Source organism: Pseudoxanthomonas sp. LjRoot206, assembly GCF_056175725.1.
The window spans coordinates 230687-287759 of record NZ_JBGFFI010000005.1; the positions used below are offsets into that span (position 1 = coordinate 230687).

The 57073-nt window shown below is 67.9% G+C and carries 51 protein-coding genes, 1 tRNA gene and 1 pseudogene (2 of these 53 cut by a window edge); 23 read left to right on the top strand and 30 right to left on the bottom strand.

From position 1 onward, the window contains the following. The 8 genes from AC04MD_RS16515 to AC04MD_RS16550 all read left to right on the top strand — a co-directional run. Positions 1-194 carry the 3' portion of an aspartate/glutamate racemase family protein gene (locus tag AC04MD_RS16515; protein WP_475498360.1) on the top strand. The gene continues 502 nt to the left of window position 1, outside the view, so only the last 194 of its 696 coding nucleotides appear in the window; the start codon falls outside the window, past its left edge; its stop codon occupies positions 192-194. 505 nt (positions 195-699) lie between these two features. Next, a complete protein-coding gene (locus AC04MD_RS16520; RefSeq protein ID WP_475498361.1) occupies positions 700-1734 on the top strand; it encodes an NAD(P)H-dependent flavin oxidoreductase in 1035 nt (344 codons plus the stop codon). 254 nt (positions 1735-1988) lie between these two features. After that, complete coding sequence (locus AC04MD_RS16525; protein ID WP_475498550.1) at positions 1989-2615, top strand: methylamine utilization protein; 627 nt, start codon at positions 1989-1991, stop codon at positions 2613-2615. After that, positions 2612-4960, top strand: coding sequence for a putative bifunctional diguanylate cyclase/phosphodiesterase (locus AC04MD_RS16530; RefSeq protein ID WP_475498362.1), 2349 nt, complete (start codon positions 2612-2614; stop codon positions 4958-4960). The genes AC04MD_RS16525 and AC04MD_RS16530 overlap by 4 nt, the downstream gene beginning before the upstream one ends. Beyond that, on the top strand, positions 4957-5829 hold the full coding sequence (locus AC04MD_RS16535; protein WP_475498363.1) for a DUF3034 family protein: 873 nt from the start codon (positions 4957-4959) through the stop codon (positions 5827-5829). Before AC04MD_RS16530 ends, AC04MD_RS16535 begins: the two co-directional genes overlap by 4 nt. Before the next feature lie 10 nt (positions 5830-5839). After that, on the top strand, positions 5840-6307 hold the full coding sequence (locus AC04MD_RS16540) for a group I truncated hemoglobin (RefSeq protein ID WP_475498364.1): 468 nt from the start codon (positions 5840-5842) through the stop codon (positions 6305-6307). 132 nt (positions 6308-6439) lie between these two features. Beyond that, positions 6440-6664, top strand: a complete 225-nt coding sequence (locus tag AC04MD_RS16545) for a hypothetical protein (RefSeq protein WP_475498365.1) — start codon at positions 6440-6442, stop codon at positions 6662-6664. Continuing rightward, positions 6661-7173 (top strand): nuclear transport factor 2 family protein, encoded by a 513-nt coding sequence (locus AC04MD_RS16550; protein ID WP_475498366.1) that lies wholly within the window; start codon positions 6661-6663, stop codon positions 7171-7173. The genes AC04MD_RS16545 and AC04MD_RS16550 overlap by 4 nt, the downstream gene beginning before the upstream one ends. 12 nt (positions 7174-7185) lie before the next feature. Here the strand turns inward: AC04MD_RS16550 and AC04MD_RS16555 are convergent, their stop codons facing one another. Next, a complete protein-coding gene (locus tag AC04MD_RS16555; protein ID WP_475498367.1) occupies positions 7186-7623 on the bottom strand; it encodes a hypothetical protein in 438 nt (145 codons plus the stop codon). A gap of 165 nt (positions 7624-7788) precedes the next feature. Between AC04MD_RS16555 and AC04MD_RS16560 the strand changes: the two genes are divergently transcribed. Beyond that, positions 7789-8355, top strand: coding sequence for a hypothetical protein (locus AC04MD_RS16560; protein WP_475498368.1), 567 nt, complete (start codon positions 7789-7791; stop codon positions 8353-8355). On the opposite strand, the gene AC04MD_RS16565 is transcribed toward AC04MD_RS16560, so the two are convergent. The 4 genes from AC04MD_RS16565 to AC04MD_RS16580 form a co-directional block, all read right to left on the bottom strand. Beyond that, positions 8356-8787 carry a nuclear transport factor 2 family protein gene (locus tag AC04MD_RS16565; protein WP_475498369.1) on the bottom strand — a complete coding sequence of 144 codons (432 nt, stop codon included), beginning with the start codon at positions 8785-8787 and terminating at the stop codon, positions 8356-8358. A 128-nt stretch (positions 8788-8915) separates the two neighbouring features. Next, on the bottom strand, positions 8916-9341 hold the full coding sequence (locus tag AC04MD_RS16570; protein WP_475498370.1) for a GFA family protein: 426 nt from the start codon (positions 9339-9341) through the stop codon (positions 8916-8918). A gap of 15 nt (positions 9342-9356) precedes the next feature. After that, a complete protein-coding gene (locus tag AC04MD_RS16575; RefSeq protein ID WP_475498371.1) occupies positions 9357-9728 on the bottom strand; it encodes a YciI family protein in 372 nt (123 codons plus the stop codon). Positions 9729-9797: 69 nt separating this feature from the next. After that, on the bottom strand, positions 9798-11039 hold the full coding sequence (locus tag AC04MD_RS16580; RefSeq protein WP_475498372.1) for an HD-GYP domain-containing protein: 1242 nt from the start codon (positions 11037-11039) through the stop codon (positions 9798-9800). Positions 11040-11140: 101 nt separating this feature from the next. On the opposite strand from AC04MD_RS16580, the gene AC04MD_RS16585 reads away from it, so the two are divergent. The 4 genes and pseudogenes from AC04MD_RS16585 to AC04MD_RS16600 form a co-directional block, all read left to right on the top strand. After that, on the top strand, positions 11141-11545 hold the full coding sequence (locus AC04MD_RS16585) for a GFA family protein (RefSeq protein WP_475498373.1): 405 nt from the start codon (positions 11141-11143) through the stop codon (positions 11543-11545). Between the two features lie 99 nt (positions 11546-11644). Beyond that, positions 11645-12337 (top strand): TetR/AcrR family transcriptional regulator, encoded by a 693-nt coding sequence (locus tag AC04MD_RS16590; RefSeq protein WP_475498374.1) that lies wholly within the window; start codon positions 11645-11647, stop codon positions 12335-12337. Positions 12338-12407: 70 nt separating this feature from the next. Beyond that, complete coding sequence (locus AC04MD_RS16595) at positions 12408-13622, top strand: NAD(P)/FAD-dependent oxidoreductase (protein WP_475498375.1); 1215 nt, start codon at positions 12408-12410, stop codon at positions 13620-13622. 70 nt (positions 13623-13692) lie between these two features. Then, positions 13693-13896, top strand: a pseudogene (locus tag AC04MD_RS16600) (hypothetical protein); the annotation flags it as partial. A 175-nt stretch (positions 13897-14071) separates the two neighbouring features. Here the strand turns inward: AC04MD_RS16600 and AC04MD_RS16605 are convergent. The 7 genes from AC04MD_RS16605 to AC04MD_RS16635 all read right to left on the bottom strand — a co-directional run bounded on the left by AC04MD_RS16605 (position 14072) and on the right by AC04MD_RS16635 (position 20534). Further along, entirely contained in the window at positions 14072-14512 is a 441-nt protein-coding gene (locus AC04MD_RS16605; protein WP_475498376.1) for a hypothetical protein, read from the bottom strand. A gap of 2 nt (positions 14513-14514) precedes the next feature. Continuing rightward, positions 14515-14721, bottom strand: a complete 207-nt coding sequence (locus AC04MD_RS16610) for a PspC domain-containing protein (protein WP_475498377.1) — start codon at positions 14719-14721, stop codon at positions 14515-14517. A gap of 43 nt (positions 14722-14764) precedes the next feature. Then, on the bottom strand, positions 14765-15142 hold the full coding sequence (locus AC04MD_RS16615; protein WP_475498378.1) for a YfeK family protein: 378 nt from the start codon (positions 15140-15142) through the stop codon (positions 14765-14767). A gap of 198 nt (positions 15143-15340) precedes the next feature. Continuing rightward, complete coding sequence (locus tag AC04MD_RS16620; RefSeq protein ID WP_475498379.1) at positions 15341-16411, bottom strand: class III poly(R)-hydroxyalkanoic acid synthase subunit PhaC; 1071 nt, start codon at positions 16409-16411, stop codon at positions 15341-15343. Next, complete coding sequence (phaE, locus tag AC04MD_RS16625) at positions 16408-17814, bottom strand: class III poly(R)-hydroxyalkanoic acid synthase subunit PhaE (RefSeq protein WP_475498380.1); 1407 nt, start codon at positions 17812-17814, stop codon at positions 16408-16410. Before phaE ends, AC04MD_RS16620 begins: the two co-directional genes overlap by 4 nt. A gap of 70 nt (positions 17815-17884) precedes the next feature. After that, positions 17885-18499, bottom strand: a complete 615-nt coding sequence (gene pssA / locus AC04MD_RS16630) for a CDP-diacylglycerol--serine O-phosphatidyltransferase (protein ID WP_475498381.1) — start codon at positions 18497-18499, stop codon at positions 17885-17887. A gap of 199 nt (positions 18500-18698) precedes the next feature. Then, complete coding sequence (locus AC04MD_RS16635) at positions 18699-20534, bottom strand: 3-hydroxybutyrate oligomer hydrolase family protein (RefSeq protein WP_475498382.1); 1836 nt, start codon at positions 20532-20534, stop codon at positions 18699-18701. Positions 20535-20667: 133 nt separating this feature from the next. Between AC04MD_RS16635 and AC04MD_RS16640 the strand changes: the two genes are divergently transcribed. Further along, positions 20668-21435, top strand: coding sequence for a 3-hydroxybutyrate dehydrogenase (locus tag AC04MD_RS16640; protein ID WP_475498383.1), 768 nt, complete (start codon positions 20668-20670; stop codon positions 21433-21435). Between the two features lie 93 nt (positions 21436-21528). Beyond that, positions 21529-22191 (top strand): response regulator, encoded by a 663-nt coding sequence (locus AC04MD_RS16645; protein WP_475498384.1) that lies wholly within the window; start codon positions 21529-21531, stop codon positions 22189-22191. A 1338-nt stretch (positions 22192-23529) separates the two neighbouring features. Here AC04MD_RS16645 and AC04MD_RS16650 read toward each other — a convergent pair. From AC04MD_RS16650 to AC04MD_RS16660, 3 genes are all read right to left on the bottom strand, one after another. Next, positions 23530-24018, bottom strand: a complete 489-nt coding sequence (locus AC04MD_RS16650; protein WP_475498385.1) for an NUDIX hydrolase — start codon at positions 24016-24018, stop codon at positions 23530-23532. Positions 24019-24186: 168 nt separating this feature from the next. Further along, positions 24187-27513, bottom strand: a complete 3327-nt coding sequence (locus AC04MD_RS16655; protein WP_475498386.1) for a hybrid sensor histidine kinase/response regulator — start codon at positions 27511-27513, stop codon at positions 24187-24189. 403 nt (positions 27514-27916) lie between these two features. Next, entirely contained in the window at positions 27917-30136 is a 2220-nt protein-coding gene (locus tag AC04MD_RS16660; protein ID WP_475498387.1) for a TonB-dependent receptor, read from the bottom strand. 171 nt (positions 30137-30307) lie between these two features. On the opposite strand from AC04MD_RS16660, the gene AC04MD_RS16665 reads away from it, so the two are divergent. The 4 genes from AC04MD_RS16665 (at position 30308) to AC04MD_RS16680 (ending at position 36288) form a co-directional block, all read left to right on the top strand. Then, complete coding sequence (locus AC04MD_RS16665; RefSeq protein ID WP_475498388.1) at positions 30308-31711, top strand: GntP family permease; 1404 nt, start codon at positions 30308-30310, stop codon at positions 31709-31711. Between the two features lie 109 nt (positions 31712-31820). Continuing rightward, the gene (locus AC04MD_RS16670) at positions 31821-33695 is read left to right on the top strand and encodes a DUF1800 domain-containing protein (RefSeq protein WP_475498389.1); all 1875 of its coding nucleotides are present in this window, start codon (positions 31821-31823) and stop codon (positions 33693-33695) included. Positions 33696-33702: 7 nt separating this feature from the next. After that, positions 33703-35190 (top strand): DUF1501 domain-containing protein, encoded by a 1488-nt coding sequence (locus AC04MD_RS16675; RefSeq protein WP_475498390.1) that lies wholly within the window; start codon positions 33703-33705, stop codon positions 35188-35190. 150 nt (positions 35191-35340) lie between these two features. Continuing rightward, positions 35341-36288 carry a hypothetical protein gene (locus AC04MD_RS16680; RefSeq protein WP_475498391.1) on the top strand — a complete coding sequence of 316 codons (948 nt, stop codon included), beginning with the start codon at positions 35341-35343 and terminating at the stop codon, positions 36286-36288. A 24-nt stretch (positions 36289-36312) separates the two neighbouring features. Here AC04MD_RS16680 and AC04MD_RS16685 read toward each other — a convergent pair whose 3' ends face one another. Continuing rightward, the gene (locus AC04MD_RS16685; protein WP_475498392.1) at positions 36313-37455 is read right to left on the bottom strand and encodes an NAD-dependent epimerase/dehydratase family protein; all 1143 of its coding nucleotides are present in this window, start codon (positions 37453-37455) and stop codon (positions 36313-36315) included. Between the two features lie 193 nt (positions 37456-37648). Here AC04MD_RS16685 and AC04MD_RS16690 point away from each other — a divergent pair, with 193 nt between their 5' ends. Continuing rightward, a complete protein-coding gene (locus AC04MD_RS16690; protein WP_475498393.1) occupies positions 37649-38074 on the top strand; it encodes a hypothetical protein in 426 nt (141 codons plus the stop codon). Between the two features lie 13 nt (positions 38075-38087). Further along, positions 38088-38981 (top strand): hypothetical protein, encoded by an 894-nt coding sequence (locus AC04MD_RS16695; protein ID WP_475498394.1) that lies wholly within the window; start codon positions 38088-38090, stop codon positions 38979-38981. Positions 38982-39020: 39 nt separating this feature from the next. On the opposite strand, the gene AC04MD_RS16700 is transcribed toward AC04MD_RS16695, so the two are convergent. Then, a complete protein-coding gene (locus tag AC04MD_RS16700) occupies positions 39021-39455 on the bottom strand; it encodes a hypothetical protein (protein WP_475498395.1) in 435 nt (144 codons plus the stop codon). Between the two features lie 221 nt (positions 39456-39676). Here AC04MD_RS16700 and AC04MD_RS16705 point away from each other — a divergent pair, with 221 nt between their 5' ends. Continuing rightward, positions 39677-40708, top strand: coding sequence for a Gfo/Idh/MocA family protein (locus AC04MD_RS16705; protein ID WP_475498396.1), 1032 nt, complete (start codon positions 39677-39679; stop codon positions 40706-40708). Then, positions 40705-41862: an NAD-dependent epimerase/dehydratase family protein gene (locus AC04MD_RS16710; protein ID WP_475498397.1), complete on the top strand. Its 1158-nt coding sequence runs from the start codon at positions 40705-40707 to the stop codon at positions 41860-41862. The genes AC04MD_RS16705 and AC04MD_RS16710 overlap by 4 nt, the downstream gene beginning before the upstream one ends. A 3-nt stretch (positions 41863-41865) precedes the next feature. On the opposite strand, the gene AC04MD_RS16715 is transcribed toward AC04MD_RS16710, so the two are convergent. The 13 genes from AC04MD_RS16715 to nuoL form a co-directional block, all read right to left on the bottom strand. After that, a complete protein-coding gene (locus AC04MD_RS16715; protein ID WP_475498398.1) occupies positions 41866-42450 on the bottom strand; it encodes a hypothetical protein in 585 nt (194 codons plus the stop codon). Positions 42451-42551: 101 nt separating this feature from the next. Next, positions 42552-43814: a CynX/NimT family MFS transporter gene (locus tag AC04MD_RS16720; protein ID WP_475498399.1), complete on the bottom strand. Its 1263-nt coding sequence runs from the start codon at positions 43812-43814 to the stop codon at positions 42552-42554. Positions 43815-43961: 147 nt separating this feature from the next. After that, positions 43962-46070: a polyribonucleotide nucleotidyltransferase gene (gene pnp / locus AC04MD_RS16725; protein WP_475498400.1), complete on the bottom strand. Its 2109-nt coding sequence runs from the start codon at positions 46068-46070 to the stop codon at positions 43962-43964. A gap of 184 nt (positions 46071-46254) precedes the next feature. Next, positions 46255-46515 (bottom strand): 30S ribosomal protein S15, encoded by a 261-nt coding sequence (rpsO, locus tag AC04MD_RS16730; protein WP_475498401.1) that lies wholly within the window; start codon positions 46513-46515, stop codon positions 46255-46257. Between the two features lie 150 nt (positions 46516-46665). After that, on the bottom strand, positions 46666-47619 hold the full coding sequence (gene truB, locus AC04MD_RS16735) for a tRNA pseudouridine(55) synthase TruB (protein WP_475498402.1): 954 nt from the start codon (positions 47617-47619) through the stop codon (positions 46666-46668). 210 nt (positions 47620-47829) lie between these two features. Further along, the gene (gene rbfA, locus AC04MD_RS16740) at positions 47830-48198 is read right to left on the bottom strand and encodes a 30S ribosome-binding factor RbfA (protein WP_475498403.1); all 369 of its coding nucleotides are present in this window, start codon (positions 48196-48198) and stop codon (positions 47830-47832) included. Positions 48199-48200: 2 nt separating this feature from the next. After that, positions 48201-50849 carry a translation initiation factor IF-2 gene (gene infB / locus AC04MD_RS16745; protein ID WP_475498404.1) on the bottom strand — a complete coding sequence of 883 codons (2649 nt, stop codon included), beginning with the start codon at positions 50847-50849 and terminating at the stop codon, positions 48201-48203. Between the two features lie 107 nt (positions 50850-50956). Then, positions 50957-52468: a transcription termination factor NusA gene (gene nusA / locus AC04MD_RS16750; protein WP_475498405.1), complete on the bottom strand. Its 1512-nt coding sequence runs from the start codon at positions 52466-52468 to the stop codon at positions 50957-50959. A gap of 3 nt (positions 52469-52471) precedes the next feature. Continuing rightward, on the bottom strand, positions 52472-53086 hold the full coding sequence (gene rimP / locus AC04MD_RS16755; RefSeq protein WP_475498406.1) for a ribosome maturation factor RimP: 615 nt from the start codon (positions 53084-53086) through the stop codon (positions 52472-52474). Positions 53087-53251: 165 nt separating this feature from the next. After that, positions 53252-53328, bottom strand: a tRNA-Met gene (locus AC04MD_RS16760). A gap of 128 nt (positions 53329-53456) precedes the next feature. Continuing rightward, positions 53457-54920: an NADH-quinone oxidoreductase subunit NuoN gene (nuoN, locus tag AC04MD_RS16765; protein WP_475498407.1), complete on the bottom strand. Its 1464-nt coding sequence runs from the start codon at positions 54918-54920 to the stop codon at positions 53457-53459. A 9-nt stretch (positions 54921-54929) separates the two neighbouring features. Then, positions 54930-56441 (bottom strand): NADH-quinone oxidoreductase subunit M, encoded by a 1512-nt coding sequence (locus AC04MD_RS16770; protein WP_475498408.1) that lies wholly within the window; start codon positions 56439-56441, stop codon positions 54930-54932. 55 nt (positions 56442-56496) lie between these two features. Continuing rightward, positions 56497-57073, bottom strand: the end of a protein-coding gene (gene nuoL / locus AC04MD_RS16775; protein WP_475498409.1) for an NADH-quinone oxidoreductase subunit L. The gene runs 1649 nt beyond the window's last position; the window shows 577 of its 2226 coding nt (coding positions 1650-2226); its start codon lies beyond the right edge, outside the window — the gene reads right to left on this strand; it ends in the stop codon at positions 56497-56499.

The following is a 57073-nucleotide window of genomic DNA, read 5'->3' on the forward strand; positions in this document are numbered from 1 at the left end:
GCGTGGTACGCGACGACTCGCGCGAGGCCTATCGCCGCATCATGGACGACCTGGTCGCGCGCGGCGCGGAGGCCATCATCCTGGGCTGCACCGAGATCGGCCTGCTGGTGGGTGCGCAGGATGCACGCGTGCCGCTGTTCGACACCACGGCGCTGCATGCCGCCGCCGCCGTGGAGGCGGCGCTGGCGGACTGAGGCAGGACTGCGCCGCACGGCTCCGCGTCCGGATCGTGTCGGTCGTGCGGATGCATGACGTCGCACTCCCGCGCCAGCACCAGGGAAGCCGTTGGCCTTTCGACAGCAGCGTGAACGCAACGGGGCCGCCATGCGCCGTCTCGTGAGCCTCAGCGCCGGGATCTCGATCCTTCTCGAAGACATCGCAGGCGCGGCATGTCGAGCCCTTCCTGCCCATCTCATCGGCGTTCCGCCCTGAACGCACGTCCTGCAGGACGGGGCGAACGGCGGGCGACACTCATCGAGCGCCGCGTGTCGACATCGTGACGATGGGTATCGCTCCGCTCAACGCATCGTGCTCGCTGCGCTGTAGGCCGAGGCGCCATGCAGATTCGGATGGAGCGAGCCAGCACGGGCACACCGGCCTCGCCGTTGGATCCGCTCCACTCGCTCCATGCTACCCCCTGCGTGACGCCGGCAACGACGCCGTGGGCATGCCCTCCTGCGAGCGGCGTAAGCTGGCACGATGTCCGATATCGCCTCCCTGCTGGGTACCGACCTTCCGCTGATTCAGGCCCCGATGGCCGGGGTGCAGGACCACACCCTCGCTCTCGCGGCCGCCGCTGCCGGCGCACTGGGCTCCCTGCCGTGCGCGATGCTGGACGCCGCCCGACTCGAAGCGGCGATGCGCACGTTTGCACCGTCAGGACAGGCGATCAACCTCAACTTCTTCTGCCATGCCATGGCCGAACTCGATACGGTCCAAGACCGGCGCTGGCGCGACGCCCTGGCGCCCTACTACCGCGAATACGACATCGCCACGGACACGCCTTCTCCGGCGGGCACACGGCGGCCGCTCGACGCTGCGACGGTCGATCTGATGGAGCCCTTCCGCCCGCGCATCGTGAGCTTCCACTTCGGGCTGCCCGATGCCGTGCTGATGTCGCGGATCAAGGGTTGGGGCGCCACCGTGCTGTCCTCTGCGACGACCGTGGCAGAAGGCATGTGGCTGCAACGCCGTGGCGTGGATGCGGTGATCGCGCAGGGAACCGAGGCCGGTGGCCATCGCGGGCACTTTCTCTCCGACGACCTGGCCATCCAGCCCGGCACGCGCGACCTGGTGGCGGCCCTGTCGAAGGCGCTGACCGTGCCGGTGATCGCGGCCGGCGGCATCGGCGGTCGCGACGACGTGCGGGCCCTGCTGGCGGCGGGCGCCAGCGCGGTACAGGCCGGCACGGCGTACCTGCTATGCCCGGAGGCCACCACATCGGCCGTCCATCGCGCCGCCCTGCAACAGCCTGCGCGCGCAGGCGCGTTGACCAATCTGTTCAGCGGCCGGCCGGCCCGCGGTCTGGTCAACCGGCTGATGCGCGATCTCGGCCCCATGTCCGACCTGCCACCCGCCTTCCCCTGGGCTTCGCAGGCGCTCGCGCCCCTGCGCGGCGCGGCCGAGGCGGAAGGTCGCGACGACTTTTCGCCGCTGTGGTCGGGGACCCGCCCCGGCACGCTGGCGGGACGGAACGCCGCTGAGGTCACGCGCCATCTGATGGGCTTGGGCTGATCGGCCTGGCGGTCCGCACGAGCCAGGCAGGTGGCGGCCGTGCATCCATCCCCCCGTCATGACGCGTAACGTCAGTTTCAGCCACGTCCGGTAGGACGGCCGCAGCGCGGCGTATCCGCGTTACGCCCTCGATCGTCGCTTCGGGTGATCGCGGTCATGGCACGGGTCTTGCTGGGATTGCGTGGATCGGACAGGGGATGGCGATGCAGGTACGGGGGCGCGTGGGGCGGATATGGTCCGGAGTGCTGTTGGCGATGGCGCTTGCGACGGGTGCACATGCAGCGGAGGTACGCCTGGCCGTAGGGAGCAGCAGCGGCCCGGTCACCGATGCGGTGATCAGCCTGCACGGCGCCACACCTTCGGTGACGCGCACCGCCACCGCGCGCATGGACCAGCAGCATTCGGCCTTCGTGCCGGGAGTGTTGCCGGTACAGGCCGGCACGGTGGTGGCCTTTCCCAACCGAGACAACATCCAGCACCACGTCTATTCGTTCTCGCAGCCCCGCCAGTTCGAGATTCCGCTGTACTCGGGCAACAAGGCCGCGCCCATCCGCTTCGACAAGCCGGGCGTGGTGGTGGTGGGATGCAACATCCACGACTGGATGATCGGTCACATCGTGGTGCTGGACACGCCCTACTTCGGCAAGACCGCCGCCGATGGCCATCTGACCCTGGATGTGCCGCCCGGCCGCTACACGCTGCGGGTCTGGCACGTGCGCGGCGAGGGTGCGCCGCTGGAGCGCCCGCTGGTGGTGCCGGCAGCCGGCACCTCGGCGACGTTGCAGATCGCGCTGGCTCCGGCAAAGACCGACGTGCGCGGCAATGATCGCCTTCGCGCCCTGCAGGAGAAGTTCCGCCAGAGCAAGGGCGGTACGCCTTGAGGCCACGCAGTTTCCAGACGCGCGTCATCGCGGTGATGATCGCCGTGGTGGCGGCCGCGCAGCTGGCCACGTTCGCCGTGGTGACGGTCGCCACGCAGCGCGCGGTGTCGTCGCGGTTGGAACAGGAGCTGCACGTAGGCCAGCGCGTATGGGAACAGTTCCAGCAAAGCCGCTCGGAACAGTTGCTCGCGTCCGCGTCGGTGCTGTCGGACGATTTCGGTTTCCGCGCGGCGGTGGCCAGCGGCGATGTGCCGACGCTGCGTTCGGCGCTCGGCAACCAGGGCACGCGTGTCGGTGCCGACCTGGCCTGGCTGCTGGATCGCGATGGCCGCTGGCAAGCCGGCGCAGATGGCACTGCGGCGCCATCTGCGGAGGTGCTGGCCGGCCTCACGCACCAGGCCGCCCGCGACGGGCTGGCCGTGCAGACGGTCGTCGTGAAGGACGCCCTTTACCTTGTGGTGATGTTGCCGGTCATGGCACCGGAGCGGGTGGGCTGGCTGGCCATAGGCCGTCGCTACGACGATGCGGTGGCACGCGAGTACCAGCGTCTGACCGGGCTGGAAGCCGCCTTCGTCACCAGCGCCGGCACCCGGACGCGCGTGCATGCGTCCACGTTGCCCGCCGCGCAGCGCGCGTCGTTCGCCAGCGCCTGGACACCGCAGGGCGATCACATGCGCCAGATTGCCGTCGGGAGCGACCATTACCTGTCCGACTCGCATCCGCTCACCGAAGGCGACGACGCGCGGCTGGTGCTGCTGGATTCGTACGACCGCGCGCTCGCGCCGTACCGCACGCTGCGCTCGCGCATCCTGTTGCTGTCAGGACTGGCGGCCTTGCTGGCGGTGGGCGTGGCAGTGGCGCTGGGCCGCGGCATCAGTCGGCCGGTATCGCGGCTGGCGCAGGCCGCGCAGCGCATCCAGGCCGGCGACTACACGCAGACGGCGGTGTCGGGCGGCAGCCGCGAGATGGAGGAACTGGCGGGCGCGTTCGACCGCATGCAGTCGGACATCGCCGCGCGCGAAGAACGCATCCTCCATCAGGCGCATCACGACGGCCTGACCGGCCTGCCCAACCGCAGCCATGCCTACGACCGGCTGCGGGCCACGATCCAGGCGGGCGGCGACGCGGCGGTGCTGGTGATGGACATCAACCGCTTCAAGGAAATCAACGACACGCTGGGCCACGACTTCGGCGACCAGGTGCTGCGCGAAGTCGCGCGCCGCCTGCGCGCGATGCTGGACCCCGCACATCTGGTCGCGCGGCTGGGCGGCGATGAATTCATGGTGCTGCTGGACGGACTGTCCGGCGACGCCGCCCTGCGCCAGGCGCAGGCGCTGTGGGAAGGCCTCAAGCAGCCGCTGGACCTGCCGAGCACCCGCGTCAGCGTGGAGGGCAGCGTCGGCATGGCCTGCCATCCCCGCCATGGCCACGACCCGGACACGCTGCTGCGCCGTGCGGACATCGCGCTGTACGACGCCAAGGCCGCGCACGGCGGCGTGGCGGTCTACCAGCCGGGCCGCGACGAATCGCATCTGCGCCAGCTGCAACTGATGACCGACCTGCGCCTGGCGATCCGCGGCGGGCAGCTCGAACTGAAATTCCAGCCCAAACTGGATGCGGCGAGCGCGCGCGTGCAGCACGTGGAGGCGCTCTTGCGCTGGCGTCACCCCACGCTGGGCGCGGTGGCGCCGGACGAGTTCATCCCGCTGGCTGAACGCTCGGGGTTCATCCACGAACTGACGCGCTTCGTGCTGGACCGGGCGCTCGCCTGCCATGCCACCTGGCGCGCGAGCGGGTTGGAGCTGGGGCTGGCGGTGAACCTGTCGGCGATGGACCTGCTGGATGCGGATCTGCCGGACTACATCGAACAGCGGCTCGCCGCCCATGGCGTGCCCGCGGAGCGCCTGATCCTGGAGGTCACCGAAAGCGCGCTGATGCATGACATCGAATATGCGCTGCGCATGCTGCATCGGTTGAAGGCCTGCGGCGTGCGATTGGCGATCGACGACTTCGGCACCGGCTATTCCTCGCTGGCGCAACTCAAGCGCATGCCGGTGGACGAGTTGAAGATCGACAAGAGCTTCGTGATGCAGCTGGAAGAAGGCAGCGACGATGCGGTGATCGTGCGCTCCACCATCGAACTGGGCCACAACATGGGCCTGTCGGTGATCGCCGAGGGCGTGGAGAACGACCGCGCGCTGGCCCTGCTGCGCCACTACCGCTGCGACATGGTGCAGGGCTATCTGTTCAGTGCGCCGCTGGGCAGCACCGACCTCATCGACTGGTGCCGTCGCCGTGATCCGGTCACCGCCCCCGACGCACTTTCGCTGGAATCCGACGCATGAACCTGCTTCGCCATTGCCTGCTCCTCTTCACCGGCGTCGCGTCGTGGCTGTCCGCTGCACCGGCATCCGCCGGACAGGGCCGCCTGCTGGCGACCGGTGGCGCCACGCAGATCGAAGGTGCGGCCGGTGGCGGCATCGTGCCGTGGGCCGTGCTGTCCGGGTACGGCACCGGCGAGCAGCATGGCGGCGCCGCCTTCTACACGCGTGTCGATACCGGCGACTACGCCCTCGACGCCTATGGCGCGTCCTACACCTTCGGCAACCGGCTGGAGCTGTCGTTCGCCCGCCAGTCCTTCGACCTGGGCGAACTGCAGCGGCGCCTGTCGCTGCCGTGGGACACGCTGGACCAGGATGTGTACGGCGCCAAGCTGCGCGTGAGCGGCGACCTGGTCTATGGGCGGGCCCCGCAGATCAGCGTGGGCGTGCAGCACAAGCGCCTGCGCGACGGCACGCTGCCGCTGGCGATCGGCGCGCGTGACGACAACGGCACCGATGCCTACGTCAGCGCGAGCAAGCTGTTCCTCGACGCCGCCGGCGGTTACCAGTTGCTGCTCAACGCGACCCTGCGTTCGAGCAACGCCAACCAGACCGGACTGCTGGGCTTCGGCGGCGACGGGCGCGCGGACCGCACGTGGCTGTGGGAAGGTTCGGCGGCCGTGCTGCTGGATCCCCGCCTCGCGGTGGGCGTGGAGTATCGGCAGAAGCCCGACAACCTCGGCTTCGCCCGCGAAGACGACTGGCGCGACGTCTTCATCGCCTGGTTCCCGAACAAGCACGTCGCCGTCGTGGGCGCGTGGGCGGACCTGGGTAGCATCGCCACGCTGGACGACCAGCGCGGCGCCTATGTTTCCGTGCAGTTGAGTTTCTGAGGTGACGAGCATGCGCATCGCGACCACCCTGCTGCTGGCCTGCCTGATGTCGATCGCCGGCTGCGCGTCCACGCCACCGGCGAAGGACGCGCTGTACGACGAACTGGGCGGGCGCAGCGGCATCGAGGCGCTGGTGGAGACCTTGCTGTTCCGCGTGTCGGACGATCCCCGCATCGCGCACCACTTCAAAGACGTCAACATCATCAACCTCAACGATCGGTTGGTGGAGTTCCTGTGCGTGACGTCCGGCGGCCCGTGCTCGTACGCCGGCAAGGACATGGCGGAGGCCCACAAGCACGTCAAGGTCGCCGAGGCCGATTTCAACGCGCTGGTCGAAGACCTGATGTGGGCCATGGACGAACGCGGGTTGCCGCGCACTACGCAGAACCAGCTGCTGCGTCGCCTGGCGGCCTTCCAGCGCGAGGTGGTGCGTCGTGGCCCCCCACCCGTGGAAGCCCCGCTGCAACCGCCGCGCTGAAAGCCCGCCCGCGTTTCATCCCCGTCGGGCCCGCTTTGGTCATGGCGACCGGGCTTTCGTCGCACCCCGCTGGTGGACGGCGCACGGGGTCGTCACCCTGTCCCTGACCTCCGCCGTCCATGGGACCTGCCGATGAAAACCCTGTTCGTCCTGCTCGCCTGGTGCCTGCTGTTCGTCCTGTGCTGGCCGCTTGCCATTCTGGCGCTGGTGGCCTGGCCGTTCGTCTGGCTGCTTTCGCTGCCGTTCCGGCTGGTGGGCATCACCTTCTCGGCCCTGTTCGCCTTCCTGCATGCGCTGCTGATGCTGCCGGCCCGCCTGCTGGGCGGCGGTCGGCGCGCACCGCTGGTGTCGGCATGACTACCACGCGTTCGCGCCTGGCGAAGGCGGCGCTGTGGGGCCTGCTGGGCGCCGTGCTGCTGGGTGGCGCCGTCGAGACCGCCGCGGCGGCGGAGCGGACGCCGGAACAACTCACGCAGGCGATCGGCGCCCTGGACACGGCGGTGTTCGACGCCTTCAACAGCTGCAGCGATCCCGCACAGCTCGCGAAGCACGCCGCGTACTTCGACGAGGCGGTGGAGTTCTACCACGACAACGGCGGCGTCACCTGGACCCGCGACGAGATGATCGGACGCACGCGCGCCAACGTCTGCGGCCACTACCGGCGCGTGCTGGTGCCCGGCACGCTGCAGGTGTTCCCGATCAAGGGCTTCGGCGCCATCGCGCAGGGCACGCATCGTTTCTGCGCGCTGTCGGCAACGGAGTGCCCGGGCGAAGCCGACTTCGTGATGGTGTGGCGCGAACGCGACGGCCAGTGGCAGATCACGCGCGTGCTGAGCTACGCGCACCGGCCTGCGGCCGCGCGCTGACGCGGATACCACTCAGGGACGACTTTCGCCGACCTCTTCGAGGATGCCCCAGGCACGGCCATCGCACGCGCCGACCTTCAACGACAGCGGACTGGTGTAGTCCTTCAGCTCCGAATAACGCGATGCGGTGATGCGTACCCCGTCGCCCTCGGGCGTGAACACGACGGACGAGAACGTGCTGCGGTCCCCGCGCTGCCGCGCGACCGGCAAGGCCGCACGCAGCAGGTCCCGGTATCGCGGGCCAGGCAGCTCCAGCGTGCGCTCGCTGCCGTCGGAGAAACGACGCGTAGTGCGCACCACGGCAGCGTCGCAGTAAAGGTCGGCGAATGCGGGATCGTAGGCGGCCGCCAGCTGCTGGTAGCGCTGGAACAGCGCGCGGGCGCCTGCAGTTTCGGTATGGGCGGGAACGACGGCGAACAGCAGCAGGCACGACAGAGCGATACGGCGCATGGATACGGTTCCCCGGAGCAGGCGCCGAGTCTAGCCGAGGTGCGGCCTGCGCCCCCGATGTGTCGTCGTCGACTTCGCACCCGCTTCACACACGCCCCGTCGTCGCCGCACGACGGCCGCTCATCCTGTGTCCGGCGCTTCTGCCGCAGACCCGGGACCAGGCCGATGACCAGCGACACCTACCCCAATGTCGTCGCGTGGATCCGGGTGCTGCGGCCGCTGGCATGGGGCGGCGCCGGGCTGTTGCTGCTCACGCCCTGGGTGGCGATGCAGTTCACCCACGAAGTGGCCTGGACCGGCAGCGACTTCATGGTCTTCGGCGCGATGCTGCTGACCGCCTGCGTGGCCTTCGAGACGGTCACGCGCGTCGCGCGGGTGCCCAGCTACCTGCTCGCCAGCATGATCGCGATCGGCGCGGCGTTCCTTCTGCTGTGGGCGAACCTGGCAGTCGGCATCGTCGACGAACCCGAGCATCCCGCCAACCTGCTGTTCCTCGGCGTGCTGGCGATCGGTGCCATCGGCAGCGGGTTGGTCCGCCTGCGCGCACGCGGCATGGCACGCGTGCTGGCGGCGATGGCCGTCGTCCAGATGGCGGCCGGAGGCATCGCGATACGGATGGACACACAGGAATCACCGGCGTTCGTACTGGGCTTCAGCAGCCTGTATGTGGTGGCGTGGCTGACGTCCGCCCTGCTCTTCCGCAAGGCGGCGAATGCGCGCGTCCGCGGCTGATCACCGCGGCTTCATGTGCCACAGTGCGTTGACGATGATCCAGCGCTCGCCATAGCGGCCCATGTGGAAATGGTCGACGAACCACGGCGTCTCCAGGCGCACGGCGGCGGTCTCGGCGGTGACGTCGAGGATCCGGCAGCTGCGGTTCCACTGGTCCTTCGGCGTCTTCAGCGCGCCCTGTCGGGTCAGCGACACCAGTTCCTCCTTCGACATGCGGCGCAGGCCGAGGCGCTCGTCGGGCGTGTCGCCGATCACGGATCGCTTGGCCAGGTCCGGATGCAGCGCGCGCGCCACGCGGGCAGGGTCGCCTTCCAACTGGCCGTCGACGTAGTCGAGGCAGGTCGCCTCGATGGCGGCCAGGGTGGCGGCATCGGCCATGGGCGCCGGCGCAGTGGCGGCGGTCGCCGCCATGACCAGGGACAGCAGGGACATCGGGAACTCCTTCGTAAGCGGTGGCCGCGGGCACATCGCCCGTCCCCTCACACGGGAACGGGTGCGCCGACGGGCCATCGTTCCCGACGGTCGATGGCCTGGCACGTGCCGGAAGTCCGGCAATCGCCTCACAGATAGGCGGCGTGCGCCGGCGCGTGGTCCCAGTCGTCGTGGCGGCCATCCTCGTACTGCACGGGAAGGGCGGCGAAGCCGGCGTCGTCCAGACCGTCGAGGGTGGCGACGTTGACGGCATGGAACCAGCCGTTGAACGGTGCCATCTCCAGGTACCCCTTGCTGAAACCGCGTACGCCACAGTGGCGGCAGAAATAGTGGTGCACGTGGCCTTCCGGCCACTCGGAATCGCGCGCACGGTAGTCGGACAGCGCATCGTCCCCCTGAAGCAGCCGGAAACTGCCCTCGCCCAGCACGAACACCTTCCACATGCGGGTCTTCAGGCAGAAGCGGCAGTTGCAGCGCCGCGTGCCCGCGGAGAGGTCGACATCGCATTCGTAGCGCACGGCGCCGCAGTGGCAGCTGCCGGTATGGGTCTGCATGGCGTGGTCCTCCGGTCAGCAGGCGTGCGAGCCGTCGGCCGTCGGCTCGACCAGCGGGCGTACTTCGCACTCGATGTCCCAGTCTTCGCCATGCACCACCAGAAAGCGCCGGGTGTGGGCGATGGCTTCTTCCAATGAGCCGGCCTGCAGCATGGCATAGCCGCCGATGACCTCCTTCGCTTCGGTGAACGGGCCATCGGTGACGGTGATGCGTCCATGACGCGAGCGCACGCGTGCGCCCTGTGCGGTGGGCAGCAGGCCGGCGGTATCCAGCAGCACGCCCTCGGCCGTCATGTCACGGATCAACGCCATCATGTCGGTGATCAGCTGCTCGGTGGGCCGCTGGCCGGTGGTCTCGTCGACCCGGATCATCGAAAGGAACCGCATGTCTGCCTCCTGGGCATGGGATATGCCCAGGCGACGAACCGACAGGTCAGGAATCGACAACGGCTGCGCTCAGGGCAGCCAGACCTTCTCCAGGTCGCGGAAGCCCCATTTCTCCGGCGACTCGACGCCGACGATGCGCTCGCTTTCGCCGGCCGTGGCGAGGTCGAGGTCGGTCATCAGCACGTGCTTGCGCTGCTTGACCGAATAGAACACGCGCACCCGCGGCGACAGCAGCGTGGCCGGGTTCTGTTCCACCACCACCGCCAGGCGGTCGCTGGACAGTCGCACGAGGGCGCCGATCGGATAGATGCCAAGGCTGCGTACGAACGACTTCATCAGCGTCTCGTCGAAATGACCCTGCCAGCTGGCCATACGGCGCAGGGATTCGCCGGGATCCCAGCCGTTCTTGTACGGCCGGTTGGAGGTGATGGCGTCGTAGACGTCGCAGATGGCGCTCATGCGCGTGAGCAATGGCAGTTCGGCACCGCACAGGCGCTGCGGATACCCAGCGCCGTTGACCTTCTCGTGATGATGGCGGGCGATATGCAGCACCGCTTCCTGGGTGACGCCACCGTCCCGCAGCAGGCGTTCCCCATGCACGGGATGCTGGCGGACGATGGCGAACTCCTCGTCGGTCAGCTTGCCGGGCTTGTTGAGCACCTCCAGCGGCAGCATGGCCTTGCCCATGTCGTGCAGCAGGCCGCCCAGCGCGGCCTCGCGAATCTCGTCGTCGGACAACTGCAGCTGCCGCGCCAGCATCGTCATCAGTGCGCTGACGGCCACGCAGTGCAGGTAGGTGTAGCTGTCGGCATCCTTCAGCCGCGCCACGCTGACCAGCGCCGTCGGATGGCGATCCACCGAGCGGGTGATTTCATCCAGCAGCGGCATGACGTGACCGGCATCCACGCTGCGGCCCAGGCGGACCTCGCGGAACATCGCTTCCACCGCGTCGCGTCCTTCTTCGCAGATCCGGCGGGCGCGCGACAGTTCGGAGGCCAGGCTGACCGCCCCGTCGGCCACGACGACGCGGCGACGCTCGGGCTCCGTGGCCGGCTCGGGCTCGACCGCCGGGTCTGGCGCGGGCTCGGCAGGTATCTCCATGGCCGTCGCGTCATCCCCTTCGACGGCGCCGTGCTCGCTGCGGGACAGGTCCACCACCACCTGTTCGACCCCACTGTCCTGCAGCTCGGCGATACGCTCCGGATCCAGCAGGAAGGAGGTGCGCCAGAACGGATGCTGCATCCACGGGCCCAGCAGCTTCTGCACGTACATGCCGGGCCTGAGGTCGGCGACATCCACGGTCTGCAGCATGCATGGCTCCGGCGGGTGGAGGGGTCCGTTATGCTCCCGCCCATCGACCGGCACGGTGGGGCGACCCCAGTCCCCCGAACGGTATCGGCAAGGGAGCCCATATGCTGAAGACCTATACCGGCAGCTGCCATTGCGGCGCTGTCCGCTTCGAGGCGGACATCGACCTGACCCAGCCCACCTACCGGTGCAACTGCTCCGTCTGTCGGCGCAACCGGTTCTGGCCGGCGATCGTCACGCCGGACCGGTTCAGGCTGCTCGCCGGCGAGGACGCGCTGTCCGAGTACCGCTTCAACACTCTGCGCAACTCGCATCACTTCTGCCGCACCTGCGGCGTGCGCCCATTCGGCATCGGCAACGACGTGCCGGGTGAGGAGCGCGTGTACGGCGTGAACCTGGGCTGCCTGGAGAACGCCACGCCCGAAGAACTGGATGCCGCCCCGATCACCCACGTCGACGGTGCGCACGACCGCTGGCAGGAAACACCGGCCTTCACGCGTTACCTCTAGCACGGGCATACGGATCCACGGTCACGCGATTGCCACAGTGCGGCGGCGTTTTGCTAGGCTGGGCCAACATCGCCACCCGGCCCTGCGCAGGGACTTCCCGTGAGCATTTCATCCGATTTTCTGGAAAACGTTTTCAGCGATGCCACCCACAGCAGCGTGCCGCTGCGGCCGCGCCCCCAGGTGGAACTGTGCCGCCGCGGCGAGATCCGCGCGGAGAAATTCCTCGATGCCGCCACCGAGGTGTTCGCCGAGAAGGGTTACCAGCATGCGCGCCTGAGCGAGATCGTGGCGCGCGCCGGCGGCTCGCTGGCGACGCTCTACCGCATCTTCGGCGACAAGGAAGGCCTGGCCTGCGCCATCCTGGAGCGCCGCATGGATCTGCATATCCATGTGCTGAGCGACCTCAACCTGACCGAGCTGTCCCCGGAACAGGCGCTGCGGCGCGTCGCGATCCGCCTGGCCCAGCTGATGGCGGGTACCGACTCGCAGGTGGTCTACCGGATCGTGATCGGCGAGGGCCAATCCTTCCCCGCGCTGCGCGACTGGTTCTTCGACCACGTGGTGGCTTCGATCCGTCGCACGCTCGAGGACTATTTCGAGCAGCAGGTCGCCGCCGGCCGCCTGCAGCTGCCCTCGCCGAAGGCGGCTGCGGCACAGTTCTACATGAGCCTGTTCGGCGACCAGGTACTCCGCCTGTCGGCGGGTGGTCCCCACCTACCCGATGTCGACACGCTGGAAGCGCAGGCGCTGGCCGCCGTCGACCTGTTCCTGCAGGGCGCGTTGCCGCGCTGACCGTTGCCCTTCACCCACCGCTGGCGGGCGGCCTGCAACCATGGCCGCCTCGTCATACGGCCGGGTACACATGGATCTGAAGAGCGGTTATCCCTTCTGGGCGGTCAGCAACGGCCTGATGCAGGCGTTCCCGCGCCTGGAAGCCGACCACCGCTGCGATGTCGCCATACTCGGCGGCGGCATCACCGGCGCGCTGATCGCCGACGAACTGGCCCGGCACGGATTCGACGTCGCCGTGCTGGAACAGCGCGACATCGGCTGGGGCAGCACGGCGGCGAGCACCGCGTTGCTGCAGTACGAGATCGACACGCACCTGGTCGACCTTGCCAAGCGCCACGGCGAAGCCGATGCCGCCCTCGCCTACCGCGCCTGCGCCGACGCCATCGACCGGCTGCAGGAGGTGGCGTCCGCATGGCGCGATGTCGGCTTCGCACGCAACCGCAGCCTGTATTACGCCAGCCGTCGCCGCGATGTCGGCAGCCTGGAAGAAGAGTGCGTTGCCAGGCAGAAACACGGCCTTGAGGTGGAGCTGTTGTCGTCCGGACGCGTGCGCGACGATTACGGGTTCGACGCGCCTGCCGCCCTGCTCAGCCGGCAGGCGGCGCGTGTGGATCCGTATCGCCTGACCTATCGCCTGCTGCAGCGGCTGCAGAAACAGGGCGCATCGGTCTTCGACCGTACCCGCGTGGAAGACATCGCCACCACCACGCGCGGCGTGACGCTGCGCACCGACACCGGGCTGACCGTGCGTGCCGGGCATCTGGTGGTCGCGGCAGGCTATGCGAGCCAGCACTGGTTGAAGAAGCCGGTGGCGCGCAACCGCAGCAGCTATGCGGTGATCAGCGATCCCCTGCCGGAGTCGGCGCTGGGCTTTCTCGCCGATACGCTGCTGTGGGAAACCGCACGCCCCTATCTGTATGCACGCACCACTTCCGACCGTCGTCTGCTGCTGGGGGGAGAGGACGATGCCGTCGATATCCCCGCCAAGCGCGACGCACGCGTGGAGAAGAAGGCACGCACGCTGCTGAAGCGGCTGAAGGACCTGTTTCCGGAACTCGCACTCACCCCGGCGTTCTCATGGGCCGGTACGTTCGCGGAAACCGAGGATGGCCTGCCCTTCTTCGGTCCACACGCGCAATGGGGACCGCGCGTGCACTTCGCCATGGCGTACGGCGGCAATGGGATCACCTACAGCATGCTCGGCGCCGGTCTGCTGCGCGCATTGATCGAGCGGCGCAAACACGCACTATGGCCATTGTTCTCCTTCCAGCGCATGGAGCGCTGAACCTGCATTGACGGCGCCGTCATGCCGCTCGCGCGACGCTGCGCTTCCCCAGGCCCCGGGAGGGAGCGTCATGCCACGCGGAGACAAGTCGGCGTACACCGACAAGCAGAAGCGACAGGCCGAACACATCGAAGAGAGCGAGCTTGCGCAGGGCCGCTCGCGGGAAGCCGCCGAACGCATCGCCTGGGCGACCGTCAACAAGCAGGACGGCGGCGGCAAGCAATCCGGTTCCGGACGCAAGACGGCGAAGAAGAAGCCAGCGACGAACACCGCGCACGGCGGATGACGCGCCACAACGGGAAGGCCCCGTCATGTCGGGATGTCTCCCGGGTGGCTGGGCCCTCTGGCCGGCTCGCATCGAATCGTATTCGGTGCGTTTCCCGGACTCTGATGATGTGCTACGCGCGCAGGCGTCGGCAATGGGTGAACATCGGGCGACCGTTCGTCGGTCAGCCGCCCGGCCACCATCCCCTGCCCGTCAGCGCATAGCGGTCGGCTGCGCGTTCGAACGGATTGCGCACGCTGACGCCACCGCACAGCAGGTAGACCGGCAGGAACAGCGGGCCCAGCACCATGTACTGGTACACGTGCGCGCGCTCGTGGTCGCCCAGCCGGATGCGCGGATGTTGCGTCCGCCCCGCACGGTGCTCATAGGTGACGCATTCCGACTCCAGCGTATCGCCGGTATGCAGGATGCTGTTGCCGAAGGTGATGGCGCCGCCCGGACCCCACGGCCAGTGGTGGAACACGATGGCGAAATCGCGTCGATTCCATTCCGGTCGCGCGCCGAAGGGCATGCCCGCGACACCTGCCAGCACTCCGATCAATGTATTGGGGACCGCCCAGACGACACCGAGCGCGCGCGCGGCCCACAGCCCGGCAGGCGCCATGATCAGTCCTGTTCGTTGGGCATCAGCAACCAGAGGATCAGGTAGACCAGGATGCCGGGGAACGCGGCCGACGCGATCGACACGATCACGAAGAGCACCCGCAGCAGCGTGGCGCTCCAGCCATAGCGATGCGCGATGCCGCCCATCACGCCGGCGATCATGCGGTCGTTGAGCGACCGCGCAAACGGTTTGGAAGCACTGTCGTTCATCGCTGGCAACTCCCCCATGGTGGTCCGCGGTCAGTCTAGCGCGTCACCGGGCGGGACCGCCTGAACCGCGCAGCGCGTCGAGCTTCGCCTTGAACCACGTGGCCGCCGGCTGCGCCGGTTGGCCGGGACAACGCACCTGGTAAGCGCGCCCGCTGAGGCTGCTCCTGCTGGCGGCGCGCTCGATGAACAGCTCTGCCGTATCGGCGAGGTCGCGCTTGAGCAGATAGTCGTACTTGCGCTGCAGGTGCTTGCGCGCGTCGTCGCGGCCATGCCACGTGCCGTTGCGCTGGAACTCGCAGGAAGACGTGGAGAGCGCGTCCATCAGGCCCTGGATTTCGCGCTTGGCGGCGGGTGATGGAGCGGCATACGCAGCGCCAGCGTGGGCGAGCACGCAAAGGACGAGAAGGTGGCGTCGGGGCATGGCGGCAGTCTATGACAGCGAGGGTGAAAAACCGATGCCAGCCCGCCGGTGTGGGAGCGACGTCAGTCGCGATCATGGCCCGGACGCCCCATCGCACCTTCGCTCGCCCGACGCTCGTCTTGCGACGCACCCTCCATCACCATACGGCAGGCGCGATCGCGACTGACGTCGCTCCCACAAGCACCATCACGACGCGTGCTACCGGGCGCGCTGGCCCAGCCAATGGTGGATGGCGGTCGGCACTTCGCGCTGGGCGCGGCTGGACACATAGATGCCGATATGGCCGCCCTTGAAGCTCAGCTCGGTGTAGTCGGCGGTGCCGACCACGTCCTTCAGCGCGCGCGATGCGTCCGGTGGCACCAGGTGGTCCTGTTCGGCATAGATGTTCAGTACCGGCATGTCGACGAAACCCAGATCCACCGCGTCGCCGCCGATCTCGATGCCGCCGGTGATGAAGCCGTTGCGCTGGTAGAACTGCTTGATGAACTGGCGGAAGGCCTCGCCGGCCAAGTCCGGCGAGTCGAAGATCCATTTCTCCATGCGCAGGAAATCCTCGATCGCACGCTTGTCGTCGAGGATGTCGACCAGCCCCACGTACTTCTGCAGGTTCAGCCGGAACGGCTTCAGCATCAGGTAGCAGGCGTTCATCATATCGGCGGGCACGTTGCCCAGCGCGTCGACGAACAGGTCCACGTCCAGTTCGCGCGTCCAGTGCGAGAGCATGTTGTCCGGCGTGTGGAAATCCACCGGCGTGACCATGGTGATCAGGTTCTTGACCTTCTCCGGGTGCAGCGAGGCATAGCAAAGCGAGAACGCGCCACCCTGGCAGATCCCGAGGATGTTGATGGCATCGCGGCCGCTGCCATCGCGCAGGTGGTCGACCGCGCCGTCGATGAAGCGGTTGATGTAGTCGTCGAGTTCGAGGAAACGGTCCGAGCGGTCCGGATAGCCCCAGTCGATGACGTAGACGTCCTCGCCCTGCGCCAGCAGCCCCTTCACCAGCGAGCGGTCGTGCTGCAGGTCGACCATGTACGGCCGGTTGACCAGCGCGTAGACGATCAGCAGCGGGATCCTCGCGGTCGGCGCCTTCTCGCCGATGAAGCGGTACAGCACGACCTTGCCGTCGCGCCACACTTCCTGCTTCTGGGTGGCGCCGTAGTGGACGTCCTCCACGTCCGGCAGCGTATGCAGCCCGGCAGACAGCTTCTGCGTCAGCGTGGTGGCTTCCTGCGCCAGGGTTTCGGCGCTGAAGTTGAGCGGTCCGTTCATTTACCTTTACCCCGCTTTGGCTTCTTGCCGGTTTTTGGCGCCTCGGCGCTCGCGCCGAGAGTGGCATTGCGCGCCACCCAGTCCTTCATCGACACGACCGATGCCGGCTTGGCCGGCACTGGTTTCGCTGCCGGCGCCCTGGCTTGCTTCGCGGCCTTCGCGACCGATGCCTTCGATACCGGCGTGGCAGCCGCCTTCTTCGTCCTGGCAGGCTTCTTCGCGACGACCGGGGTCGCGTTGGCCACGGGTGCCCGCTTGCTGGCGACAGGCGCCGCCGCGGCGACGGTCCGCCGCGCAGGCTTCTTCGCTGCCTTCTTCTTGGCCGCCGTACGCGGCTTGGGCGCCGCGTTGGACGCTGCCGCCTTGCGGCGGACGGGCGCGCGCTTCTTCGCTGCTTTCGGCTTCGCTGCGGCGGGCTCGGACGAAGGCGGTGCCTCCGCGACGACCGGCGTCTCCACTGGTGTCGCGGCGCGCGGTGCCGGCGCGCGGCGAGCGGGCGCCGTCTGTGCGCGCGTCAGCTTGCGCAGCGCACGCTCCAGTTCGACGATCTTGCGATGCGCGGAATCGACTTCCGTCCGCGTCGGCATGCCGAACTGCGTGCAGACCTGCTCGACCTCGCGCTGCACGCCGAGGCGCAGCCGCGCCTGCGCATTCGCCATGCCACCGTAGGCATGACGGAAGTCGTCGGACATCGCGACCTGCGCGTACGCCTCTTCGGCCGCATCGATCCACAGGTCGAACAGCGCGCGGGCATTCTGCAACTGGCGGCCGGGCTCCGCATGCTCTTCCAGCTTGCGCTCGAAGCGCGCGAACGCATCCTGGGCCACCTGCAGCATCAACTGATCGTATTGGCCGACCTGGTGCTGGTAATCCTTGTACGCCTGCGCCAGTTGTTGCCAGCGCTCCTGGTGCTCGCGCGACAGGCCGAACGTGGGCAGGTGCATCCAGCGGTCGCCATCGCGCTGCAGGTTATCCAGCCACGGGCGCATCTGCTGCATCCAGCCGTCGAGGCCGTGCGCGCCGCCCTGCATGCTGCGGAAGATGTCGGCGAACGGGTTCTGCGCCGGCGTGGGCTCGGCCATGCCGAGCGCGGAACGCCAGGCGCGGCCGATGTCGGTGGCGTCATGGTCGCGGCCGGTGAACTGCGCGGCGACCTGCTGCATCTGCCCGAACCACTGGCTGGCCTGCCGCTGGAAGCGGCCGACGGCCTCGTCTACTTGCGGCTGCCCGCCGGGTACCAGCTTGGACCACCAGTCGACCGTCTGCTGCCAGCCCGGCGCAGCGCCCGGCATGGACATCGTTGGCGTCGCGCCAGCCTGCCGCAGGGCATCGCCCCACAGGCTCCAGTACTGCTGGGCGACCGATTCGAAATCGCCCGGCCACGGTGGAACAGAATTTGCCATGTGCCCTCCCTTCCCGACCGATTCTAGCCGCGGCCGGCGGCGCGTGCATGACGTGCCCTCACCTCACGACTCAAGGCTTGGGAATGCGCAGCGTCTTGCTGATCATCAGCGTGCCGGATACCGCGAACAGCAGCACCAGCGGATGCAGCAGCCAGGGCCCCAGCTTCAGCGCGCCCAGCCACAGGTCCGGCCCCACATGGCCCAGGTAGGCCGCGATCGCCAGCAGCACGACCAGCAGCAGGCTGGTCGGGATCGGCGTGCCCTCGAAAAATTTCACCTTGTCGCCGCCGTCGGCCAGCGACTCGGCGGTGACGTTGTAGCGCGCCAGCCGGCTGACGCCGCAGGCCACGAAGTATGACAGCACCAGCCAGTCCCAGCCGCCCTGCATGCCGCAGGCGTAGGCCAGCGCCGCCGGGGCCACGCCGAAGGAGATGACGTCCGCCAGCGAGTCCAGTTCGCGCCCCAGCACCGAGGCCTGGTTGCGCCAGCGCGCGACCCGTCCGTCCAGCGCATCGAAGATGAAGGCCAGCGGGATCAGCGCCATGCCGATCATCAGGTCGCGCAGGATGCCCTCCTGCAGGAAGCGCATCGCCGCGAAGATCGCGCCGGTACCGCAGAACGCATTGCCCAGCGTGAACCAGTCGGCCAGCTGGAAATCGCGGATCATCGAGAAGTGTCGGGACATGGCGGCAGTCGTGACCGAGGACGGCCTACAGGGTAAGCCGAACGGGGTGAAACCGTCGTGGGGGTCGACTCGTACCTCTGTAGGAGCGACGTCAGTCGCGACCGCGAGAATGACGTCATCAGGGATTCCGCAGAAGACCCGACATCCTGAAGCTTCCGGGTTCGCGGTCGCGACTGACGTCGCTCCTACAGGAACAGCGTTACCGCGGAATCGCCAGCTGGCTAGCCTCGACGTTGCCCGCCCCACGCGGCTGCGCGCTGATCAGCGCATTCGCCGGCAGCTCGCGGCGGCCGTCCAGCGTCGCGTTGACCTGGTCCAGCGCGGCGTAGACATACGGCAACAGCGGCACATACCGCGCTCCGTAGGCCGGCAGCGCCAGGAAGCCGTCGAAATGCTGCGCGTGGCGGACCTGCCAGTAGCGCACATCGGGATTGGCCGCACGTGCCGCGGCGACGTAGGGCGCGCTGGAGAACGCGGGCGGGACGAGACCGTCGTCCAGGCCATGAATCACCACCACCGGCCGGCGTGTCTTCGGGAAGCGCGCCGCCGTCTGCGCGACGCCCGCCTGCACGCGGCGCGCGTCGTCCGTACTGCCGGTCTGCAAGGCGCGCAGGCACTGCAGTCCCGGCAGGGTGAAGTCCGGCGGCGCCAGCTTCGTGTCGACGATGCCGACGCCTGCGCCCGGCGGAATACCGCTGCCCTCGGACCACCACGCGGCACGCTCGGTGGCCGTCGCCGCGCGCGCGGAGAAGTCGGCGTTCTGGGCCGAGAACGCAAACCCGCACGGGTGCTCACCCACGCCATAACGCCCGTAGGCGGACGCGTACGTCACCGCCACCGCACGCCACAGGTCGAAGCCCACGCTCAGCGCGCCGGCGACCAGCGCCTCGTCGGTCCAGCCGTTCGCCTTCAGCTGTGCGCGCGCCGACGCGGCCTGCGCCTTCGCATCCGCGCCGGTCACCAGGCCCGCCGCCTTCAGCGTGGCGCAACGCGCCGTCCACAGCGGTTCGACCTGCGCACGCAGCGGCGGCTGCGGCAGCGACTCGGCCGGCAGGTCGAGCAACGCGCACGGCATCAGCAGCGCGGCCTCGGTGGTGTAGTCGTACAGGGAGCGCGCGCCGGGCGCGTCGGCGGCGTAGATGTTGGGTTCGCCGGCGACCACGGCGTCCAGCCAGCCGCCCTCTTCCTCGCTGGCGCGCAGCACCGCGCCGCCGCCGTTGGAGATGCCGACCGCGATGACGCGCGTGTTGTCGAAACGGAACGGCGCGGCCTGCGGGAAGGCCTGGTCCAGCGCGGCCAGCGCGAATTCCGCGGCCTGTTTCACGTGCCGGCCCCAGTCGGCTTCCGGGTTGTCCTTGGAATGCGCGTGCTTGACCGCCACGCCGCTGGCGCCGACCGGCGCGTCGGGCGCGAAGGCCAGCGTGTCGCCGCCCAGCGCACCGACCGTACCGTCCTCGCGCGCGCCACGCTGCTCGGTCAGGTCGAAGTAGTCCGTGCCCGCGCCCTTGTCGGTGTAGGCGACCGCGCAGCCCTTCGGCAGCGCCCACGGCGCAGCGACCGCGATGGCGCCGTAGACGCCGCGCGAGCCGGACGAAGCGGTGACGACGACGCAGCGCTTGGTGGCATCGAAGGTGTCAGGCACCTGCACCAGCACGCGATGCGGCTGCTTCGCGCCGGCGACCGTCGCCAGCGCGGAATACTCGCGGCCCGGCACGCTGGCCACACTACCGTAGGCCTGCCCGTAACCGCCGGTCAGCGACAGATCGGCGATGCCGCGCCAGTTCGCCCAGATCGCGCGACGCCGCAGTTCGGCCGGGGTCGGGTTGGCGGGATCGGCGAACGCGGGCGCCGCCATCGCGCGCAGGCCATCCAAGCCCAGGCCGGCGGTGAGCAGGTCGTCGGCACCACGATGGTCGGTCACGCGCTGGGGCTGGATCATGTGGGCCACCGCTTCGGGCTTGGGCGGCGCGCTGCTGCAGGCGGCGAGCGCCGCGCCGAGCAACAGGCCGCAGGAAATGCGCGTCTTCGCGTTCATGCGTGGAAAGCGTCCAGGGTTCCGGTCAGTGCCATGAAACTACCCTCCGCGGGAAGCGCCGTCATCGTACTTTGGTACCACGAACCGCGCGCGCCTGCCTGCTACCCTAGCGACGACACGCAGGAGTTCCCCCATGCAGCCCACCCACACCGTTCTCGTCACCGGCGCCGCCAGCGGCATCGGCGCCGGCATCGCCGCGCAACTGGCCGAAGCCGGCCGCCACGTCATCGTCAGCGACCTGAACCTGGACGCCGCCGAAGCGGTCGCCACGCAGATCCGCAGCGAAGGCGGTTCCGTCGAAGCCGTCGCGCTGGACGTGACCTCGCAGGACAGCATCGATGCCGCGCTGGCGACGATCTCGCGCCCCATCGACGTACTGGTCAACAACGCCGGCCTGCAGCATGTCTCGCCGCTGGAAGACTTCCCCATCGAGAAGTGGGATTTCCTGGTGCAGGTGATGCTGGTGGGCGTGGCGCGGCTGACCCGCGCGGTGCTGCCCGGCATGCGCGAGCGCGGCTTCGGCCGCATCGTCAACATCGGCAGCATCCACGCGCTGGTCGCCAGTCCGTACAAGAGCGCCTACGTCGCCGCCAAGCACGGCCTGGTCGGCTTCTCCAAGGTGCTGGCGCTGGAAACCGCCGACACCGACATCACCATCAACACGGTCTGCCCCAGCTACGTGAAGACGCCGCTGGTGGACAAGCAGATCGCCGACCAGGCACGCACGCGCGGCATCTCCGAGGCCGACGTGGTCAGCCAGGTGATGCTGAAGCCGATGCCGAAGGGTGTCTTCATCGGCCTGGACGAACTGGCCGGCATCACCGCCTTCCTCACCTCGCCCGCCGCCCGCAACATCACCGGCCAGACGATCGTGGTGGACGGCGGCTGGACCGTGCAATGAAGCGAGCCGGGAGTGAAGAGGAGTGAGGAGTGAGCGAAAGCCCGCTTGCCCCCACCGCTCACTCCTCACTCCTCTTCACTCACTCCTGCTCCCATGCCTAACCTGCTGATCGCCGACGATCATCCGCTGTTCCGCGCCGCCCTCCGCGGCGCGGCGGCGGACGCCGTGGCGCAGCTGTCGGTGCGCGAGGCGGAATCGCTGGACGGCGTGATCGCCACGCTGGAAGCGCACGACGACATCGACCTGGTGCTGCTGGACCTGCACATGCCGGGCAACCACGGCCTCGCCGGGCTGGCGGCGATCCGCGCGCAGTTCCCGGCGGTCGCGGTGGTGGTGGTGTCCGCCAACGACGACCCGCGCGTCGTGCGCCGCGCCCTGGACCATGGCGCGGCCGGCTACCTGCCGAAGAGTTCCGGGCTGGACGAGTTGCGCGATGCCATCCGCAGCGTGCTCGCCTGCGAGCAGTGGCTGCCGGCGTCGCTGCGCGGTGCGGTGGCGCGCTCGCAATCGTCCGAACACGACACCGAACTGGCCGGTCGCCTCGCCAGCCTGTCGCCGCAACAGTTCCGTGTACTGACGCTGGTCGCGCAGGGCCTGCTGAACAAGCAGATCGCCGACCGCCTCGACGTGCAGGAGCGCACCGTCAAGGCGCATCTCTCCGCGATCTTCGACCGCCTGGGCGTGCGCAACCGCACCCAGGCCGGCGTGGTGCTGCGCGAACTGGAACTGGCGGATCCGGCAAGGCAGATCGAGTAAGCCTGTCTCGTCGCCGCAACGCAGGTCGGGAACGAAGCTTGGCGACGCTCCACGCCGTCATCCCAGCGAGCGCTGGGATCCATCGGCTTTTTCTTTTGCTTCAGATGGGCGTGCCACAGAAGCAAGATGGGTCCCAGCGTTCGCTGGGACGACGGACGCTGTCGACTGCCCGACCGTCATCCCGGCGAAGGCCGGGATCCAGCGACTTGCGTCGTTGCGGTGCATGGAAGAGCAAAGACGAACGAAGCTCCGCGACGCTCCCTGCCGTCATCCCAGCGAACGCTGGGATCCATTGGCTCTTTCCTTTGCTTCGCATGGACGTGCCACATAAGCAAGATGGGTCCCAGCGTTCGCTGGGACGATGGACGCTGTCGACTGCCTGACCGTCATCCCGGCGATAGCGGGGACCCAGGGACTTGCGTCGTTGCGGTGCATGGAAGAACGAAGACGAACGAAGCTCCGCGACGCTCCCTGCCGTCATCCCAGCGAACGCTGGGATCCATTGGCTCTTTCCTTTGCTTCGCATGGACGTGCCACATAAGCAAGCTGGGGTCCCAGCGTTCGCTGGGACGACGGACGCTGTCGACTGCCTGACCGTCATCCCGGCGAAGGCCGAGAGCCAGCGCCTTCCCACGTACCTCAAGACGCCGCTAGCTGGCTACCGGCTTGAGTCGCCATTCGGCCTTCACAATCCGCCGGAACCACACCGTTTCATCACTCTTGGATCGTCATCCCGGCGAACGCTGGGATCCATTGGCTCCTTCTTTTGCTTCACAGGAATTGCCACAGAAGCAAGGTGGGTCCCAGCGTTCGCTGGGACGACGGATCGGAATCATGGATCCCGGCGCACGCTGGAATGAAGGCTCATCGCGTGGAACAAGCCGCCGTTGCACGACCGCCACAGGCGCTGGTCATAATTTCGCCACACATCTTGACAGCGTTGCGCCGCAACGCGTGCCGGCGCTTATCCACATGTTGGTCGACAGACCATCCACATGCGGTGTGGACAACCCCGGACGGTGTCCGTCATGGCATGGTCAAATTTTCGCCACACATCTTGACAGCCTTGCGGTATAAGGCGGCGACGCGGTTATCCACACGGTTTCCCAAACCCGATCCACACAGCGTGTGGACAAGCCGGATCGTGGAACATGCGGCGGTTCCCCCTGTAGGAGCGACGTCAGTCGCGACCGCAGGCCCTGGCCTCGTTTGCTCCATGGATGACCCGCAGAAGGAAAACATGCGTCGTAGGGCCTGCCGCTCATCCATGGTGCGATGACCGCCTTGCATTACGGTCGCGACTGACGTCGCTCCTACAGGGTCAAGCCGCGCGGCTTTTCAGATCCGCGAGTAATCCCACGACACCATGCGGCCGTCGCGGTACGGCATGACGCCATGGAAGCCACGCGGGTCGGCGTCGAACACCAGCGGCAGGAAGTGGCGGTCGCCGTCCCACAGCGGCAAGTCCATGATCTTCTCCACCGGTACCCACTCCAGCGTGCCTTCGGCATTGGTCTCGAACGGGGTGCCGCTGTACGTCGTGATGAGGAAGACGAAGCCCAGCCAGTCCTCCCCCTGCTTGCCGAAACCCGGCCAGCTGATCGTGCCGCGCAGGCTCATCGCATCGCAGCGGATGCCGGCCTCCTCCAGGATTTCGCGACGCATGCCCGCCACCACGTCCTCGTCGGGCTCGATCTTGCCACCCAGGCCGTTGTACTTGCCCAGGTGCTGGTCGTCGGGACGCGCGTTGCGATGGATCAGCAGTACCTGCGAGCGGTCGGGCGACAGCACGTAGCCGAGCGTGGCGACGATGGGGGTGTAGGGCATGGGAGATCGGTGAGCAGGGGGGTGGTGATTCTACCTTTGAACCATCGGCCGTCGTCCCAGCGAACGCTGGGACCCATTTTGATGTTGGTCTCCGCGGGTTCCCCGCCCCGTGCTCGGAACCGCAAGAGCAAGATGGGTCCCAGCGTTCGCTGGGACGACGATGCGCCATCACATCGCCCGCGCGGCCATCAACCGGTCGAGCACCGACTTCAATGCGAGCGGCCGCACCGGCTTGGCGAGCAAGGGCAGATCCGCGTCGCGCACGGCACGGCGCACGGCGTCGGTCTGGTCGGCGGTGAGAATCAGGCAGGGACGATGACCGTGCGATCCGCGCAGGCGTCCGGCCAGCGCCACGCCGGTATCGCCGTCGTCGAGGTGGCAGTCGAACAGCCACAGCTCGGCCGCGTGTTCCCGCAACGCGCGCTCCGCACCCGCACCATCGCCGGCAACGGCGACGCTGCAGCCCCAGCCTTCCAGCACCTGCCGCAACGCGGACAGCGCGACAGGATCGTTGTCGACCGCCAGCACGCGACGGCCTGCGAGGCCGGGCTTGCCGATCGCCTCGGGCGCGGGCGCCGGCGTGGCCACCCGCGCCAGATCGACAGCGAAGACCGCACCGCGCCCCACCCGGCTGCGCAGCGACAGCGGCGCATCGAGCAGCACCGCGATGCGGTCGGCGATCGACAGGCCCAGTCCCAGCCCCTGCCCTGGCACGTCGTCACCGCGACGGAACTCTTCGAAGATCCGCCGCTGGTCCGCCTCGGCGATGCCGGGACCGGTATCCCATACCTCCACGCGCAGTCGCGTGCCGATCCGGCGCACACCGAGCAGCACGCCGCCACGCGACGTGTAGCGCACCGCGTTGGCGAGGAAGTTCTGCAGGATGCGCCGCAGCAGCTGCGGATCGGTGTGTGCCCAGGTGCGCGTCGGCACCACGGCGAACGACAGGCCGCGCTCGCGCGCCAGTACGCGGAATTCCGAGGCCAGCGGCTCCAGCACTTCCATCAGCGGCAGGTCGCGCGGCTCCGGCACCAGCCCGCCCGCTTCCAGCCGCGACATGTCCAGCAGGCCGGTCAGCAGGTCGGTGGTGGAATCCAGTGCACCGCGCACCTGCAGCGCGGTCTCGCGCTGGTGGGTTTCCGGCAGTTGCTGCGACAACGCATCGGTGAACAGCTGCGCCGCATGCAGCGGCTGCAGCAGGTCGTGGCCGATCGCGGTCAGGAAGCGGCTCTTGGCATCGTTCGCGTGCTCGGCCTCGCGCTTGGCCGTCTCTAGCAGCGTGGTGCGCTCGGCCACGCGCTGCTCCAACGTCTCGTTGGCCTGCTTCAGTTGGCGCTCCGCCTGGCGCGACGCCGTCACGTCGGTATACGTGGCGACAAAGCCACCGCCCGGCATCGGATTGCCGCGGATCTCGACGATGCTGCCGTCGGGGAACACGCGCTCGGTCAGGTGCGGCGTGCCGGCGCGCATGAACGCCAGGCGCCGCTCCAGCGCACGCTCGTCCTGCCCGCGCTGCGGCATGCGCTGCAGCGCCCAGCGCGTCAGGTCGGCGATCGGGCGCCCGACCTGCAGCACATCGGAGGGAAACCCGAACATCTGCGCATAGCGCCGGTTCCAGGCGACCAGCCGCTGTTCGCGATCGATCACGCTGATGCCCTGGCTCATGTTCTGCAGCGCCGCCTCCAGCACCTGCTGGTTGAAGCGCAGGTCCTGCGAGACCTCGCCGACGATGGCGGCCACGGTCTCCAGGTCACCGCTCTCGCGCCGCGCCGCATCCAGCAGCAGCCGGGCCGAAGCCGAACCCAGCACGGCCGCCAGTTCGCGTTCCAGCCGCGCCTCGATCGGCGCCGGCACCGGACCGCTGCGTGGCGCATCGGCCAGCAACTCCTCCACCCGCTCGCGCGGCAGGAAGCGGCGACCGGCATCGCGCAGCGTCTTCGCATCGAAGCCGCGGCTGTCGGCGCGACGCGGCGCGCTGCCGCGCCAGCCCATGACGACGAACGTCACCGCCGTGCCGAGGAACAGGCTGACCCCGACCGCGCGCCCCAGCCGGCTCCAGCCGGTCAACCCGAAGAAGCCGTCCGGCGACAGGCCCGCGATGCCGAACGGCCCTTGCTGCAACCATGCCGGCGTCACGCCGCGCGCATCCATCGTCACCGGCAGCAACAGCAGCCAGACCCACACCGCGAAGCCGGCGACGATGCCGGCGATCACCGCGCGCGGCGGCGTCTGCGGGCGCCAGATGGCGAAGCCCAGCGCAGGCGCCAGCGTGGCCAGCGCCGAGAACGACACCGCGCCCACATCGGCGAGCGCGTCGTTGCCCGCGACCAGGCGGCTGTACGCCCACGCCAGCAGCATCACCGCGACGATGCCGACGCGGCGCTGCATCAGCACCGCCCCGCGCAGGTCGCCACCGGCGCCGCGCAACCAGCCGCCGCGCAGCAAGCCGGGCGCCAGCCAGTGGTTGCCGATCATCAGGCTCAGCGTCAGCGTGCTGACTACCACCATGCCAGTGGCCGCGCTGAGGCCACCGAGGAAGGCCAGCAGCGCCAGGCCCTGGTGCCCTTGCGACAGCGGCAGTGCCAGCACATAGAGATCGGAGGGCACCGCGTCGCCGAACATCGCGCCGCCGGCGCGCGCCAGCGGCAGCAGCGGCGCGGCCATCAGCACCATGTACAGCGGGAACAGCCAACGGGCGGTGCGCACGTGGCGCTCGTCGCGGCACTCGACCACGCCCACGTGCACCTGGTGCGGCAGGGTGAACATCGCCAGCACGCCCAGCGCGACCAGCGGCATGAAACCGTAGGTCGTGGACGCGGGTGCCGACACGGCGGGCACCGCCGGCAGGTCCGGCAGCCCGAACCAGACGAACAGGCCCAGCGCCAGCATCGCCGCCAGCTTGAACAGCGACTCGAACGCCATCGCCAGGATCAGCCCGCGGTTGTGTTCCACCGCACTCGCGCGGCGCGTGCCGAACAGCATGGCGAATACCGCCATCGCCAGCGCCACGTACAGCGCACTGTCCTGCCACGCCGGCAGCGCATCGTTGCCGGGCGAGCGCGTCAGCAGCGCGAAGCTCATCGCCACCGCCTTCAGCTGCAGGGCGATGTAGGGAATCAGGCCGAGCGCGGCGACCAGCGTCACCATGGCCGCCAGCCAGCCGTCCTTGCCCAGCCGCGTGGCGATCAGGTCGGCCAGCGAGGTCGCGTTCGACTCGCGCGCCATCCGTACCAGCCGCACCAGCAGGAAGGCGCCGAACACGTACAGCAGGATGGTGCCGACGAAGGTGGGCGGCAGCGGCCAGCCGTAGCGCGCGGCCTGCGTCACCGTGCCGAAAAAGGTCCACGAGGTGCAGTACACCGCCAGTGACAGCGCGTAGATGTAGGGCCACTGCACCGCCAGCACATGCGGACGCCGCTCGGCGTAGAGCGCGGAGCCGAACAGCACCCCCAGCCACAGCAGGCCGGCCAGCACCACCATGCCGACGCTCAGCATCCTGACCCCACCGTAGCGTGCGCTGCGCGCACGACCTCGCGATGTCGGGCCCTGCCCGAAGACGTTTCCACGCCATCCCGCGCCGCACCACAGGCAGGGCTCTCTCGACGCGGGACGGATTCCGTGCTCGTGCGCATGGCGCACGTTACGGGACGGACCCTGCGCCCTGACATGTCCGTGGCGTGCGCCGCGCGCCCGGCCTGACGATGTCGGACCCCGCGCGAAGACAGCCCGGACACCTCCCATGCCGAGTCGTCGCCAGACCGTCCATGGCGCAAGGAAGGTTGAGCGATCGTGCGCATGGCGCACGCTACGGGGCGGGAAGACATGCGCGCGAGCATAACGCAGCAACGGCGGGCTTTCGCCCGCCGTTGCCGGTTAACCACCAAGACCGTCCGGGTGCTCAGAAATCGTAGCGCGCGGTCAGGCTGTACTGGCGCGGCGGACCGTAGAAGCCGGTCAGCACGCCGTAGGCGGCGATGTTGTAGCCGGTGGTGCGGTATTCCTCGTCGGCCAGGTTGGTGCCCTGCAGCGACAGGCTCCACGCATCGTTGACCTTCCAGATCACGCCGGCGTTGACCAGGCCGTAGCCTTCCTGCTTGATCACCGGGCTCAGGTCGGTGGTCGGCCACACTTCCGACTGGTAGGAATAGCCCACGCGCGCCGACAGGTTGCCGCCGTTGGCCAGGTCGGTGCGGTATTCCACGTTCAGCGCACCCGAGAACTCCGGCGCGTTGGTGAAGTACTGCGTGTCGGCGATGTTGACGCCGCTGCTGATGAACTCGTCGTACTTCGCGTCCAGCCAGGCCAGGTTGCCGCTGATCAGCCAGTTGGCGGTCGGCAGGAACTGGTACTCCACTTCCACGCCGTTGACGGTGCCCTTGCCGGCGTTGGTGAAGTCGCCGAAGAAGCTCTGCGAGCCGTTCGGCAGCGTGTACGAGGTGAACACCGACAGCTGGATGTCCTCGTACTTGTTGTGGAACGCGGACAGGTTCAGGAACATGCGCTGGTCGAGGAACGACATCTTGCTGCCGATCTCGAAGCTGTCGACCTGCTCGTCGTCGAAGGGTTCGCCGGAGCGCGGCACCGCCGTGGTATTGGCGCGGATGTTGTAGCCGCCCGACTTGAAGCCGCGCGACGCCAGGCCGTAGATCATGATGTCCGGCGTGATCTGGTAGTCCAGCGAGACCTTCGGCGAGACGTTCTTGAAGTTGACCGTCTTGTCGAAGTTCGCCGCCGTGCCCCACGAGGTGTCGTACGAGGTGCTGGTGTAGAAGCGGTTCAGCGCGACGGCGTGCTTGTCCTCGTCGGTGTAGCGCGCGCCGACGTCCAGCTTCAGGCGGTCGGTCAGGTCGAAGGTCCAGTCGGCGTACAGCGCGATGCTCTTGGTGTTGACCACGCCCTGGGTGTCGCCGAACAGCGGGTTGGTCAGGCCGGTGGCCAGCAGCGGGTTCCAGAAGTAGTTCAGCACCTGGCCGCCGGCGTCGCCATTGAACCAGTACAGGCCCATGACGCCGCGGGCGCGGCCGCCGCCGTCGTAGTTGGCCTGGAATTCCTGGCTGACCTGGCTGTCGCTGTAGAACGCGCGCACGTCGACCAGCGGCCGCGGCGTGGTATCGAAGTCGATGTTGGTCTCGGTGTCCGACTCGCGCTTGGCGGCCACGTACTTGAACGCCCAGTCCTCGCTCGGCCGCCAGTTGGCGGTGATCGAGGCGCCCTTCATCTCCGTGTCGTTGATGTTCTTCATGCCGCTGCGGATGTCGTAGCGGTCGTCGGTCGGCGGATACGCCGGCGCCAGCGGGTTCGGCGCCAGCATCTTCGCACCGCGCACGCCGGACTGGTCATCCATGTAGTCGAACGCGACCTGCACGTCGAAATCGTCCTGCGAGTACGCGCCCAGCTGCATGCGCACCGCGTTGATCTCCTTGTCGCTGACCTCCTGGCCGGTGAACGTGTTGGTGCCGAAGCCGTCGCGGTTCATGCTGGCCACCGACACGCGGCCGCGCAGGCCGCTGTCCTTGCCGCCGATCTCGCCGCCCAGCGCGGCCTTCACGTCCAGCTGGTTGTAGTTGCCGACCGTGACCGAAGCGAAGCCGGTGGTTTCCTGCGGCAGGCCGCGCGAGATGTACTTGATCGCGCCGCCGATGGTGTTCTTGCCGTACAGCGTGCCCTGCGGGCCGCGCAGCACTTCGATGCGCTCCACGTCGAACACGTCCAGCAGCGCGCCCTGCGGGCGGGCGATGTACACGTCGTCCAAGTAGATGCCCACGCCCGGATCCACGCCCCACAGCGGATCGGCCTGGCCGACGCCGCGGATGTAGGCGGTCACGGTGCTGGTGGAGCCGCGCGCCGCGTACACGGTCAGGTTCGGCACCTGCGCATCGAGATCGCCCAGGTCCTTGATGTTGAGCTTGTCCAGCGTTTCGGGCGTGAACGCGGTGACCGCCACCGGCACGTCCTGCAGGGTTTCCTCGCGCTTGCGCGCGGTCACCTTGACCGAATCGAGCGTGGTGGCGTTGGTGGCTGGCGACGCGGCGGCCGGCGTGGCGTCCTGTGCCCACGCCACCGGCACGGACGACAACAGGACACAGCCGATGGCCAGGCTCAGGTGCTTGCGCTTCATTGGGTCTCCCCCTCCCGGGTATGACATGGCGGCGGACGGATGCCGCCGATTGCAGCGAACACTAGAGGCCGGGCCGTGCAGACGGCATCGTACCTTCGTACAGGGGGACGGCCGGCACGTCGCTGCCGATACTCGCCGCACTTGCAACCGGCGCTGGCCGAGGGGTGTGGGATGTCGTTCCTGATCGTGCTGGCCGCGCTGTGCTTCCTGATGTTCGTGGCCTACCGCGGCTACAGCGTCATCCTGTTCGCGCCGATCGCGGCGCTGGGCGCGGTGCTGCTGACCGATCCCTCGCTGGTCGCGCCGATGTTCACCGGCCTGTTCATGGACAAGATGGTCGGCTTCCTGAAGCTGTACTTCCCGGTGTTCCTGCTGGGTGCGGTGTTCGGCAAGCTGATCGAGATCTCCGGCTTCTCCAAGGCCATCGTCGCCGGCACCATCAGGGTGGTCGGCGCGCAGCGCGCGATGCTGTCGATCGTGCTGGTGTGTGCGCTGCTGACCTACGGCGGCGTGTCGCTGTTCGTGGTGGTGTTCGCGGTGTACCCGTTCGCGGCGGAACTGTTCCGCCAGAGCAACATCCCCAAGCGGCTGGTGCCAGGCACGATCGCGCTGGGCGCGTTCACCTTCACCATGGATGCGCTGCCGGGCACGCCGCAGATCCAGAACATCATCCCCAGTTCGTTCTTCGGCACCAACGGCTGGGCCGCACCGGTGCTGGGCACGCTCGGTGGCGTGTTCATCCTGATCGTCGGCATGACCTACCTGGAATGGCGCCGCCGCGTGGCCGCGCGCAACGGCGAGGGCTACGCCGGCCAGGACGAACTGCACAACGAACCCGAACCCTTCAAGGGCGACCGGCTGGCGCATCCGCTGGTCGCGATCCTGCCGCTGCTGCTGGTCGGCGTGGCCAACTTCCTGTTCACCCGCTGGATTCCGGGTTTCTACGGCGAAAGCCAGTCGTTCGTGCCCGCAGTGATCGGCAATCCCGCGCCGGTGGTGCAGGACGTGTCCAAGGTCGCCGCCATCTGGGCCGTGCAGGGCGCGCTGCTGGTCGGCATCGCCTCGGTCATCGTGTTCGCATGGAAACCGGTGTTCGCCAGCTTCGCCGAGGGCACGAAGAGCGCCATCGGCGGCGCGTTGCTCGCCTCGATGAACACGGCGTCCGAATACGGCTTCGGCGCGGTCATCGCCGCCCTGCCCGGCTTCCTCGTCGTGGCCAACGCGCTGCAGGCCATTCCGGATCCGCTGGTCAACGAGGCGATCTCGGTCACCGCCCTGGCCGGCATCACCGGTTCGGCCTCGGGCGGCATGAGCATCGCGCTGGCGGCGATGGCCGACAGCTTCATCGCCAACGCCAACGCCGCCGGCATCCCGATGGACGTGCTGCACCGGGTGGCCTCGATGGCGTCCGGCGGCATGGACACGCTGCCCCACAACGGGGCGGTGATCACCCTGCTGGCGGTCACCGGCCTCAGCCACCGGCAGTCGTACAAGGACATCTTCGCCATCACCCTGATCAAGACGACGGCCGTCTTCGTCATCATCGGCGTGTTCTACGCCACAGGTTGGGTCTGAGACGCGGCCGATGGCGCGACCGGCGTGACCGGCCTGTGCGCGCGGTCGCAAACCGCGCGCGGCGCATGACCAATACTTCCCGCATTCCGGGGAAGTCAGGGAAATCCGCATGGCGTACTACACCGTCCCGTGGCGTCGGCTCTTCGCGCGCGGGTCATGGCGGCGCAAGACCGTCGGCACGCGTGCCCGCCTCGACGCGCTCCAGACGAAGCCGCAGGCGGCCGCGCCCAGCCTCGACACCCAGGTCCGCCAGCGGCTGAACCGGCTGTACGGCTGGAACGGCGGCGAACGCCCCAGTCCGAAGGACACCACGCCCGCACCGGAAGCGGCTGCCGTCGCCGCCGAGGGCGGCGGCCGCGTGATGATGGGCCAGTCGAACCCGCGCCTGGTGACGATGGCGCGGCCGCCGTTCGCGGTGCAGGCGCTGAACAACCTCAGCTATGGCGCCACCACCGCCACGGTCACCGAGTTCAACGCCCTGGGCAGCAGCGACCGCCAGCGCCTGGCGGCCTACGTCGACTGGCAGCTCAACTGGGATGCGATCGACGACAGTGCGGTCACCAACCGCCTCACCGCCGGCGGCTACACCACGCTCAACAAGTCGCTGAGCCAGCTGTGGGCCGACCACGTCGTGACCGATCCGGAGTACAGCATCCGCATCCGTCCCGCCAACGAAGTGCAGCGCGCGGCGTTCGTGCGCGCGGTGCATTCGCGCCGGCAGCTGCGCGAGGTGCTGGTCAACTTCTGGCACGACCACTTCAACGTGCTGGGCAACGACTTCAGCACCGGCCCGGTGTTCGTCCACTACGACCGCGACGTGATCCGCGCCAACGCCAAGGGCAACTTCCGCACCATGCTGGAAGCGGTGGCCCAGAGCACGGCGATGCTCTACTACCTGGACAACATCAGCAATTCGCGCTCGGGCCCGAACGAGAACTTCGCCCGCGAGCTGCTGGAGCTGCACACCTTCGGCGCCGAGAACTACCTGGGCTTCATGGACCCGTTCCAGGTCCCGCCCTGCCCCGAGGACCCGGCCTATCCGATCGGCTACACCGACATCGACGTGTACGAGACCTCGGCCGCCTTCACCGGCTGGTCGGCGAAGAACGGCCACTGGCAGTTCCCCACCGAGAACGACGGCACCTTCGTCTATCGCCAGTCCTGGCACGACGCCGGCCCCAAGTTCCTGCTCGGCATGCTGATCTATCCGGAACAGCCGGCGCTGAAGGACGGCCGCGACGTGCTCGACCGCCTGGCCAGCCATCCGCGCGTGGCCAAGTTCATCTGCAAGAAGCTGATCCGCCGCTTCATCAGCGATACGCCGAAGCAGGCACTGATCGACAGCGCCGCGGCGATCTTCCGCGCCAACTGGCGCGCGTCGAACCAGATCGAACTGGTGCTGCGGCACATCCTGAATTCCGACGACTTCATCAACAGTTTCGGCCAGAAGAACCGTCGCCCGTTCGACTGCGCCGTGGCCGCCATGCGCACGCTGGGCGGCGACTGGACGATCCGCCTGGACCACGGCCGCAGCGGCGATTTCATGTGGCTGTACGGGTTCACCGGCCACACGCCGTACAACTGGCCGGCACCGAATGGATATCCCGACAGCGGCCTGGCCTGGTCGGGCTCCAACTCCTACGCGATGACCTGGCGCCTGCTGGGCTGGCTGACCGAGAGCAAGGACGGCGAGGTGCCGCTGCATCCGATCGTCGACACCACGCGCGCCAACCTGCCGGTGGCCAACTGGACCGCGAACAATCTGGTGACCTTCTGGTGCACGCGCATCCTGGGCTACCAGCCCGAGGCGGCGCGCAAGCAGGCGCTGGTCGCCTTCATGGCGCAGAACGGCGATCCCAACAGCTACGTCATCACCGACACCAACGCCTGGCAGGGCAGCGACCTCAAGCGGCATTACAACCACGAGCGCCTGCGCAGCCTGGTGGCGCTGATCCTGATGACCCCCGAATTCATGAGCCGCTGAGGCCCCGATGACCGACTTCCGAGTAACCCGACGCGAGTTCGTCAAAGGCTGCGGCGCGGCCGCCATCGTCGGCACCACGGGCGCCAGCCTGATGTTCGCCGATCCCGTCGACGCCGCCGTCAACAGCTACGACACCGTCGTGCACCTGTTCCTGCGCGGGGGCATCGACGGCCTGAACCTGGTGATCCCCATCGACGGCGTGGACCGCGGCTTCTACGAGGAGGCGCGCCCCAGCCTGCAGATCGCTGTCAGCGGCACTTACGGTGCGTTGCCGTTGACGCTGTCCGGCGGCGCCGCCACCGGCTTCGGCCTGCATCCCTCGGCCACCGGCCTGCGCGACCTGTGGAACGACGGCAAGATGGCCGTCGTGCACGCGTGCGGCATGGGCACCACGGTGACGCGCAGCCACTTCGATGCGCAGCTGTACATCGACCTGGGCACGCCCGGGAAATACGGCTCGCCGACCGGCTGGATGACCCGCGCGTGGGAAACGCGTCCGAACGGCACCGGCACCCTGCCCGCGCTCGGCGTGAGCGGCACGCAGCCGGCCGGCCTGATGGGCGCGATCGACGCGATGACCATGAGCAGCCCGTCCGACTTCTCGCTCAACACCACGGCGTGGAGCTGGCAGCGCACGCGGACGGATTCGCCGGCCGGCCTGCGCGGCGTCAGCGAAACCGTGGCGTCGCTGTGGAATGGCCAGAGCGGCATGGAGGTCAGCGGCCGCCGCGCCGACGGCGCATTGCGCCTGATCGGCCAGCAGGGCTACGCCAGCTTGCCGGCGACGTGGCCGACCGGCAACTTCGCGCAGCAGCTGTGGACCATCGCGCAGAGCATCCGCTTCAACCTGGGCCTGCGTTACGCCACGCTCGACCTGGGCGGCTGGGACACGCACGAAGGCCAGGGCACGGCCGGCAGTGGGTACCACTACTACCAGAACAAGATCGCGGAACTGTCGCAGGCGCTGTCGGCGTTCTACGCCGAGCTCAACGGCACCGGCGAGATGGCGCGCGTGACGGTGGTGGTGCAGTCGGAGTTCGGCCGCCGCGTGCGCGCCAACGCCAATGGCGGCACTGACCATGGCTATGGCAATCCGATGCTCGTGCTGGGCGGTCCCGTCAATGGACGCCGTTTCTACGGCAGCTGGCCCGGGCTGAATCCGGAAACCCTGTCGCCGACCTTCGGCGATGTGCCGGTGACCACCGACTATCGCCGCGTGATGTCGGACATCCTGATCCGCCGCATGGGCAACGCCAACCTCAGCCAGGTCTTCCCCGGCTACACCGGCTATGCGCCGCTCGGCATCGTGCAGGGCACCGACCTGGCACCGAAGGTCGACGAGCGCGCGGCGGCGACGGCCGCCTCGATTCCGTCGCTGGTGGCGCCGGATACCTCGTCCCCGACGCTGGCGGCGGAAGCGCCCGTCGAGCGCGTCGTGCCGGATTGGCAGCGCCGTGGTCCCGTCGATCGCATGCTGGTGCGGCGCGAGCGCTGATCCACACGCCGCTTGCCGTCGCACCATCACCATGGTGAGCTAGTCGCTCGCCATGGACGATGGGAGGACGCTCGGATGCCTAGGTTTCGCTGGTTCGCCGCATCGCTGGTGGTGATGGCGGCAGGTGGCTTGGGGTGGTGGATGGGGCACATGCAATCCGTGACGCCCCAAGTACCAGCCCGCGTCACCGCAATCGCATCCGGCGCCACCGGCACACATACATCCCCATCACCGCCGGAGTTCGCCGCACCCAGGCAACGTCCGCCCAACCTGCCGTTGCCGGATCCGCAACGACCGTTGCGCGAGGTCCTGCCTGACCTGCGTGCGCGAGCGGATGCGGGCGAGCCGGATGCCGCCTGCAGGCTCGCGGCCGAAATGGAGTACTGCGACCGCATCGCGGCGCAGCTGTCCAGCATGTCCGAGGTCATGAGGCCGGCGAACACTCGGTTGTCGTCGGGCGCCCAGATGGCGCCCGAGCTCCAGACGGTGATCCGCCAGAGTCAACAGGCGATGTCCGCGGGAGCCGAACAACTCCTGCGAGAAAGCGAGCACTGCGAGGGCGTTGCGCCAATCAGTGCCTCCCGACGCCTGCAGTATTGGCGGAGCGCGGCCCTCGGCGGCAATGTCGCGGCGATGCGCCACTATGCCGTCGGCAATGCGTTCCGCACGAACGAGACACTGGATAACCTCGACAACCTGCGCGTGTACCAGCACGAAGCGGAGACCGTGGCGCGGCGCGCCGTCGCCGCAGGCGACCTGCCTACAATCATGGCGCTTGCCGCGGCCCATAGTCCGGCCCCGCACTTCCGACGCCACCTGTTGGCGCAAACGGTGGCGCCGGATCGATCACAGGCGCTCGCGCTCTACATGTATGCGCAATCCCTGATGCGCGACGAACAGCGATTCTCGACAACGCAGTCGTTCATTGAGCAAGTCGTGCGAAACCTCGAGCAGGACTTGGACAGTGCTTCTGTGGCACGTGCACATGCGCAGGCATCGGACTACCTGCGAAAACAGCCGACGCTCGCAGCTCACGTGCGAGGCGCCCCTTTCGGACACACCCCCGACGTGCACCGGCAGGAGTGCGCGCCGCCATGAGCAGCATCGCGCGACGCGCCTGGCTTACGCCTTGCGCGCGTGCCACGCCTTCAGCAGTTCCGCTTCCTTCTCGCGGGTGATGCCGGCATTGAGCTTGGCCTGCCGCTCGGCCGGCAGGCTGCGGAACCACGCCAGCAGGTCCTGCACCGTGGTGGCGAGGGGACGGAAGGTCAGGCCGGCAGCGATCGCGCGCTGGTTGCTGACCGACCCGTAGCCAGCGTACTCGCTGTCCTTCGACGGCACCCAGATCGGCAGGCCGACCTGCTGTTCTTCCAGGAACTTGGGCGTGACGTGGGTCAGTGTCATGCCGCCGCCGGTGACGGCCTGGCAGCCATGCAGCATGGCGTCCATCGACAAGGTGTAGTCCGGACCGCAGGCATTGAAGACGCCGGTGGTCTTGGCTTCGGCCAGGCGGATCATCCACTCGCCCAGGTCGCGGCCGTCGATGATCTGGATGGGATCGCTGCCCTCGCCCGGCACCAGGATTTCGCCGCCCTGCGCCACCCGGTGCGGCCAGTAGGTGAAGCGGTCGGTCTCGTCGCGCGGACCGACGATGTAGCCCGGCCGCACGATGGTGACGTTCTTGCCGAACTGCGTGTGCGCCTCGGCTTCGCTCAGCGCCTTCAGCGGGCCGTACAGGTTGCCGATGTCGGCGCGCAGCGACTCCTGCGTTTCCGCCATCGCGTCCTTGCCCTTGTACTGCGCCAGTGCGGAGGTCTCGTTGATGCCGGGCTTGCTGCCGTCGGCATAGACCGAGATGGTGGAGATGAAGAGGTAGTGGCCCACGTTACCCTTCAGCACCTGGCCCGCATCGCGCACCCAGAACGGCAGACTGGTGGGGTTGTCGATGCAGACGTCCCACGTGCGGCCTTTCAGCGCGGACAGGTCGCCGGTGTTGCGGTCGCCGTGCAGTTGTTCGACCTCGGACGGCCATTCCGGCGACGGCCGCTTGCCGCGGTTGAACAGGGTAACCTTGTGGCCGCGCTTGAGCGCGTACTCGACCTGGAACGGACCGGTGAAGCCGGTGCCGCCGAGGATCAGGATGTTCAGCGGCTTGGCGGCCTTGCCGACGGGTTTGGACTCGCTGGCGGCGGAGGCGAACGACGGCAGCGCGGCGGCAGCGGCGGCCAGTGCGCCCAGCTTGAACAGGTCACGACGGGTGGTCATGCGAGTGCTCCCCAGCATCGGTCAGGAAGCGACTAGATAGCACCGTCGCCGGCGCCCTACCCCTGCCGGAAGTCGGTGTGACTTCCTGTTCCGCCCGCGCGGACCATGCCATGAACAGCCGGGACACGGGTCGCGGAAGGCGTCAGGCCCCGGGGCGACCACAAAGGCAGCGGGACCCGGTGCCGCCGCCCCCTTGCGTACGCAAGATGGCCGAAAACATCCGGCGTTGGATCTTTTTGATGGAACGACGGATCAAAAACATCCACCGTTGGATCGTTTCGATGGAATGACCGATCGAAAACATCCAATGTCCGATCGTTTCGATGGAACGACCGATCAAAAACATCCAACGCCCGGTCTTTATGATGGAACGACCGGTCAAAAAAATCCAGCGCCCGGTCTTTTTGATGGAATGACCAATCAGAAACATCCAACGCCCGATCTTTCTGATGGAACGACCGATCAGAAACATCGAACGCCGGACGCTTCTGTGAGAAGAAGGGTGCAGGATCGGGGCATCGACGGCGCTAAGCGGCCTCACGCCCAGCCCAACACCACGCCGGCTTTCGCGGCCGCCCCTGCCCGCCATGTGCGTTGGTCCCGTGTAGGGGCCACCTGAAAGGAGATGTGCGATGCCCGCTTCGCAGTCATTGATGACCACCCGCCGCGGCGAGTTCCGCACGCTGTACCGCGCCCTCGCCCGCAAACCCGATGCCTTCGCCTCCACGCCCATCGTGTTCTGCGAAGGCGACTCGTGGTTCTCCACGCCGCTGTCGATGAACCTGCTGGACTGGTTGGTGTTCCCGGCGCCGGAGGACGAGAAGAAAGGCGTGCCGCTGTTCGGCGCAGGCGGCCTGTTCTTCCGCACCGAGGACAGCGGCGACCTGGCGGTCGACATGTTCACCGCGCGCGGCATCCGCGACCTGTCCACCTGGTACCGCGGCTTCGAATTCGACCTGGTGCTGATCAGCGCCGGCGGCAACGATTTCGTCGATACCTTCCTGCAGACGACGTTTCGGGGGGCGTCGCCGATGAGCCCCGCCGCCGCCTTCCAGCGCGTGGTCGACACGGGCCGTTACGACGAGGTGCTGGCGCGCTACCGCGCCTTCGTCACCGCGTTCCAGGCGATCCGCCCGCACACGCCGATCCTGGCGCACACCTACGACTACCCGCGCGAACTCGGCCGGCCCGCGCAGCTGACGCTGGGCAACCTGGGCGCGGCCGCGCTGCTGAAGAAAGGCGTCGGTCCCTGGATCGGCAACAAGGTGGCGCACGTGCTGCCGCGTATCGAACAGCAGCGCGAGTTCGCCCGCCTGCTGATCGACGGCTTCGTCGAGCGCGTGCTGGTCCCGCTGCGCGACGATCGCACCACCGGCAAGGTCTTCGACTTCGTCGACCTGCGTGGCGTGCTGACCACCAGCCACCAGTGGTTCGACGAGATGCACCCGACCGGTGCGGGATTCGCCGCGCTGGCGACGACGTTCCGCCAGCAGATGCGGCAGAAGCTGGAGATCAAGCTGGGGTAAGGTTTCGCAGGATGGGGCGTGCGATGCCCGATCGCATCGTCAGCGCACGTACCAACGGCGCCACGGAATCTCGCCGAGGATGCAGAAAAACGCGCTCACCGCGAAACTGCAGACTGCGCCCACCAGCAAAACCCGAACGTGCGCGGAAGCGGATTCGGGCGTCGAGCCAACGACGAACATCGTCATCCAGATGGCGCTGCCGACGATGGTGGTGGATGCACACAACGTCAATGCGGAGAGCTTGTTGAAGTACTTCAACAGCAGCATCAATGGCAGGCACACGACAATCATCCCTGCATACCCGTAGATCAGGGACGCGACAATCACGAAGGGGAGCGCGATCAGGATATCGAAGGCGCTGCTGTACATGCCGGGCAACAACGCCGCCACCGGAATGGCGACGATGGGCGTAATCAACGGTGCAGCGAAGCATGCCGTCGTCAGGGAGGGTTTTGGCAGCGGCTCGATCCTCATGGCGAGGCTTGTGCATCCCTTCCGTGTCGCGGTCCGCACCAGTATTCCTGCCCTCGCCGAAACGCGTCAATCCAGCGGTGGCCGGAGACCGGCGCCCGCTGATCGTCCGCTGATCGCGCAACACCCGCGTTCGCACTCCGGCAGGGCACGCCGCCCATGGCCGCTTTGCCCCCCTATTTGCGTGTCGGGGATGTGGACAGGGGGAAGGAACCTTGACGAGCGTGGATACCAACCGGCCCGTGCGGCTGGGCATTGTCGGATGCGGGGCGATCACCCGCGAGGCGCACCTGCCGGTGATCGTGGCGGACCGCCGCGTCGAGGTGACCGTGCTGTGCGACCGTGATCGCAGCAATGCGACGCGGACCGCGCTGACCAGCGGGATCGAGGCCGAGATCACCACCGAGCTCGCCGACCTCGCCGGCAAGGTTGACGCCGCCATCGTCGCGGTTCCGCCGCGCTTCCATGCGCCCGTCGCCATCCAACTGATGGAAATGGGCATCGACGTGCTGTGCGAGAAGCCGCTGGCGATCACCGTCGCGGATGGCCAGAAGATGGTCGATGCCGCGCGCAGGACCGACCGCGTGCTGGCCGTCGCGCTGATGATGCGGTTCTTCCCGCACAACCGCTGGCTGGCCGACCTGGTGGACGACGGCGAGATCGGCGAGGTCCGCGAGGTCATCGTCGAGGACGGCGCCCTGCTGGACTGGCCGATGGCGAGCAACAGCTACTTCGACCGCAGCGCGACCGGCGGCGGCGTCCTCTTCGACACCGGCGTGCACCTGCTCGACCGCATGCTCTGGCTGTTCGGCGATCTCGACCACATCGCCTACGAGGACGATGCCTTCGGCGGCTTCGAGAGCAACGCCAAGCTCACCGGCACCCTGCAGATCGGCGGGCGTCCGGTGCCGGCGCGCCTGGAATTCAGCTGGTCGCACCGCCTGCGCCGCAGCATCCGGGTCGTCGGCGATCGCGGCACGCTCGAAGCGTCGACCTCGGAACCGCGCATGCTGGCCCTGCACAGGAACACGCGCCGCGGGCCGATGGAGATGCAGATCCCGTGCGCCCGGCACTGGGACGCGCGCAGCCACTACCGCCTGCAACTGGAAGACTTCATCGGCGCGGTCCGCGAACGGCGTGCGCCGTTCGTGACCGGCGAATCCGCCCTGCGGGCGCTGGCCGTCATCGAAACCGCCTATGCCCGGCGCACGCCGATGGCGCAGCCGTGGATGGCGCACAGGGAGGCCCTGGCATGACGCCGACCCGGATCCTGGTCACCGGCGCCACCGGCTTCATCGGCTCGCGCCTGTGCGAACTGCTGTCGCTCCAGTACCGCCTGCCGTACCGCGCGATGGTGCGCGACTTCTCGCGCGCCGCGCGCATCGCCCGGCTCGATGTCGACCTGGTGGCCGGCGACATGATGGATGCCGCCAGCCTGGCGCGTGCGGTGGACGGCTGCGACGCCGTGGTCAACCTCGCCCATGGCGACGACCAGAGCGCCGGGAAGCAGGTGCGGCAGCTCGTCGACGCCTGCACGCGCGCCGGCGTGCGCCGCTTCGTCCACGTCAGTTCGATGGCGGTGCACGGGCCGTCGCCGAAGCCCGAGGTGCTGACCGAGGCCACGGCGCCGATCGAGCGCTGGGGCGAGGTCTATTCCGATGCCAAGGCGGCGTCCGAGGCGGTGGTCGCGGCCGCCGGCAAGCGCGGCGCGCTGGAGACCGTCATCCTGCGCCCGACCATCGTCTACGGACCTTTCAGCTTCTTCGTCACCCCGGTGGTTCAGGACGCGCGCGCGGGCAAGATCAGCCTGGTCGACGGCGGCCGCGGCATCTGCAACGCGGTCTACGTCGACGATGTCTGCGACGCGATCATGGCGTCGCTCGAGCGCGACGACGCGGTCGGCGGCGCGTTCCTGATCAACGGCGACGGCCGCACCACGTGGGGCGATTTCATCACCACCTTCGCCGGCATGGTGGAGGGCGCGAAGACCGTCCACGACCATTCGCTCGACGAGATCGCCGCGTACTGGAAAGCCAGGCAGCCGCGGGCGCGCGACAGCGTCAAGGCGGCGGTGCGGCTGGCGGTCTCGCCCGCCTTCCATGCCCAGCTCGGCACCATTCCGTCGCTCGGCCAGTTGATCCGCGGCACCAAGGAAATGGTCGCCCGTCGCATCACCCCCGAGCAGAAGATCATGATCAAGTCGCGACTGCAGGGCCGTCGCCCCGCCGCGCACGTCGAGGACGCCCCTGCGGTACGCATGCCCAGCGAAAACCGGGTGGTACGCGAGGCCTACCGCTCCTGGGTGGCGAACGGCCTGGCCAAGGAAAAGCTGGGCTGGATGCCCGCGCACTCGTTCGACCTCGGCGCGCAACGCACCGCGGACTGGATGCGGTTTGCGCGGATGATCTGAGGACTACGGCGTCGGCGAAGGGTGGCGGCTGGCGGTATGGGCGTCGATCGCGCTCGTGATGGCCACCGTGTCCTCGTCCGTCCCCTTGAGCAGCGAAGCCAAGGCCGCACCGCGAAAGGAGCGGGCCAACGAGAGGCGACCGCCATCGCGGGCTTTCATCCAGAGGTTCCTGTCCTTGAGGGCGCAGAAGCCGATCACCATCTGGATCCGCTGGTCGGTAATGCCCGCCGGCGCGACGCTGGCAGCGTCCATGGCCGACACGGCCTCGTCGGTCCCGATCTCGTTGTACTTGCCCGCCGATCTTTCCGCGTAGTCGTCTATGACGAGTTCGGCGAACAGCGCATTGCGGTACCTGTCGGGATCGCGGCGGTAGAGCAGCACGCCGGATAGCACCCTGACCGCGCAGGCACCGGACTCGAGCAGCGCCGGCGGCACGTCCTCGTTGTCATTGTCGATGAGCGCCTGCAGGCGGCGAAGCTGGGCGGCGGAGTCGTCCATGTCCGTCGCGAAGGCCGGCGCAGACGCCAAGGCGAGCGCGGCGCAGAGGATCGAGGTCGCAATGCATGCGTGCGGCACCAAGGTTGGCACTGGCGACTCCTTGCCGGACAGGACGGCGCCGAGTATTTCGCCGCCATCGAAGACGTGTCAACGAGAGGCATGCGCGGACGGCGCCCGCCGGTCGCGCCGGATCAATGCCAGGTGTCTTCGAGATACCGCGGCTTGCAGGCCAGGTAGCCACCGATCACCAGCACGCCGATGCACGCGCCCAGGAACGCCATCGGCAGCGTCCAGCCATGCGTGTGTTCGTGCAGCAGGCCGAAGGCGAGTGGCCCGGCGCAGGACAGCGAATAGCCCACGCCCTGCATGAAACCGGACAGCGAGGCCGAACCTTCCGGCGTGCGCGTGCGCAGGTTGATCATGGTGAGCGACAGCGGGAACGTGCTGGGGCCCAGGCCCAACAGGGCCACCCACAACCACGGCGCGGCCATCGGCGCGATCAGCAGGCCGGTAAACGCGGCGGCATAGAAGCCCGCGCAGACCACCACCACGATGAAGGGATTGCGCATGCGTACCGCGATCTGCGGCATGGTCAGCGACGCCACCAGCCCCAGCGCGGAGAACAGCGCCACCATCGTGCCGCCGAGCGCCGGCGTGCCACCGGCTTCGACCAGCAGCTTCGGCAACCAGGTGAACATGGAATACGTCACCAGCGAGGTCATGCCGAACATCAGCGCCATGCCCCACGCCACCGGCGAGCGCCAGGCGCGGCCGGTGGGGCGCGGTGCGGCGAGCTCGGGCGCTTCGTCGTCGACGGTGACGGCAGCATCGTGCATCCGCGCGAGCGAGGACGTACGCTGCCGCTCCCGCCACAGCACCAGGCACCACGGCACCGCCGACGCGGCCGCGAATACCGCCCACAGGCCCAGCGAGATCCGCCAGCCTGCCGCTTCCATCACCGGCACCGCCACCAGCGCAGGCAGGATGGTGCCGGCCTGCAGCACGGTGATGTACAGCGTGCTGACCGTGCCGACGCGATCGGCGAAGTAGCGCTTTACCAGCGGCGGCAGCACGATGTTGCCGATACCCATGCCCGCCAGTGCGGTCAGCGAGGCCGCCATCAGCGCCGTCATATCGCCCGCGGCGCTGCGCAGCAGCAGGCCCAGCATCGCCAGCAGCATCGCCAGCAACGCCGTTCGCTCCAGACCAATGCGATGGGCCAGCGCCGGCGTGGCCACCCCGAACAGCGCGAACGCGGCGGTCGGCAGCATGCCGAACACCCCGGTCATGGTCGCGCCGAAACCGAAGGTATCGCCCAGCGTGTCCAGCAACGGCGTGAGCGAGGTCACCGCCGTGCGCAGGTTGAACGCGGACAGCACGATGCCGAGCAGCACCAGTCCGCGACCGGACCAGAGGGAGGCTGGCGCGGTCGATTGAGTCTTGGTGGAGTCCATGGTCGCCATTATCGTCGACGGCATACGACAGGACGTCGCAGCACCGGGGACGATGTGTCCTGCGTGCTGGCGGACTCCCGACAGGACGCGCAAAGAAAAAGCGGGCCGAAGCCCGCTTTTCCGTATCGCGTTGCGATGTCGTGCGGCTTACTCGGCCGACACGCCCTCGCCTTCTTCCACGGCCTTGATCGACAGGCGGATGCGGCCCTGCTTGTCGACTTCCAGCACCTTGACCTTGACCACGTCGCCTTCCTTCAGCGCGTCGCTGACCTTCTCGACGCGGTCGTTGGAGATCTGCGACACGTGCACCAGGCCGTCCTTGCCCGGCAGGATGGTGACGAACGCGCCGAAGTCCATGATCTTGGCGACCTTGCCCTCGTAGATGCGGCCCGGCTCGACGTCGGACGTGATCTGCTCGATGCGGGCCTTGGCAGCCTGGCCGGCGGCGCCGTTCACCGAGGCGATGGTGATGGTGCCGTCGTCCTGGATGTCGATCTGCGTGCCGGTTTCCTTGGTGATCGCCTGGATCACCGAACCGCCCTTGCCGATCACTTCGCGGATCTTGTCGGGGTGGATCTTGATGGTGATCAGGCGCGGCGCGAACTCGCTCAGCTCCTGGCGCGGTGCGGTCATCGCATGGGCCATTTCGCCCAGGATATGCAGTCGGCCGGCCTTCGCCTGCGTCAGCGCCTGCTTCATGATCTCTTCGGTGATGCCTTCGATCTTGATGTCCATCTGCAGCGCGGACACGCCGTTGGCGGTACCGGCCACCTTGAAGTCCATGTCGCCCAGGTGGTCTTCGTCACCCAGGATGTCGCTCAGCACGACGAAGTCGTCGCCTTCCTTCACCAGGCCCATCGCGATGCCCGCGACCGGCGCCTTGATCGGCACGCCGGCATCCATCAGCGCCAGCGAGCTGCCGCAGACCGAGGCCATCGAGGACGAACCGTTCGACTCGGTGATTTCCGAGACCACGCGGATCGTGTACGGGAATTCCTCCATCGTCGGCATCACGGCGAGCACGCCGCGCTTGGCGAGGCGGCCGTGGCCGATTTCGCGACGCTTCGGGCCCATCATGCGGCCGGCTTCGCCCACCGAGAACGGGGGGAAGTTGTAGTGGAACAGGAAGTGGTCCTTCCACTCGCCGCCGACGGCGTCGATCACCTGGCCGTCGCGGGCGGTGCCGAGGGTGACGGCGACGATCGCCTGCGTCTCGCCACGGGTGAACAGCGAGGAGCCGTGCACGCGCGGCAGCACGCTGACCTTGGAGGAGATCGGGCGCACCTGGTCCAGCGCACGGCCGTCGATGCGGACCTTGGTCTTCAGGACCGAGGCGCGCATGGTCTGGTATTCCTGCTCGCTGAATTCCTTCGACAGCTCGCCGGTGCTCCAGGCGTTGGTTTCGGCCTGCGGCGCCAGCGTGTTGAGGATGGCTTTCTTGAGGCTGGAGATGGTGTCGCGACGCTCGATCTTGTCGCGCACCTGGAAGGCGCCGGCGAGGCTGTCGCCCACGGCGGTGCGCAGCGCGGCGATCAGGCCTTCGTTCTTGGCCGGCGGCTGCCAGTCCCACTTCGGCTTGCCGGCTTCGGCGACCAGTTCGTTGATCACGGCGATGACCTTCTGCATCTCGCGGTGACCGAACATCACGGCGCCCAGCATCACGTCTTCCGACAGCTCGGCGGCTTCGGATTCGACCATCAGCACGGCGTTGGCGGTACCGGCGACCACGAGCTCCAGCTTGGAGTCCTTCAGTTCGCTGACGGTCGGGTTCAACACATATTCGCCGTTGATGTAGCCGACCTTGGCGGCACCGATCGGGCCGTTGAACGGCGCGCCGGTCAGGGCGACGGCGGCGGAGGCGCCGATCAGCGCCGGGATGTCGCCGTCGATGTCCGGGTTCAGCGACATCACCGTGGCGATGACCTGCACTTCATTGCGGAATTCTTCCGGGAACAGCGGGCGCAGCGGACGATCGATCAGGCGGGAGATCAGCGTCTCCTTCTCGGTCGCGCGGCCTTCGCGCTTGAAGAAGCCGCCGGGGATACGGCCACCGGCGTAGAACTTCTCCTGGTAGTCGACCGTCAGCGGGAAGAAGTCCTGGCCTTCACGGGCCGACTTCGCCGCCACGGCGGTGACCAGCAGCACGGTGTCGTCGAACTTGACGACGACGGCGCCGCCGGCCTGGCGGGCGACTTCGCCGGTTTCCAGGGTGACCTGGTGCTTGCCGTACTGGAAGGTTTTGGTGATTTTTGCCACGGGGGTTTCCTTGGGATGCCTTGTGCGGGTTGGACCTCACGCGACCCTTGTCGCGTGCGGCTGGCCGGATGCGTCCGGCCGGTGATGCTGTGTGGGGCGGGCCCGGTGCGGCCAGCGGATGCAGCGCATTCCGTTCCCTGAAATGCAAACCGCGGCGCATCTCTGCGCCGCGGTCGGGGGTATATCAGCGACGCAGACCGAGCTTTTCGATCAGGGTCTTGTAGCGCTCGTTGTCTTTCTTCTTGAGGTAATCAAGCAGGCTGCGACGGCGGTTGACCAGCTGCAGCAGACCACGACGGCTGTGGTGATCCTTCTTGTGGGTCTTGAAGTGGCCGCTCAGGTGCTCGATGCGGGCGGTCAGCAGGGCGACCTGCACTTCGGGGGAGCCGGTGTCGTTGGTGCCACGGGCGTTGTCGGCAATGACTTTCTGGGTGTCGACGGACATGGTTTCTCTCTGTTGGATGCGTGGCCTGCAGGAACGCGGGCTGTCCTCCGCGCGCACCGCCTGGCTCGCCGTTGATGAAGCTGGGGAATGTAAATCACCGGTGAAAACCGGCGGCGTAGTGTAGCCCCGGGGGCCTTGTGAAACAAGGTTTTATTGATCCTGCCCGGCCTTGCTGGCGGTGCCGGCGACCGCCCATGCGAACAACCGCTGCGGCGACAGCGTGCCTTCGGCATCGACCGTCCCCAGCCCCAGGACACGGTTGTCGGGGCCATGGATCGCCACCGGACCGTCGCTGGGCGGGTGTCCGCGCAGCCGTTGCCCCTGCGCCAGGCGGCGCCCACCGGTGGTATCGACGTCGACACGGGAGAATCCGGCAAGCCCGGCCTCGACCGGCAGCAGGCAGGCGTCGAGCGCGCTTTCGCCACCCTGTTCAGCGATCGCCTGCAGTGCCTCCAGCGTGTACATGGGGGATTGCCTGAACGGATCGACCCAGAGACGCCGCAGCGCCCCCACATGTGCCCCGCATCCCAGCGCTTCGCCAAGATCGCGGACCAGGCTGCGCACATAGGTGCCGGACCCGCATTCCACCCGCAGCGACAGGCGGCCGGGGGCGATCTCCAGGATCTCGATGCCGTGAACCTCGACGTCGCGCTCGGGTGCCTCGATGACGTCGCCCCGGCGGGCCTTGGTGTAGAGCGGCTCCCCGCCCTGCTTCAGGGCCGAATAGATCGGCGCCCGCTGGCGGATGCGGCCGGTCAGCGGCGCGAGCGCCGCCTCGACGGTGGCGGCGTCCAGCGGCGGCACCGAGCGCTCGCGCAGCGGCGCGCCGTCGGCGTCGTCGGTATCGGTGGTGGTGCCGAGCACCGCGACCGTGTCGTAGGCCTTGCGCGAACCCAGCAGCAGGCCGGCGATCTTGGTGGCCTCGCCGAAACACAGCGGCAGCAGCCCGGTGGCCAGCGGATCGAGGCTGCCGGTATGGCCGCCCTTCTCCGCGCGGAACAGCCGCCGCGCGACCTGCAGGGCACCGTTAGAGCTCATGCCCTGCGGCTTGTCCAGCAACAGCAGGCCGTCGAGTGGGCGGAATTTGAACTTCGGCGACGACATCGGGAGAGTCGCATTCCTTACTGTAGGAGCGGGCCATGCCCGCGATGCTCTTCGCATGGGTGGACAGAGCAGGAGCATCGCGCGCATGGCGCGCTCCCACAACAGCCGCCCGCACGTTGGGCACGAACACCGGCGGCGTGGACCGTCCGACGTCACGTAAAGGCGGCGGGCTCGACCATACGCAGGCCGGGCACCGCCCGCTTACGGATCCTAGGGTTCTTCGTCGGCCGGGGGCGGCGGCAGGTCGCGCAGCAGGTTCTCGATGCGTTCGCCGCGGTCGACGGAGTCGTCGTAATGGAAATGCAGTTCGGGCACGTGGCGCATCTTCACGCGGCGCGCCAGCTCCATGCGCAGGCCCCAGGCCAGTTCCTTCAGGCCCTTCACCGCCTCGGCCGAACGCTCCTGCATCAATGCGGTGACGAACACCTTGGCATGCGCCATGTCGCGGGTGACTTCGACATCGGACACGCTGACCGACGGCAGGCCGTGCTCGCGCACGGCCTCGTGCACCAACGTGCCCAGCTCGCGACGGAGCTGGGCGGAAACGCGGTCGGTGCGATGGAACGACTTGGTCGGCATGATCAGAGCGTGCGCTGGACTTCGATGCGCTCGAAGCACTCGATCTGGTCGCCCGGCTGGACGTCGTTGTAGGCCTTCACGCCGATGCCGCACTCGGTGCCGTTGCGCACTTCGTCGACGTTCTCCTTGAAGCGGCGCAGCGATTCCAGCTCGCCCTCGAACACCACGGTGCTGGCGCGCAGCACGCGGATCGGCTTGTTCCGCTTGACCGTACCCTCGACCACCATGCAGCCCGCGACCGCGCCGAACTTGGAGCTGCGGAACACGTCGCGCACTTCGGCGATACCGATGATCTCTTCGCGGATTTCCACGCCCAGCAGGCCGGAGGCCACCTGCTTCACCTGGTCGATCACGTCGTAGATGATCGAGAAGTAGCGCAGGTCCACGCCGTTGGCTTCGATGATGCGACGCGCAGAGGCGTCGGCACGCACGTTGAAGCCGATCATGGTCGCCTTGGAGGTGACCGCGGAGTTGGCGTCGGACTCGGTGATGCCGCCCACGCCGGAGCTGATGATGTTGATGCGGATCGATTCGTTGGACAGCGCGGTCAGCGAATGACGCAGCGCTTCCACCGAACCCTGCACGTCGGCCTTGATGATCAGGTTGAGGCTGAGCTGGCCTTCGCCCTTGCCCAGCTGCGCCATGATGTCTTCCATGCGGCTGCCGGCGGACTGCACCAGGCGCGATTCGCGGCGCTTGGTGTCGCGCTGCTGCGCCACGTCCTTGGCCAGGCGCTCGTCGGCGACCACGACGAAGTCGTCGCCCGCTTCGGGCACGCCGGACAGGCCCAGGACCTGTACGGGGATGGACGGACCTGCCGACGGCGGCTGCGCGCCGGTCTCGTCGAACAGCGCACGCACGCGGCCGTACTGGATGCCGCAGACCAGGTAGTCGCCCTTCTTCAGCGTACCCTGCTGCACCAGCACCGTCGCGACCGGGCCACGGCCCTTGTCCAGCGAGGATTCGATGACCACGCCGCTGGCGCGGCCGTCTTCCACGGCCTTCAGTTCCAGCAGTTCGGCCTGGATGGAGATGGCGTCCAGCAGGTTGTCCACGCCCTGGCCCGTCTTGGCCGAGATCTCGACCATCTGGGTGTCGCCGCCGAAATCTTCGGCGACCACTTCCTCGGCCAGCAGCTCGTTCTTCACGCGCAGCGGGTCGGCGTCGGACTTGTCGATCTTGTTCACCGCCACGATCAGCGGCACCTTGGCCGCCTTGGCGTGCTGGATGGCCTCGCGGGTCTGCGGCATGACGCCGTCGTCCGCGGCCACGACCAGCACCACGATGTCGGTCAGCTTGGCGCCGCGGGCGCGCATCGCGGTGAACGCGGCGTGGCCCGGGGTGTCGAGGAAGCTGATGACGCCCTTCGGCGTTTCCACGTGGTACGCGCCGATGTGCTGGGTGATGCCGCCGGCTTCGCCGCTGGCGATCTTGGTGCGGCGGATGTAGTCCAGCAGCGAGGTCTTGCCGTGGTCGACATGGCCCATGATGGTGACCACGGGCGGACGCGCGACCTTGTCGCCCTGCTGCTCTTCCGAGTGCGCCAGCAGTTCGTTCTCGACGTCGTTGGCGTCGGCGCGCACGGCCTTGTGGCCGAGCTCTTCGGTGATCAGCGCGGCGGTGTCGTGGTCGATGGTCTGGGTGATGGTGGCCATCACGCCCATCTTGAACAGCGCCTTCACCACGTCGCCGCCCTTCAGCGCGAGCTTCTGCGCCAGGTCGGCCACGGTGATGGTCTCGCCGATCGCCACCTCGCGCACGATCGGCGCGGTCGGGCGTTCGAAGCCGTGCGCACCGCCGCCACCGCGGCTCTGCTCATGGCGGCGCGGCGGCTTCGGCTTGCCACGCGACGCGCCACGACGGGCGCGATCGGCCGCGGACAGGTGCAGCTGGCCGGCGAAGCGGCTGGTGTTGTCGTCGTCCTCGACGCCGGCGACCATCGCGTGCGAGCCGCGGGTCTTGTGTTTGGCGGCCGCGGCGTTGTTGCGATCGTCGGTCCGCGGCGGATCCTTGCGCACGACCAGCTTGGGCACGTGGTGGCCCTGCGTGGCCGGCTTGGCCGGACGCGCGGTCTCGTCGCCATCCACGGCGACGGCACCCGCCGCCAGCGCGGCGGCTTCGGCATCGGCCTGCGCACGCGCGGCTTCGGCTTCGGCACGGGCCGCGGCTTCTTCCTGGCGGCGACGCTCGAGCTCTTCGGCGCGCTTGGCGTCTTCCTGCGCCAGGCGTTGCTGTTCATCGAGGTTGCGCTGGCGGGATTCCTCCAGCTTGCGCAGGATCTCGGCGCGTTCCGGATCGGCTTCGTTCTGCCAGTTGGTGCTGACGGATTCGGCGTCGGTCGGCTTCGTGTAGGTGCGCTTCTGGCGCACTTCCACGTTGACCGTGGTCTTGCTGCGGCCGGCCGCGACGGTGACTTCCTGCACCTTGCGGCGGTTCAGCGTGATCTTCTTGGGCGCAGCCTCATCCACGGCGGCATCGCTCTTGCCGTGCGAGCGCTTGAGGAAGCCGAGCAGCTTCACTTTTTCCATGCTGGTCACGACCTGGTCGGGACCACTGAAGCTCATGCCGGCCTCGGCCAGTTGCTCCAGGAGTTTCTCGACCGGCGTATTGACCAGTTCAGCGAGCTTGCGGATGGTGGTTTGCTGCGACATTCGGATCCTAGGTTTTGTGTTTCGCCCCCCCGGCGGTGGAGGGGCAACCCTGTTGGAAAGGGGGAATTCTAAGCCCTGCGGACACCAGGGCGGTGTTCATGGACGGCTCATGCGCCACGTTCCAGACGAGCGATCTCCTCGGCGCGGGCGGCCAGGATCAGCGCCGCGGCGCGACCCTCGTCCAGACCCTCGATGCCGAACTCGACCACTTCGTCGGCGGCCAGGTCGGAGAGGTCCTCGCTGGTGCGGACACCGTGCGAGGCCAGCGCGAACGCGGTCTCCTCGTCCATGCCTTCCAGCGCCAGCAGGTCATCGGCCGGGTGGTCGCCTTCCAGGCCTTCTTCCTCGGCCAGCGCCTCGTTCAGCAGGGCATCGCGGGCACGCGAACGCAGTTCCTCGACGATGTCCTCGTCGAAGCCCTCGACGGCCAGCAGTTCGCCGACCGGGACATAGGCGATTTCCTCGACGGTGCTGAAGCCTTCGGCGACCAGGATGGCGGCGATTTCCTCGTCCACTTCCAGCTTGTCCATGAACAGCTGGCGGGCGACGGCCTGCTCGGCCTCGCTCTTGGCCTGCACCTGGTCGGCGGTCATGACGTTGAGCTGCCAGCCGGTCAGGCGGCTGGCCAGGCGCACGTTCTGGCCGCCCTTGCCGATCGCCTGCGCCAGGCGGTCTTCCGCCACGGCCAGGTCCATCGAGTGCTTCTCTTCATCGACGATGATCGACTGCACTTCCGCCGGCGCCATCGCGTTGATGACGAAGGTGGCCGGGTTGTCGTTCCACAGCACGATGTCGACGCGCTCGCCGTTGAGCTCGTTGCTCACGGCCTGCACGCGCGAACCGCGCATGCCGATGCAGGCGCCGATGGGATCGGTGCGGGTGTCGTGCGCCAGCACGGCGATCTTGGCGCGGTCGCCCGGATCGCGTGCGCAGGCCTTGATCTCGACCAGGCCCTGGCCCACTTCCGGCACTTCCAGCTTGAACAGCTCGATCATGAATTCCGGAGCGGCGCGGCTGATGAACAGCTGCGGCCCGCGCGGTTCGTAGCGCACGTCGAACAGGTAGCCGCGGACGCGGTCGCCGGCGCGCAGCACGTCGCGCGGGATGCCCTTGTCCTTCGGGATGAAGGCCTCGGCGTTGCCGCCCAGGTCCACGTAGATGTTGCCGCGCTCGGCACGCTTGACCACGCCGGTGACCAGCTCGCCCACGCGGTCCTTCCAGGCGTCGACCACCTGCGCGCGCTCGGCCTCGCGGACGCGCTGCACGATGACCTGCTTGGCGGCCTGCGCGGCGATGCGGCCGAAATCGGGGTTCTCGATCTTCTCTTCGATCCAGTCGCCCACTTCAGCGCCTTCGGCCTCGTCCTCGGCGTCCATCAGGCGGATCTGGCGGTCGGGCGATTCCATCACCACGTCATCGGCCACCACTTCCCAGCGGCGGAACGTCTCGTAGCTGCCGTCCTTGTGGTCGATGGTGACGCGCACCTGCACGTCCTGGTCCAGGTAGCGCTTCTTGGCGGCGGACGCCAGGGCGGCCTCGATGGCATCGAAGATGACTTCGCGCGGCACGCCCTTCTCGTTGGCCACCGCGTCCACGACCAGCAACAGTTCCTTACTCATTGATCACTCCGCGCGCGGCTTGCGGGCCGCCGGTTGGTTGGGTTTTTTCTTGGCTTGTTTGGCAGGCGCACGCTTGGCGTCCGCTGCCTTCTTGGCGCCGGCCTTGCGGCCACCACCGGGTTTCTCGGGTGCCAGGCCCAGTGCGGCCCAGTCGGGGACCAATCGTCCCTTGTCGATGTTGTCGAACGCCACCGTCATCTCGGCGTCGTCCACGGTGAAGACGATGCTATCGCCTTCGATCCGGCTGATCGTGCCCTGCAGGCGACGACGACGGTCCTGCGGCAGCTTCAGCACGACCTTCGCCGACTCGCCGACGAAGCGTGCGTAGTGTTCCAGCCGGAACAACGGACGGTCCACGCCCGGCGAGGAGACTTCCAGCGTGTAATTGCCGGTGATCGGGTCCTCGACGTCGAGCTGCGCCGACACTTCGCGGCTGACCGCTTCGCAGTCCTCGATGTTGACGTGGCGCGTGGCGCGCTCGGCTTCCTGCACGTCGATATACAAGCGCACCGTAGCGCCGCCGGGCGCCGGCAGGTATTCGATGCCGAGCAGTTCCACGCCCAGAGCCTGGACGGTGGGTGCCAGCAGGTTGGCGATGTCGTTGGCCTTGTCGCTCACGGATTCGCTGCCGATGGTTCGTGGATCTGCGTGTCGCTGAAACAAACAAGGGGCCCGATGGGCCCCTTGTCCGATACGCTGGATGTCGGTGCAACGACGGGAACATGCGTCGTTGCGTGCCCAGGCTTTTCGTCGGTCGCCGGTATCGGCGACCTCGGATAAACATGGTAGCGGGGGCAGGATTTGAACCTGCGACCTTCGGGTTATGAGCCCGACGAGCTGCCAGACTGCTCCACCCCGCAGCAGAAGCGAAATTATGATGAATACGCCGGTGCATTGCAAGCCTTGTCATGCACCAAGTTGAAACATCGCGTTCATCGCGCGTGCCGGCAGTGCCCTGCCGGCGGAACATCGGAGGCTGATCGAGCCCTCAGCCCGCGAAAGCGAGCTTGCACCACGCCATGATCGGGTTCCAGGCGATGCCCAGCGCCAGCAGCGCCAATGCGTTGACGCCGAACACCATCGGCACCACGCGGTCGGCGCGCGGCGGCGGAACCTCGCCCACCGGCTCATCGAAGTACATCACCTTGATGACGCGCAGGTAGTAGAAGGCACCGATCACGGCGCACAGCACGCCGACGATGGCCAGCCACAGGAAGCCGCCATTGACCGCCGCGCCCAGCACGACCAGCTTGGCCCAGAAGCCCAGGAACGGCGGCACGCCGGCCAGCGAGGCCATCACGCACAGCACCAGGCCCGCCTGCCACGGATTGCGCGTATTCAGGCCCTTGAAGTCGTCGATCCTGTCGGCCTCGAACCCCTGCCGCGACAGCACGATGATCGCGCCGAACGCCGCCGCCGACATGATGGCGTAGCTGATCGCGTAGAACAGCGCGGCCGAATAGCCCACCTCGCCGCCGCCAGCGAAGCCGACCAGCAGGAAGCCGACGTGCGACACCGTCGAATAGGCGAGCATGCGCTTGAGGTTGGTCTGGGCGATCGCGATGACGTTGCCGATCACCAGCGAGGCGGCGGCCAGGCCGGCCAGCAACCACTGCCACTGCGCCGCGGCCGGGCCCACGCCGTCCTGCAGCAGGCGGAACGCCATGCCGAACGCGGCCAGCTTCGGCGCCGCGCTGATGAACAGCGTCACCGGCGTCGGGGCGCCGTGGTAGACGTCAGGCAGCCACATGTGGAACGGCGCCGCACCCAGCTTGAACGCCACGCCGGCCACCATGAACACCACGCCGGTGAGCAGCAGCATGCGCTGGTCGCCGCCACCGGCGAGCGCATCGCCCGTGGCCTGGAAAATCGCGGGCAGGTGCAGCGAACCGGTCGCGCCGTAGACCAGCGACATGCCGTACAGCAGCAGGCCTGAGGCCAGCGAGCCGAGCACGATGTACTTCATCGCCGCTTCGGTCGCGAGGCCGTCATCGCGGTTCAGCGCCACCAGGGCATACGAACACAGCGCCAGCAGCTCCAGGCCCAGGTAGACCATCACCAGGCTGCCAGCGGACACCATCATCATCATGCCGGCCGTGGCGAACATCACCAGCACCGGCGCCTCGCCCGGATACAGGTTGCGCTCGCGCAGGTAGGGCCAGCCGTAGACCAGCGACAGCGCGCTGACCGCGACGATCACCACCTTGCTGACGTCGGCCAGGGTGTCGCGCACGAACATGCCACTGAACACGCTGCCCTGCCCGCCCACGCCCGTCGCCAGCATCCACACGACGGCGGCCATGACGATGAGCGCGACGGCATGGGTGATGAAGCGACGCGAGTTGTCGAGGAACAGGTCCAGCATCAGCAGCGCGAACGCGCCGCCGATCAGGGTCAGTTCGGGCAGCAGCGGCTGCAGGTCGGCGGCGGAGATGGGCATCGGCGTCGTCATGGTTCTTCCTTACAGCTTGCTGTTGGCGAGCTGCATCGCCAGTTGCGCGATCGACGGCTCCATCAGGTCCGTGAGCGGCTTCGGATACACACCCAGCGCCAGCACGCAGACCGCGAAACCACCCAGCACCAGCGCTTCGCGCAGGGACACATCCTGCAGCTCGGCCACGTGCGCATTAGCCACGTCACCGAGGATCACGCGCTTGACCAGCCACAGCGTGTAGGCCGCGCCGATCACCAGCGTGGCGGCGGCGAAGAAGGCGATCAACGGATGCTGCTGGAAGCTGGCCAGGATGACCATGAACTCGCCGACGAAACCACTGGTACCCGGCAGGCCGGAGTTGGCCATGCCGAACAGGATGAAGAACGCACCGAACCACGGCATCGTGTTGATGACGCCGCCGTAGTCCTTGATCATGCGGGTGTGCATGCGGTCGTACAGCACGCCGACGCAGGTGAACATCGCGCCGGAGATGAAGCCGTGGCTGATCATCTGCACCATCGCGCCCTGCAGGCCGAGGCGTGCGGCGTCCAGGTTGCCGTAGTCGCGCACCAGGCTGAAGGCGATGAAGATGCCAAGGGTGACAAACCCCATGTGCGAGACCGACGAATAAGCGATCAGCTTCTTCATGTCGTCCTGCACCAGCGCCACCAGGCCCACGTAGACCACGGCGATCAGCGACAGCACGATGACGAACATGGCCCACTCATGGCCCGCGTCCGGCACGATCGGCAAGCTGAAGCGCAACAGGCCGTAGCCACCGATCTTCAGTGCGATCGCCGCCAGGATCACCGAACCGGCCGTCGGTGCCTCGACGTGCGCGTCGGGCAGCCAGGTATGCACCGGGAACATGGGGATCTTGACCGCGAACGCGATCAGGAACGCGAAGAACAGCCACGTCTGTTCCTTGGCATTCAGTGGCAGCGTGTACAGGTCGGCGAGCTGGAAGCTGCCGCCCTTGATATACAGGTACACCAGGCCGACCAGCATCAGTACGGAGCCCAGGAACGTATACAGGAAGAATTTCAGCGATGCGTAGATGCGGCGTGGACCGCCCCAGACGCCGATGATCAGGAACATCGGGATCAGCATCGCTTCGAAGAACACGTAGAACAGAATCGCGTCGCTGGCCGCGAAGATGCCGTTGGTCAGGCCTTCGAGAATCAGGAACGCCGCCACGTACTGGGCCACGCGCTTGTTGACCGAGCCCCACGCACCGGCCAGCGTCAGCACGGTGATCAGCGTATTGAGCAACAGCAGCGCCACCGCGATGCCGTCGGCACCCACGTTGTAATGGATGTCGAAGCTCGGGATCCAGGCGTGGCTCTCGACGAACTGCAGGCCCGGGTTCGCGTAGTCGAAGCCGGTCAGCAGGCCGATGCTGACGGCGAAGGTCAGCACCGCGACCACCAGGCCCAGCCAGCGGGCCGCGTCCGCGCGGGCGTTGCCCACGGCGAGCACCAGCGCACCACCCAGGATGGGCAGCCAGATCAGAACACTTAGCAGGGGCCAGTTCGACACGTTGTTTTATCCGTTGAGTTCTTCGCCAGGGCGTCCGCGGAGCGGCGCCAGGTCGTTACTGCCAAAACTTGATGACGACGCCCAACAGCAGGATCAGGCCGATGATCATCGCGAACGCGTAGTGGTACAGGTAGCCGGACTGGGTCTTGCGCAGGAGCTGCGAGCCCAGGTCCACCAGCTTCGCCGTGCCGTTCACTGCGGCGCCGTCGATCACGTGGCTGTCGATCGCGCGCGACACCTGGCCCAGCTTCACGCCGCCACCGGCGAAGCCGTTGATCCACAGATGGTCGGCCCAGTACTTCTTGTCCAGGATATTGGTCAGGAAGGCGCCGACCTTGCTGTGGCGGATCCTGCCGGGAACGTCCGGGAACACCAGGTACAGAAGCGTCGCCAGCGCGAAGCCCCCCAATGCCAGATACAGCGGAATGGTCTTGTAGCTGTGCAGCGCAAAATCGACGGCGCCATGCCAGTGGCTGATCAGCGCCATGACCGTGTCCCGCGAGGACACCGCCTGTGTCGGGTCGTTGCGGACGAAGTCGATCGCGCCCTGGAAGAACGGCGTCACCAGGATCTCCGCATCATTCCAGCTCGTGCCGAACAGCATCGGGCCTGCGGTGAACATGCCGACGAGG

Excerpts from the sequence above, each read along its gene's own strand:
- AC04MD_RS16655 (WP_475498386.1), bottom strand. The coding sequence starts at position 27,513 with ATGCTGAGCGTCGGCATGGTGGTGCTGGCCGGCCTGCTGTGGCTGGGG.
- AC04MD_RS16525 (WP_475498550.1), top strand. The coding sequence starts at position 1,989 with ATGGCGCTTGCGACGGGTGCACATGCAGCGGAGGTACGCCTGGCCGTA.
- AC04MD_RS16520 (WP_475498361.1), top strand. The coding sequence starts at position 700 with ATGTCCGATATCGCCTCCCTGCTGGGTACCGACCTTCCGCTGATTCAG.
- AC04MD_RS16660 (WP_475498387.1), bottom strand. The coding sequence starts at position 30,136 with ATGAAGCGCAAGCACCTGAGCCTGGCCATCGGCTGTGTCCTGTTGTCG.
- AC04MD_RS16555 (WP_475498367.1), bottom strand. The coding sequence starts at position 7,623 with ATGCGCCGTATCGCTCTGTCGTGCCTGCTGCTGTTCGCCGTCGTTCCC.
- AC04MD_RS16560 (WP_475498368.1), top strand. The coding sequence starts at position 7,789 with ATGACCAGCGACACCTACCCCAATGTCGTCGCGTGGATCCGGGTGCTG.
- AC04MD_RS16580 (WP_475498372.1), bottom strand. The coding sequence starts at position 11,039 with ATGCTGCAGACCGTGGATGTCGCCGACCTCAGGCCCGGCATGTACGTG.
- AC04MD_RS16545 (WP_475498365.1), top strand. The coding sequence starts at position 6,440 with ATGAAAACCCTGTTCGTCCTGCTCGCCTGGTGCCTGCTGTTCGTCCTG.
- AC04MD_RS16540 (WP_475498364.1), top strand. The coding sequence starts at position 5,840 with ATGCGCATCGCGACCACCCTGCTGCTGGCCTGCCTGATGTCGATCGCC.
- AC04MD_RS16570 (WP_475498370.1), bottom strand. The coding sequence starts at position 9,341 with ATGCAGACCCATACCGGCAGCTGCCACTGCGGCGCCGTGCGCTACGAA.
- AC04MD_RS16670 (WP_475498389.1), top strand. The coding sequence starts at position 31,821 with ATGGCGTACTACACCGTCCCGTGGCGTCGGCTCTTCGCGCGCGGGTCA.
- AC04MD_RS16645 (WP_475498384.1), top strand. The coding sequence starts at position 21,529 with ATGCCTAACCTGCTGATCGCCGACGATCATCCGCTGTTCCGCGCCGCC.
- AC04MD_RS16615 (WP_475498378.1), bottom strand. The coding sequence starts at position 15,142 with ATGCCCCGACGCCACCTTCTCGTCCTTTGCGTGCTCGCCCACGCTGGC.
- AC04MD_RS16535 (WP_475498363.1), top strand. The coding sequence starts at position 4,957 with ATGAACCTGCTTCGCCATTGCCTGCTCCTCTTCACCGGCGTCGCGTCG.
- AC04MD_RS16620 (WP_475498379.1), bottom strand. The coding sequence starts at position 16,411 with ATGAACGGACCGCTCAACTTCAGCGCCGAAACCCTGGCGCAGGAAGCC.
- AC04MD_RS16635 (WP_475498382.1), bottom strand. The coding sequence starts at position 20,534 with ATGAACGCGAAGACGCGCATTTCCTGCGGCCTGTTGCTCGGCGCGGCG.
- truB (WP_475498402.1), bottom strand. The coding sequence starts at position 47,619 with ATGTCGTCGCCGAAGTTCAAATTCCGCCCACTCGACGGCCTGCTGTTG.
- AC04MD_RS16665 (WP_475498388.1), top strand. The coding sequence starts at position 30,308 with ATGTCGTTCCTGATCGTGCTGGCCGCGCTGTGCTTCCTGATGTTCGTG.
- rpsO (WP_475498401.1), bottom strand. The coding sequence starts at position 46,515 with ATGTCCGTCGACACCCAGAAAGTCATTGCCGACAACGCCCGTGGCACC.
- AC04MD_RS16675 (WP_475498390.1), top strand. The coding sequence starts at position 33,703 with ATGACCGACTTCCGAGTAACCCGACGCGAGTTCGTCAAAGGCTGCGGC.
- AC04MD_RS16710 (WP_475498397.1), top strand. The coding sequence starts at position 40,705 with ATGACGCCGACCCGGATCCTGGTCACCGGCGCCACCGGCTTCATCGGC.
- nuoN (WP_475498407.1), bottom strand. The coding sequence starts at position 54,920 with ATGACGACGCCGATGCCCATCTCCGCCGCCGACCTGCAGCCGCTGCTG.
- infB (WP_475498404.1), bottom strand. The coding sequence starts at position 50,849 with ATGTCGCAGCAAACCACCATCCGCAAGCTCGCTGAACTGGTCAATACG.
- rbfA (WP_475498403.1), bottom strand. The coding sequence starts at position 48,198 with ATGCCGACCAAGTCGTTCCATCGCACCGACCGCGTTTCCGCCCAGCTC.
- phaE (WP_475498380.1), bottom strand. The coding sequence starts at position 17,814 with ATGGCAAATTCTGTTCCACCGTGGCCGGGCGATTTCGAATCGGTCGCC.
- AC04MD_RS16550 (WP_475498366.1), top strand. The coding sequence starts at position 6,661 with ATGACTACCACGCGTTCGCGCCTGGCGAAGGCGGCGCTGTGGGGCCTG.
- AC04MD_RS16695 (WP_475498394.1), top strand. The coding sequence starts at position 38,088 with ATGCCCGCTTCGCAGTCATTGATGACCACCCGCCGCGGCGAGTTCCGC.
- AC04MD_RS16595 (WP_475498375.1), top strand. The coding sequence starts at position 12,408 with ATGGATCTGAAGAGCGGTTATCCCTTCTGGGCGGTCAGCAACGGCCTG.
- AC04MD_RS16720 (WP_475498399.1), bottom strand. The coding sequence starts at position 43,814 with ATGGACTCCACCAAGACTCAATCGACCGCGCCAGCCTCCCTCTGGTCC.
- AC04MD_RS16565 (WP_475498369.1), bottom strand. The coding sequence starts at position 8,787 with ATGTCCCTGCTGTCCCTGGTCATGGCGGCGACCGCCGCCACTGCGCCG.
- AC04MD_RS16605 (WP_475498376.1), bottom strand. The coding sequence starts at position 14,512 with ATGGCGCCTGCCGGGCTGTGGGCCGCGCGCGCGCTCGGTGTCGTCTGG.
- AC04MD_RS16700 (WP_475498395.1), bottom strand. The coding sequence starts at position 39,455 with ATGAGGATCGAGCCGCTGCCAAAACCCTCCCTGACGACGGCATGCTTC.
- AC04MD_RS16610 (WP_475498377.1), bottom strand. The coding sequence starts at position 14,721 with ATGAACGACAGTGCTTCCAAACCGTTTGCGCGGTCGCTCAACGACCGC.
- AC04MD_RS16585 (WP_475498373.1), top strand. The coding sequence starts at position 11,141 with ATGCTGAAGACCTATACCGGCAGCTGCCATTGCGGCGCTGTCCGCTTC.
- AC04MD_RS16650 (WP_475498385.1), bottom strand. The coding sequence starts at position 24,018 with ATGCCCTACACCCCCATCGTCGCCACGCTCGGCTACGTGCTGTCGCCC.
- AC04MD_RS16575 (WP_475498371.1), bottom strand. The coding sequence starts at position 9,728 with ATGCGGTTCCTTTCGATGATCCGGGTCGACGAGACCACCGGCCAGCGG.
- nusA (WP_475498405.1), bottom strand. The coding sequence starts at position 52,468 with ATGAGTAAGGAACTGTTGCTGGTCGTGGACGCGGTGGCCAACGAGAAG.
- AC04MD_RS16680 (WP_475498391.1), top strand. The coding sequence starts at position 35,341 with ATGCAATCCGTGACGCCCCAAGTACCAGCCCGCGTCACCGCAATCGCA.
- pssA (WP_475498381.1), bottom strand. The coding sequence starts at position 18,499 with ATGTCCCGACACTTCTCGATGATCCGCGATTTCCAGCTGGCCGACTGG.
- AC04MD_RS16685 (WP_475498392.1), bottom strand. The coding sequence starts at position 37,455 with ATGACCACCCGTCGTGACCTGTTCAAGCTGGGCGCACTGGCCGCCGCT.
- AC04MD_RS16640 (WP_475498383.1), top strand. The coding sequence starts at position 20,668 with ATGCAGCCCACCCACACCGTTCTCGTCACCGGCGCCGCCAGCGGCATC.